Raw genomic sequence first — 57,671 nt, forward strand, 5'->3', positions numbered from 1 at the left:
TCGCCGTGCCCTTGTCGGCGGCGACGACCAGGTACGGATCCTGGGCGTCATGGGCCACGACCGACGGCGGCGGCACCACCTGGTTGTCGGCGTCGATATTGTCGGTCAGGTCCAGCAGGCCCGACAGGAAGGTCTTGTAGGCACGGATCGCCTCGGCCTGGATCGCGTCGCGATCGCCGCCGCGCGGCAGGTTCTTCGGATAGAAGCCCCCCTTCGACCCGACCGGCACGATGACCGCGTTCTTGACCTGTTGGGCCTTCACCAAGCCCAGCACCTCGGTGCGGAAGTCGTCGCGGCGGTCCGACCAGCGCAAGCCGCCCCGGGCGACCGGGCCAAAGCGCAGGTGGACGCCCTCGACGTGCGGGGCCGAGACATAGATCTCGCGATAGGGCTTGGGGGCCGGCAGGTCTTCCAGCTCACGCGAAGCGATCTTGAAGCTGATGTACGGCTTGGGGCCGCCGTCAGCGGCCGGCTGATAGAAGTTGGTGCGCTGGATCGCCCCGACCAGGGCGGCCAGGCGGCGCAACACGCGGTCGGCGTCCAGGCTCTCGACGGCCTGCAGGGCCTCGGTGATCTTGCCCTCGACGGCTTTCGCCTGCTCCTTGCGGATGGCCAGATCGGCGCGGACGGCCGGGTCGAACTTGGTCTGGAAGAGGTCGAGGATCAGGCGGGCGACGCCGGGGTGATCCGACAGCGCCTGCTCCTGCACGCCCTGGCTGGGATCCAGGCCCGACTGCTGGCGGTAGCGGGCCAGCGCTCGGATCAGGGCGGCTTCGCGCCAGCCGATGCCCAGCTCCAGCACCAGGCGGTTGAAGCCGTCGCTCTCGGCGCGGCCCGTCCAGATGGCGACGAAGGCGGCCTCGAAGGCCTGCTTGATGTCGCCGAACACCAGGTGCTCGCCGGCCTCGTCGCGCAGCACGAACTCGTGGACCCAGACGGGTTGATCGCCGACCGAGACCTTGAAGCCGTCCTCGATCAGCGCCTTCAGGCCCATGTGTTCCAGGATCGGCAGCACGTCGGCCAGCGGCGCGGCCGCGCCCGGACGATAGAGCTTGAAGCGCAGGGTCACGGCGTCGTCGCCGGCGCGGCGGAAGGCGCGGACACGGACGGCTTCGCCATCCTTCAGGTCGTCGATGACCTGAATGTCGGCCAGGGCTTCGCCTGCGTCATACTGGTCGCGATAGCCGGGCGGGAAGGCGCCGGCGTAGCGGTTCAGCAACTGGGCGACCCGGCCGGTCGCGCCCTCGCGGATGGCGGCCTCGAAGCGGTCGTCCCAGGTGCGGGCGGTCTCGGCGATGGCGGCCTCGACGGCGGCCATGTCGGGCTCGGCGTGGTCGCCGGGCGTCACGCCCAGGATGTAGTGGACGCGGGCCAGCGGGGCGTCCGAGAAGCTGGGATAGTAGGCCGACACCCGGCCTCGGAACGCCTGGGCCAGGATCTCGCCGGCCCGGGCGCGGACGCCCGAGTCATAGCGGTCGCGCGGCACGAACATCAGCACCGAGATGAAGCGGTCGAACGGGTCGCGGCGGGCGAACAGCTTGACGCGCGGACGGTCATAGAGGTGCAGCACGCCCATGGCCGTGGCCAGCAGCTCGGCCTCGTTGCTCTGGAACAGCTCGTCGCGCGGCCAGGTCTCGAGGATGTTGCGCAGGCGCTTGCCGTTGTGGCTGTCCGGATCCTTGCCGGCGCTGGTCAGCACGTGGGCGACCTTGCGACGGACCAGCGGCACTTCGTGGGCCGGGGTCTCGTAGGCCTCGGCCGTGAACAGACCCACGAAGCGGACCTCGCCCGAGGCCTTGCCGTCGGCGCCGTAACGCCGCACGCCGATATAGTCCATGTAGCCGCGACGGTGGACGCGCGAGCGCAGGTTCGACTTGGCCACCACGATCGGGTCGCCGATATCGATATGGCTGCGGACCTGGGCCGACAGGATGGCCGGCTCGCTGCCCCGGCGCAGCACGGTGCGGTCCTGGTCGCGCAGCACGCCCAGGCTGCCTTCCGGCTGGTACAGCGGCTCCTCGGCCGCGTAGCCGCCGTCGGCGGTGCGAGGATATTCGTAGACGCGGGCGCCCAGGAACACGAAGTGGTCGCTCTCGAGCCAGTCGAGGAAGTCGAGGTCCTCGGACTTCTCCTCGACCGAGACCGGGGTGGTCGCCCCCTTCAGTTCGGCGATCGTGCGGCGCATCAGGGCGCGCATGGCCTCGAAGTCCTGCACGGCCACCTGGACGTCGGACAGCGCCGCGCGGACGCCTTCCAGCAGGGCCGTCTCACGATCCTCGCCGACCGGCGCTAGCCAGATCTGGATCATTGACCGGCGCACGCCGCCGCAATCGGCCACGGGGTGGAACATGGCGCGGACCGAGAAGCCGGCCTCGGTCACCTCGCCCATGATGCTGTCGACCAGGAACGGCCGGTCGGCCTGAACAATCTCGAGCAGGTCGGAGGGGGTTTCGCCGGCCTCGGTGCGGCGCAGGCGGATGGCGGGTTCGGAAACGTCCTTGGCGTCTTCGCCGAAGCGCCAGAAGTCGGCCAGGGCGCCGGCCACGTCGGCGACGTCCAGACCGGGCAGCTCCTCGGCCGACCAATCGTCCTGGGCCTGGGTGGCGAAGCCGCGCGCGGCGGGCGACAGGGCCTCAGCCGACACGCCCAGGGCCTGGGCGAAAGCGGTCACCAGCGGACCGATCGGAGCCTCAGCGGACTTGAGGTCGTTTTTTTCACCGATCATAGGATTTCCTCACGAATTTTTGGTCGGAACCTAGCCCTTTTGGGCGTCACTTCAACCGCTAGAGGGCAAATTGGAAAGAATTCGTGTTCCGCGCCAAGCTCGGTTGGAAACGGAAACGCCGCCGGCTGGGGGAAGCCGGCGGCGCGAGCCCGCACGGGGTGTTGCGGGCGTTATCCGCTTCAGTCCGGGCGGCCTTGCCTGCCGGGACCTGCGGGGTGTCCGGGTGGGGGGAGCCGGACAAGGCATAGATAGGGACCAGCGGACCCATGTTAAGGGGCGCGCTCATTTCTTTCGCGCGGCCTGGCGAGTCGGCTTGCGCGCCGGCGAGGAATCCGGGGCCGGGCCGTGGCCGCCCTTGCCCACGCCCTGCGGGTCGCCGTCCTCGGACAGCAGGATGGCGATCCAGCGCGAGCCCTCGAACTGGGCCAGGATGACCATGGCCGCCACGGTCAGCGGCGTGGACAGGAACATGCCCGGCACGCCCCACAGCGCGCCCCAGACCGCCAGCGACAACAGGATCACCGTCGGGTCCATGTTCAGGCTGTCGCCCTGCATGCGCGGATAGATGACGTTGCCGACCACGAAGAAGATCGCCTGCAGCGCCGCGAACAGGATGATCGCCGGCCACAGGCTGTCGGGGAACTGCACCAGGGCGAACAGCGGCGGCAGGAAGCAGCCGACCGCCCCGCCGATGATCGGCAGATAGGCGGCCAGGAAGATCAGGAACGCCCAGAAGAAGGCGTTGTCCAAGCGGACCAGCATCATCACCACCCAGGCGGCGACCGCGATCATCAGGCCGGTGACCGTCTGGATCCACAGGTACTGCTCCACCCCGTCGCGGATGCGCTGAAACATGCTCATGTTCTGGTCGCGCTCGGCATGGTGCGGGAACAGTGCGACGATCTTTCGGCCGAAGCCCTTTCGCGAGGCCAGGATGAAGCCGAGATAGATCAGCACCAGCACCGCGCTGGTGGCGAAGCTGTTGAACGACTGGGCCACGTCGCCGAAGTAGCGCTGCGGGTTCAGCTGCTTGACCACGTCGCCGATGGTCGGGGCGACCTTCAGCTCCAGTCCCGGCGCCCAGCGCGACACGATGGGCGCGAACTTGGCGATGATGGCGTTGAGGCTGGCGACATATTCCGAGGAGTGGTCGAAGAACGCCTTGCCGTTGTCGACCACGATCCAGATCGACACCCCGAACAGCAGCAGCGACAGCACCACCGCCGTCGGCAGGGCCAGCTTCTTCGGATAGCTGGGCGCGCGCAGGGTCAGCACCCGGGCGAAGCTGTCGATCATCACCGCCAGGAACAGGGCCAGGGCCAGCGGGGTCAGGATGTCCTGCATCCACTTCAGCGTCGCTCCGCCGGCGATGACGGCCAGGAAGACCACCGCGTTGCGCGTCGTGACCGGCGGCGGAGCGCGGGGCGGGTCGATGGCCGTCATTTGTAAAATATCTCCAGAGGCGAGCCCGACATTGCCTGCGCCGATTGGCGACGCGCAAGGCCCCGGCTAGGGTTCGGGATAATAGTTCTGAGGAGTCGGGCCCATGTCCCTGTCGATCGGCGAAAACGAGATCCTGGTAGGCCTGGGCGAAGGGCCGGTGACGCAGAGGCTCGATCGCTCCAACAGGCACGGCGTCGTGGCCGGCGCGACGGGCACCGGCAAGACCGTGACACTGCAGGTCCTGGCCCAAGCCTTCTCGGACGCCGGCGTGCCGGTGTTCGCCGCCGACGTGAAGGGCGACCTCTCGGGCGTGGCCATGCCCGGAACCCCGAACGAGAAAATGCAGGCTCGCGCCGACTCGATGGGCCTGATGCTGACCCCGGCCGCGCCGCCGGTGATGTTCTGGGACCTGTTCGGCCAGAAGGGCCACCCGATCCGCACGACCATCTCCGAGATGGGCCCCCTGCTGCTGTCGCGCCTGCTAGAGCTGAACGACGTGCAGGAAGGCGTGCTGACCATCGTCTTCCACGTCGCCGACCAGGACGGCCTGCTGCTGCTGGACCTGAAGGACCTGCAGGCGGCCCTGAAATATGTCGCCGACCACGCCGACGAGATCGGGACCCAGTACGGCAACGTCTCGGCCGCCACGGTCGGCGCGATCCAGCGCAAGCTGCTGACGCTCCAGACCCAGGGCGCCGACCACTTCTTCGGTGAGCCGGCCCTGGATCTGGCCGACATCATGCGCACCGACGCGGCGGGTCGCGGCTATGTCAGCCTGCTGGCCGCCGACCGCCTGATCCAGTCGCCCAAGCTCTATTCGACCTTCCTGCTTTGGCTGCTGTCGGAGCTGTTCGAGGTGCTGCCCGAGGTCGGCGATCCGGAGCAGCCCAAGCTGGTGTTCTTCTTCGACGAGGCCCACCTGCTGTTCAACGATGCGCCCAAGCCGCTGCTGGAGAAGATCGAACAGGTCGTGCGCCTGATCCGCTCCAAGGGCGTGGGCATCTATTTCGTCACCCAGAACCCGGCCGACATTCCCGACGCGGTGCTGGGCCAGTTGGGGGCCCGCGTGCAGCACGCCCTGCGCGCCTACACCCCCGCCGACCAGAAGGGCCTGAAGGCCGCCGCGCAGTCGTTCCGGGTCAATCCCAGCTTCGACACCGCCGAGACCATCCAGGCCCTGGGCGTCGGCGAGGCCCTGGTCTCGACCCTCGACGAGAAGGGCGCGCCCAAGGTCGTGCAGAAGACCCTGATCCGCCCGCCGGCCTCGCGCCTGGGCCCGCTGACGCCCGCCGAGCGCACGTCGCTGCAAGGCCAGAGCCCGGTGGCGGGCGTCTATGACACCACGGTCGATCGCGACTCCGCCTATGAGATCCTGCAAGGCCGCGCCAAGAAGGCCCAGGCCGACGCCGACGAAGCCCGCGAGCAGGCCGAGGACGACAAGCGCGAGGCCGCCGAGGCCAAGGTCCGCGAACGCGAGGAAGCCGCCGCCGCGCGCGCCAGCCGTCCGCGCGCCTCCAGCCGCCAGACCATGACCGAGGCCTTCGCCACCACCCTGGTCCGCACCGTGGCCTCGACGGCCGGGCGCGAACTGATGCGAGGCCTGCTGGGCGGGCTGCTCGGCGGCTCTACGACTCGCCGGCGGCGCTAGTCCGGCGTTTGCGAGGTTTCTTCTTTGGAGGAACCTCGCGGCCGGCCAGCAGGGCCGAGGCGATCTCGGCCAGCTGGTCGATCTGGAACGGCTTGCGCAGCACCGGCCAGGGCAGATCGGCCGGCGCCGTGTCCATGCGGTCGCCGGCATAGCCGGTGGTCAGCAGCACGGCCATGTCCGGCCGATGGACCGAGGCCGACCGCGCCAGGTCCACGCCGCTGACGCCGCCGGGCATGATCACGTCGGACATCAGCAAGTCGAAGGCCACGCCCTCCTCCAGCGCTTCCAGGGCCGAGGCCCCGTTCTCGGCGGTGGTCACCTCGCAACCCAGGTCGCGCAGCAGGCCGTCGGCGATGTCGCGCACGGCCGCGTCGTCCTCGACCAGCAGCACCCGCACGCCCTTCAGCCGATCCCGCGCCAGCGGCTGGACCGGCGCGGCGGCCGGCGTCGCGGCCTCGTCCGTGGCCGGCAGATAGAGGGTCACGGTGGTGCCACGCCCCAGGGTGCTGTCGATCGCCACCCCGCCGCCGCACTGGCGCAGGAAGCCATAGACCTGGGCCAGACCCAGGCCCGTGCCCTTGCCGACCTCCTTGGTCGTGAAGAAGGGCTCGAACACCCGAGCCAGCACCTCGGACGGCATCCCCGTCCCGGTGTCGCTGACCGCCACCCGTACATAGTCGCCCGGCGCGGTGTCTGCGACCTCGCCCTTGGCCAGGCTGGCCAATGCGACGGCGATGCTGATCTCGCCGCCAAAGGCCGTGGCGTCGGCGGCATTGACCACCAGGTTCAACAGCGCCGCCTCGAACTGCGCGGCGTCGACCCGCGAACTGCACGTCACCTCATCGCGGCGAAGCTTCAGGGCCACCCCCTCGCCCACGGCGCGCCGCAGCAGCGGCTCGGTCTGGGCCAGCAGGGCGGCGATATCGACCACCTCCAGCTTCAGCTCCTGGTTCCGCGAGAAGGCGAGCAGCTGCCGGGTCAGCCGCTCGCCGCGCTGGCCGGCCGCCAGGGCCGCCTCGGCCAGGCGGGTGACGCGCGGCGTGTCGCCTGGCCGGCGCAGGATCATGTCCAGGCCGCCGACGATCACCGTCAGCAGGTTGTTGAAGTCATGCGCCACTCCGCCCGTCAGCCGGCCGACCGTCTCCAGCCGCTGGGCCTGGGCCAGAGCCGCCTGGGCGCGGGCGGTCTCGGCCATGCTGGCCTCCAGGGCGGAGGTGCGTTCGGCGACCCGATCCTCAAGGTCCTTGCGGGCCTCGACCGTCTCGGTGAAGTCGAAACAGCTGCCGATATAGCCGCGATAGACGCCCGCCTCGTCGAAGCGCGGCGCGCCGACGCTGTTGATCCAGCGCCAGGCCCCGTCGGCGCGGCGCAGGCGGAAGGCGACATTGAAGGGCTCAAGGCTTCGCGCGGCGAAATTGGCCGTGTCGAGGCCGCCCCTGCGATCCTCGGGATGCACGCCGGTCAGCCAGCCGCCTTCCAGCTCCTGCTCCAGGCTCCGCCCTCGGAAATCCAGCCAGGCCCGGTTGAACCAGTCGGTGTCGCCTTGCGCCGAGGTCGCCCAGATCAGCACCGGCGCGGTATTGGCCACGCCGCGGAACAGCTCCTCGCTGCTGCGCAGAGCCGCCGCCGCCCGGCGCTCCTGGGTCACGTCCCGGAACGTCACAGCCAGGTCCTGACCCAGACGCACGCCGCTGGAGCGGATCCAGTGCTCCTCGCCGTCGATCGTCCGCCGCACGTCGATGTCGTCGGGACCGCCGCTTTCCAGCAGGCGGACCATGCGGGCGACCATCTCGCGGCCGGTCTCGTCGGCGAACACGTCCAGGACCCGCCGGCCCAGCAGGGTCGAGATCCCCTTGGGCCCCATGCTCTCGGCCATCGGATTGGCGTAGGTCCAGCGGAAGTCGACCACCCGGCCGCGCTCGCGCACCGGCTCCAGGATGACGAAGGCGTCCAGCGACACCTCCTGCGCCGACCGGAAGCGCGCCTCGGCCGCCAGGCCCGTACGCACGGCCCGGCGCAAGGCCTCGACCAGCACGACGATCGTCCCGCCGCAGAGCAGGAACATGATCAGCTGAGCAGCTTCCCGGGCGTGCAAGATCCAGCCGCCATCGGGGGCCATCCAGAACCGCCAGGCGGTCAGGGCGCATAGGGCCAAGGCCAGAAGACCCGGCCCCAGACCGCCGATCATCGCCGCGACCATGACCGCGACGAAGAAGGTGGGGAAATAGATCGGGATGCCGGACACGAAGACGGCGGCGAAGCGGGCGGCGATCGCCACGCCCACCGCCAGCAGCGCGAAGCCGTAGCGCAGTTCGCGCCGGTCGGCGGCGGTCACGAACTTGATGGCCGTCCGTCCCAGCACGCGCGATACAAGTCCTCAGCCGCGAAATCCGCCGGACAAGGAATACGAGGTTCCGGACGCCGCGCAATGCATTCGGCGTCCGGTTGATCGACTTAGGCCGAACGCTTGCTCTTGTCGGCGGGCGCGGCCTCGACGGTCAAGGGCGACGGCAGAGCGCCGGCGATGGTCCAGGCCGTCAGGGTGTCGATCGGGGCCGGTCGGCCGATGGCGTAGCCTTGCAGCTCGGTGCAGTTCTCGCCACGCAGGAAGATGATCTGCTCCTCGGTCTCGACACCCTCGGCCACCACGGGGATCTCCAGGCTGCGGCCCAGGCCCAGCACGGCGCGCACGATGACGGTGGCGCGGTCGTGGCGGTGGATGTTCTCGACGAAGCTCTTGTCGATCTTGATCTTGTCGAACGGGAACGACTGCAGGGTCGACAGCGACGAGAAGCCGGTGCCGAAGTCGTCCATGGCGATCCGCACGCCCAGGGCCTTCAGGCGGCGCAGGTTGTCCAGCGCGCGCTGATAGTCCTTGAACAGGGCGCTCTCGGTGATCTCCAGCTCCAGGCGCGAGGGCGACAGGCCGGTGGTGATCAGCACCTCGTGCACCAGGCTCGGCAGGGCCGGGTTGTGCAGCTGGATCGGCGAGAGATTGACCGCGATGCGCAGCGGCTTCTCCCAGGAGGCGGCGTCCTGGCAGGCGCGGCGCAGGACCCAGTCGCCCAGCGGACCGATCAGGCCGTTTTCCTCGGCGACGGGAATGAATTCCAGCGGCGGGATCATGCCACGCGTCGGGTGCTGCCAGCGGACCAGGGCCTCGAAGCCGCAGACCTCGCCGTCGGTGGCGCGGGCCAGCGGCTGGTAGTGGACCACCAGCTCCTCGTCGATGATGCCTTGGCGAAGGTCGCGGGCCAGGTTGCGGCGCTCGCGGATGCTGTCGTCCATCTCGCGCTTGAAGAAGCGATAGACGCCCCGGCCGCTTTCCTTGGCGCGGTACAGCGCCATGTCGGCGTTGGCCATCAGCGACTCGGTCGTACGCCCGTCGTCGGGGAACAGGCTGACACCCAGGCTGGAGCCCAGGGCCAGTTCCTGACCGTCATAGACCACCGGCGCCGAGAGCAGCTCGATCAGACGGCCCGACAACTCGGCGGCGGCGGTCGGCTGATCGCCGCCGGCGACCTGGACGATGATGAATTCGTCGCCGCCCAGACGCGCGGCGAAGGACGGCGCCTGGACCGCCGACTGCAGGCGGCGGGCGGTCTCGACCAGGATGGCGTCGCCGGCCAGGTGGCCGTGCTGATCGTTGGCTTCCTTGAAGTGATCCAGGTCGATGCAGATCACCGACAGGCTCTCGCCCGAGGCCTCGACGCGGTCCAGCGCCGCGCCCAGCCGGGCTTGCAGCGAGTTGCGGTTGGGCAGGCCGGTCAGGCCGTCGTGCTCGGCGAGGTAGCGGATCTTCTCCTCGGCCGCGCGACGTTCGCGCAGGTCGCGGACGGCCAGGACGGTCAGGCCCGAGGTCTCGATGCGCGCGCCGTCGTCCATCAGGCGCGAGAACACCTCGACCGGGATTTCGCGGCCGCCGGCGATCGGCTGGATCTTGCCTTCGCGGCGCACGCCCTCGCGGGTCGGGCCGGCTTCGTCGAAGGTCAGGATCGACCCGACCAGCGAGCAGCCGACGAGGTCGGGCAGCTCGGCCCCGACCAGCTCGCAGAAGGCGGCGTTGGCGTCGTTGATCTTGCCCGACTGGACCACGACCAGGCCTTCATAGGCGGCGTTGGCCAGGCGGCGGATGCGCTCGAGGGCCGAGCGCGAGGTCTGGGATTCGATGGCGACGGCGCCGAGACCGCCCAGGATGATCATGGCCGTGATCGAGCCGACGGCCAGGGTCAGGATGCCGCCTGACAGCAGTTGGTCGGGAACTTGGACCGAGGCGTCGGGGATGATGGTGATGGCCGACATGCCGGTGAAGTGCAGGGCGACGATGCCCAGGCACAGCAGGCCGCCGCCGATCAGCTGGTTCTTGACGGTCCGGGCCTGGCCGGCCAGCACCAGGGCTGCGGTCGCGCCGCCGACGCCCAGGATCGCCGACATGCCGACCGTGGCGTGCTCCCAGACCAGGTGGCCCTGGGTCACGAAGGCCGACATGCCCGTATAGTGCATGGCCGCGACGCCCAGGCCGATCAGGACGCCGCCGGCGAAGTCGTTGGTGGTCGAACGCTGGGCCGAGGCCACGGCGAAGCCGCTGGCCATGAACAGCACCGCGATCATCAGCGACAGCAAGGTGCCGGTCGGGCTGTAGCCGGTCTTCAGACCGGGCGTAAAGGCGACCATGGCGATGAAGTGGGTGGCCCAGACGCTGGAGCCGGCGACCAGGCCGGTCAGCAGCAGCCAGGCGGCGCGCACGACGCCTCGGGCGCCTCGCATCCGCGAATAAAGTCGGAAGGTCGTGAAGCAGCCGGCGATGCAGACAAGACCGGCGACAAGCACCAGGCGCAAGTCATGTTGCGTCGTCAGGCAGGTCAGAAACTTGAGCACGCACGTCCCCCGGGGGCCTTATCCAGCGATAAGGTACTCCCGGAGTTGCAAATAAACGGTTTCGAACAGATTTGCCGTCTGGAGCGCGTTGTCGCGGAGGATTGATCTTGCGACGCCGCCCTTCGGCGATCAGCTGAACGACTTGCGCCCAGGCTTCGAATTTTTGGTCTCGATGTCCATGCGCCAGACTTCGATGCCGGCTCCGGTGACCGCGGTCTGAAGCGCTTCCACCTTGGAGCCTTCCAGGCGCACCGCGCTCAGCACGCCGGTCGCGTAGGCGCCCGTGTCGACGCCGATGCGGCGATGGTCGGCGTGGATTTCCTCGGTCGGCGTATGGCCGTGGACCACGATGCGGTCGAAGCGGCGAGGATCTTCAAGGAAGGTCTGGCGCATCCACATCAGGTCGTGCGCCGACTGTTCGTCCAGGCTGATCCCGGGCCGGGCTCCGGCGTGGGCGAAGAAGTAGTCGCCGAAGGTCAGCGACATCTCGAGGCCGCGCAGGAAGGCGCGCTGCCGTTCGCTCAGGGCCGCCGCCAGGGCGCTGGACGCCGCCGCCCAGCCATCGGTGTCGCCCCGATCGACCGGCGGATTGACGCCGTAGGAGCGCATGGCTTCCCGGCCGCCGTAGTCGCACCAGGTCGGGCCGATCGACGGATCGTTCAGGAAGGCTTCCATGCGGTCTTCATGGTTGCCGCGCAGGAAGCGGATCTCGACGAGGTTCTGGTCGGCCAGTTGGCACAGCAGGTCGATCACGCCGCGCGAGTCCGGGCCACGATCCACGTAATCGCCCAGGAAGATCAGGACCTTTCGGCGGGCGGCGCTTTGCGAGAAATCCCCAAGCACCGCGCTGACCAGGGGGCGCAGCAGGTCGGCGCGGCCGTGGATGTCGCCGACGGCCCAGATAAGCGTTTCCGGCGGCGTACTGGCATTCTGCCCTTTTCCCTGAGCAGGCCGACGTTTGAATAGATTGCCGATCATTCTCCACCCATCCGCCACCGCTTGCGCTTTGGCAAGCGGCATCGCATCGATCGAGACGGTCAAATGGTCGCCCCGCGCCTTGGGCGCACCCAGGGCGAGGCGACCGACCAGAGTCTATCAGAAGTAACGTTCGCCGATGCGGATGGTGTCGCCCGGCGCGACCTGGGTCGTCGTGGTCAGCGGAAAGGCCTGCTCGACATTGCTGTTCGACCGCTTGATGTAGACCATCTTCTTGTTGGCCCGGTAGGTGAAGCCCTCGGCCGTGGCGACCGCGTTCAGGACCGACAGATTGTTCGTGAAGGGATATTCACCCGGCTTGTTTACCTCGCCCAGGATGTAGAACGGGCGATAGCTCAGCACCTCGGCGCTGACCTTCGGCTCCTTGATGTAGCCCTGGCGCAGGGCCGTGGCGACTTCTTCCTGGAACTGAGCGATCGTCATGCCCTGGGCCTGGATCTCGCCCAGCAGCGGCAGGGAGATCTTGCCGTTCGAACCCACCAGGAATTCACCGGTCAGGGCCTGTTCGCCGAAGACGTTGACCCGAACCTTGTCGGCGACGCCCAGCGTGTATTCCGGGATTTCGCGCGAGGAAGCTTGGGCGACCGCGGGGTTCTGGCCTTGCAGCGCCGCGCCTTGCGCAACGCCCGCCGTCACGGCGAACATCATCGTAAGCCCAAGCGCGATTGCGCGAAGCCAATACCGCATATCGAAAGTTCCTCTAGCGCGTTCAGCGTATGGTGTTGACCGCTTAACCCGAATTCAAGACAAGAACACGGGCTAAAGGCCGGATTAAGGATCACCCCTTTAGCACGGCTTCAAGAAAATTTGTCTAAGGCGGAATTTAGGCGAGCGACATAAGCAACGCCCGACGCGCAATCTCCCTTGGGAAGATGCGAAGACCACTTTTGGGGCAGGCGATGGCGCGCACGAGGCGAAATCATTGGAAATTGTTCTCGGTGGGCGCGGTGGCGATCACCACCGCGGCGATCTCCCTCTACTTCTGCATCAGCCTGTTCTCGCCTTCAGCGCCCCTTCCCTCGGCGCTGGCGCCTGTGGATGAGGCGCGCGCCAAGCATGCGCTGAGCGATGTTGGCGATCGGGACGTCGCCGCGCGGACCACGGAATCGTCCTTGCGCCGCGCGCCGCTATCCGCCGAGGCCTGGACCCGGATGGCCTACCTGAGACAACCAGAAGGTGATTTGCCCAGTAAAGCCGCACTGAACGACCTGTCCATGTCCTATGTCGCGGCCCCGCTCGGCCCCGATATCAGCCGTTGGCGTATTCGCTATATTTTCGAGAACTGGCCTTCGCTCAACCCTTCACTTCGCCTCAAAGCATTGGCTGAGTTGAGAAATTTCGCACACTTCCACCGCGGAAGCGGCGCCTTGAGCACTTCGATTGACAACCCTTCCGGGCGCATGGCCGCAAACTTGGCCATTAGGCAGGGCTACGCCGATGCTGAAAATGAAGCACAGGCCAAAGTCCGTGAAGATCGTCACAATCGCGGTCAATAAAAAAGGTGTCAGTTTCTTGGTCTGATTGCGGCGAAACTACTTCTAGCGGCGACCTGAATATGGTATCGCTTTCAGGTGTGGGGTAGCTATGCTGTGTGGCACAGTTTTTGCTGCTGGGATCGCTTGCGGGCCAATTTAGGCCAGCGACGAGGGTACTATGAAAAAAAATATTCAGACCAACCTGGTCGCAAAGAGCCTGGCGACGGCCATTGCCTTGACCTTCGCCGTCGGCCCGCTTTCGGCGTTCGCTCAGAACCCGCCCAGCGTGGACGCGGCGGCGGTGGCCAGCCTTTCCATGGCGCTCGCTCAAGGCGCCGTCACGGCTGAAAGCGGTGCGCGCAGCAAGGGTCAAAACTCGCTGGAGACCCAGTCTGCCATCGAGTCCGCGCTCGAACAGTCCATCGCCACCAGCGGCGTGGATCCCGCCACGGCGCTCGCGTCCCTGGAGCAGACCCAGGTCAACATGCGCGCCGCCGGAACGTTGACGCCCCCGATCGCCGCCGCTATCGCCGCGGTCTCCGCGAAAATCCGCGCCGCTCTGCGCAACGGCCCGTCGGCCGTCGGCGCGCGCTCGGGTCCGCCCGCGCTTGGCGCGCCGTCCAGCTCGAGCGGCGGCGGCGGCTCCGACTACCGCGCGGGCTGATCAAGACCGCCGGGGTCGGCGGAAAGAACAATAGAATAAAATAAGTGTGGGATATCTGAAACGTGATGAAGCTGTACGACACGTACGCCTCCTTGGCGCGCTCGACGAAAACGACGGTCTCGGCTGGTAGCCCGGTTCTCGCCGCCGCTCTCGTTCTCGCCTTCGGCATGCAGGTTGGCGCGGCTTCGGCCCAGTCGGTCCGCTCCGCCCAGGACCAGACCCGAGACATGTTCGCGCGCGATCGCGCCGTCTCGGTGCTGCAGCGTCCGCGTCCGGAATACGAGGCCATCGGCGTGCCGTTTGGCCCGTTCATGGCCTTCCCCAAGCTCCAGGTCGAAGCCGAGCACAACGACAATGTGTTCGCCGTCCAGAACGGCGCGGTCAGCGACCAGTCGTTCCGGGTCAAACCCGAACTCAACCTGACCTCGGACTGGAACCGCCACTATCTGCGGGCCTATCTGCGCGACACCCTGTCCCGCAACGACAAGTACAAGACCGAGAACACCAACGACTGGGGTCTCGGAACCAGCGGTCGTATCGACGTAACCCGCCAGGTCAACATCACCGCGGGCGCGGACTACGCGGACTCGACGGAGCCGCGGACCGCGTCGAACACCGCGCTGTCCTCGCGCGACCCGATCACCTTCACCTACTCGCAGGCCTATCTGGCCGGCAGCCGCACGGTCGGCCGCACGCGCCTGAGCACGCGCTTCGACTACAACAACTTCAACTACAGGGATGGCCGCACCCTGACGGGCCTGGTCGTCGAGCAGGACGATCGCGACCACGACACCTCGACCCTGACCGGCCGCGCCGACTACGCGGTCAGCCCGGCCACCGCCGTGTTCGCTCAGATCGCCGGCAACAAGCGCAACTACGACACCGTTCCGGGCGTGGTCGCTCCGCCGCGCGACTCCGACGGCTATGAAGCCCTGCTCGGCGTCAACTTCGAGCTGGGCGCCGTGGTGCGCGGCGAATTCGCGGCGGGCTATGTCCGCCAGTCGTTCGACAACGCGGCCTACAAGACCATCAAGGGCTTCGGCTCGCGCACCCAGGTGGAATGGTTCCCGACCGAACTGACCACCGTCAGCGGCTCGTTCGCACGGACGGTCCAGGACGCCGGCGTGCCCGGCGCAGGCGGCTACCTGTCTTCGGCCTTCGGCCTGGGCGTGGATCACGAGCTGCTTCGCAACCTGATCCTGACCGCGCGTGTCGATTACTCGCACGACAAGTACAACGGCATCGACCGCACGGACAATCGAACCAACACGCTGCTGCGGGCGTCCTATCTGATGAACCGCCGCGTCGGCGTCAGCGTCACCTATAGCCGCCTCAACCAGGACTCGAAGGGTTCGCCCCTGGCCACGGGTCCCAGCTATGACGTCAATCGCGTCTACGTGTCGCTGACGACCCAGTTCTAGCGCGTGCATCTCGAGACTGCCGTAGCGCCTCAATCGCGACGACGGCGGCGGCGCAGCTCACGTTCGCAGGGCCGTACGCGGCCGGTGAAACAGGGGCAGCGCCTGCTGCCCCCCATCACGCTGACGATCCTGTTCGTCGCCCACCTCAGCCTGGGCGCGAACCAATTGGCCTGGGGCCAGGCGCTCACCGCGATCCTGGCCCTCGTCCTGGCGCTGTCGCTGCTGTCGCCCCGCGTCCGCAGCGACCTCACGCACCTGAAGCACATCGGCCCGCCCCTGCTCCTGCTGGGCGCCGTGCTCGGCGTCGCCCTGCTGTCGCAGACCGATCTGATCCCCAGCGCCGGCCGGAAGATCTGGCTGGAGATCGGCTTCCCTCCCGCGGCGACCATCAATCGTTCGGCGACCTGGATCGAGATGGTCAAGCTGTGCGGCCTGGGCTGCATCTTCGCCCTGGGCGCCGTCGAGAGCGTCACCCGGACCCGGGGACGGGCGTTCGTCGAACTGATCGTGGGCGTGGGGGCGGGCTATGCGCTCGTGGCCCTGGCGATGTTCTTCGCCGGCTGGCAATCGCGCATCGACGATCGCCTGACCGGCGGCTTCCTCAGCGCCAACAGCGGCGCGACCCTTTTCGGCGTGCTGGCGGTCCTCTGCGTAGGCGTCTTGCTCCGCAGCTGGAGCCGATTCCGTTCGAACCCCACGCGCAAGGCGTCCACGCGCCTCTTCCTGTCCTGCGCCGCCCTCGTGCTGTTCATCGCCTGCCTGGCGCTGACCGCCTCGCGCATGGGCGCGGCGTCGACCCTGGTGGCGGTGGTGACGCTGCTGGCCTGGGAAACCGTCTCTCGCAAATCGCGCCTGGCCTCGATGATCGCCGCCGGCCTGGTCACGGTGATGATCGCAGCGCTGTTCGTGGTCGGCCTGGGCGACGCCCTCCTGTCCCGCATGGACGCGCTGAACACCGACGCCGTGAACCGCGCCGTGATCTTCGCCGCCCACTGGCAGGCCTTCCTGAAGTCGCCGCTGATGGGCTACGGGCTGGGCTCGTTCACCGACGTCAACAACTACGTGATGACCCCGGACAACTACGGGGCCCTCTGGTCGATCCGAGCCGCCCACAACGTCTTCATCCAGTGGTTCGAAGAAGCTGGCCTGCTCGGCGCGCTGCCGATGTTCGCCCTGATCGCCTTCGTGATCTGGACGGGCATGACACGCCTTCGCACGCTGCGGTCGTCGCAGACCATCGTCCGCGGCCTCGTCGCCAGCAACATGGTCATCCTGCTGCACGGAACGACGGACTACGCCTTGCAGGTTCCATCGCTCGCGGCGTTCTGGGCCCTGCTTCTCGGATTGCAGCTAGGCTTTGGCCAAAGACAGCGACAATGACGCGCCGGCTGCAGCATCCTCAAAGTGGGTGGAGACAGGCAACGATATTCTACTCAGGATTGTGAGAACATCTCTCGAATGCGAGCCATTTCAACGGTCAATGAACGAGTGTCACACCGAAGACGCACATAAAGACGCATCGACGTTTTTGATGGCTTATTTAACCCGTTAATGCTCATAAAATATAATGATCAATGTTGGTAGAACTTTGGTGACATGGGACAAGTAGCTTGAGCGATAGGGTCCTAACGCCTCAATCAAACAGGGCTCAGGTGTTAAGGGGCGGTCGTGATAGCGATATCGAGCGGATCAGGTACGACGCCATTGAATTCGTCCAGCCACGGCGACGTGCATGACCACTGACAGCAGAGGCTTCAGGACATTGCTTGTCGGCGGCATTCCGACCACGCGACTGACCCGAGCAGAACTGGCCGAACTGATGTCGGCCGATGCACGTCAGGCGCGCGCTGGCGTGCTGCGCCAGCCCCATGTTGTCGTTTCGTCGAACGGCGCGGTGATCGCTGCCTTCCACCACGACGCCAAGTTCCGTGAGCTGATGCTCGCCTCCGACATCATCGACGCCGACGGCATGCCGCTGGTGATCGCCACGCGCCTGCTGTGCGAGGAGCCGCTGAAGGAGCGGGTGGCCACCACCGACTTCATCAACGACGCCGCCGACATCGCCGTGCGCGACGGGTTGAAGTTCTACTTCCTCGGCGCCAAACCCGGCGTAGCCGAGAAGGCCGCCGCCCATTTCCGTGAGCGACACCCCGGACTTCAGATCGTCGGCGTACGCCATGGCTTCTTCTCGCGCGAGGACGAGGCCGCGATCTGCGAGGAAGTGGTGTCCCTGGGCGTCGATGTTCTCTGGGTCGGACTGGGAAGCCCGCTGCAGGAAGACTTCGCCCAACGCAACCGCGAGCGCCTGGAAGGCCTGGCCTGGATCCGGACCTGCGGCGGCATGTTCGATCACTATTCCGGACGGTTCAAGCGCGCCCCGAAATGGATGCAGGCCGCCGGGCTGGAATGGCTCCACCGGACGTTCAACGAGCCGCTGCGCCTGGGCATGCGCTATATGAAGACCAACCTGCCGGCCTTCTACTATCTCGCCACCAAGACCACCGACGTCGCGCCGCGCGCCCTGGACGTCAAAGCCCACAACTAGGCCCGGCCGGCTCGAGGACTTCGTCTTGAACATCATCGCCCCCCGCGCCCAGCCGAGCCACCCGGCCGAGGATCGGAAGAGGATCGTCTTCCTCGTCACCCATTCGGCGGCCGGCGGCGCCCAGGAACTCTGGGGCAATCTCGCCGAAAGCTTTGCCGAGCAGGGCCACGAGGTGGTCCTGGCCGCGCTGTATCCCCATGCGGAATCGCGGCGGGAGACGTCGGCGCTGACGCCCTGGCGGCACATCATCGAACATCGCCCGACCCTGCCGCATCGGCAGGCGGCGCTGCTTTGGAACCTGGTCGGCTTCTTCCGGCGTTTCAGGCCTCATGTCGTCTTCACCGCCTTGCCCGCCGCCAACGTGCTGGCTCCGGTCGCCGCGCGACTGGCGGGTGGGGATATCCGCGTGGTGACGTCGCATCACTCCCCGTCCGACACCTATCACCCCGTGCTTGACCGCATCGACGGCCTGACCGGCGGCCTGCGGGAAGTCGCCGCCACCATCAGCGTGTCGGACACCGTATCGCGCACCCACGACGGCAAGTCGGCGACCTACCGGGCCAAGCGCAGGACCATCAAGAACGCCCTGCCCAAGGCGATCGAGGCGCACATCGCGACCCTGGCGGCGATGCGGGACCGTAGCCGGGCGCGCGGACGGGTGGTCGTGGCCACCGGCCGCCTGGCGCACCAGAAGAACTACCCCGTGCTGATCCGCGCCGCGGCCCTCGCGCCGGACGTCGAGTTCCGCATCATCGGCGCAGGGCCTGACGAGGCCGCGCTGAAGGCCCTGGCCGAGAGCCTGGGCGTCACCGACCGCGTCCAGTTCCTGGGCCTTCATCCCCGCCTTCAGGCCCTGTCTCTGCTGTCGGAAGGCGACGTTTTCCTCCAGCCCAGCCTGTTCGAGGGCCACAGCCTGGCGCTGGTCGAAGCCGCCAAGCTGGGCCTGCCCATCGTGGTTTCCGACGCCCCCGTCCAGATCGAAGGCGTGTCCCTGCCCGATGGGACCGCCTGCGGGACGATCGTCGGAACGCATGATCATGAGGCGTTGGCGCGAGAAATCCTGCGTCTTCTCGACGATCCCGAGCATTATGCCCACCAGGCTGGACTTTCGTCCCGGCTCGCCGCTGGCGCCACCTATGAGGCCATGGTATCGGCCTATCGCAATCTCGTGGATCAGGCGTGATCGTAGTCACGCTGCAGCGTCTGGCGGAGTCGTGCTGACACCTCAGCTCACCCTTCCGCGGGTGTCAGGACCCGCCCGCGGGCTTCCTGGCCTGTCCGCGATACTTTGCGCCGTATTCCTGTTCCTGCTGCTCATGGTCGTCATCGTCGGCCTCACCCCCCTGGCCGCGCACAAGGCCGTGTCCGCGACCGGCGAGGGCAATGTCCTGCGCCAGGGCATCTATATCGTCCTCTTCGGATTCATCCTGGCCGCCGCGAACTTCTTCTCCGACCTGGGGATTCTGTTCAGGGTGCCGCTGGCGATCATGCTGCTGGTGACGTGGTGCTGGATCAGCCTGTTCTGGGCCATCGAGCCGTCCGTGGCCTCCCGACGACTTCTGCTGACCTGCATCATCATCTGGACCGTCTTCATCGCGGTGGAGAAGATCGGGTACGAGCGCACCTTGGTCACCGTCCAGGCCGCCCTGGTCCTGACCTTGATCGCCAACTACCTGGCGGTGATCATCTCGCCCGGCACGGCCATCCACCAGGTGGCCGACGTCGTCGACCTCAACCTGATCGGCAACTGGCGCGGCGTCCTGCCCCAGAAGAACTTCGCTGGCGCGGTCTGCGCCTTCACGATTCTCGTCTTCCTGTTCGCGTCCAGCAATCTGATGCTGGTGCTGCGCCTGGCGGTCATCGCCGCCGCCAGCTACTTTCTTTACCGATCCAGCTCGAAGACCTCGATGGGACTGGTCGTCGCCGCCGTGGTCTTCGGCGCCCTCTATCTGAAGTACAATCCGAAATTCCGGGCGCTGATCATTCCGATCCTGCTGATCATCATCGGGACAACCGTCGCCTTTGGCCAACGCTTCTGGCCCGACATTGTCGCGCACTTCGGTCGTGATTCGCTCACCGGCCGCGGCCTGATCTGGAGCGTGCTGGGTCTCTACATCCAGGATCACTGGGTTCTGGGGTCGGGCTACGGTTCGTTCTGGAACATCGGCCCCGACAGTCCAGTCTATTTCTACACCCATAGCTGGGTGACGCAGCTCGGCAACGGCCACAATGGCTACCTGGACCTGCTGGTTCAGATCGGCGCGCCAGGACTGGCCTTGGCCGTGCTCAGCCTTATCCTGATCCCATTGGCCAAGCTGCTGATCAGCCGTACGATTCCGCGCCAGCATGGCGCGTTCTTGATCGCCATGCTGATCTTCTGCGTGGGCCACAACGGAACCGAGAGCTCGATGATGGACCGAGACATGATCGTGCAGGTGTTCCTGATGCTGACGCTCGCGCTGATCAACCTGGCCACGCGGCCGCCGCCCAGCCCTGTGTTCGAGCGCTACTGGGCCTGGATCAGACCCAGGCCGCGCGCCGAGCTCGCCTTAGAAGAACCTACCCACGGAGGTCAGCAGTGACAGCAGTCACAGTCGAGAGCGGCGGCGAGCAGCGACGCAAGAGCGTCCGCCGCCCCTATCTGATCCCGTCCACGATCGCGCTGTTCATGGTGCTGATCCTGATGATCGTCGGCCCGATCATCACCGACGACGGCCCCAACACCGGCAATGGCAACCTGTTCCGGCAGATCAGCTACGCCATCGTCTTCGCCTTCACCCTGTGGAGCGTGCGCGTCGTCAAACAGCCTGGCAAGCTGCTGGCCGTACCGATCAGCCTGGCCATCGCGATAGGCTGGTGTTGGCTGAGCCTGACCTGGGCCATCGAGCCCTCCATCTCGCTGCGCCGCCTGCTGCTGACCACCCTGATCATCTGGACGATCTTCCTGGCCGTCGAGGACTGTGGCTACGATCGGACGATCAAGACCTGCATCATTTTCCTCGCGGTGCTGCTGGTGGCCAACTTCATCGCCATCGCCGTGTGGCCGAAGGCCGTCCACTTGCCCGGCGAGTCCCACGACGTGAAGCTGGTCGGCGACTGGCGAGGCTTGCTGCCGCAGAAGAACTTCACCGGCGCCGTCTGCGCCGTGACCGTCATCATGTTGATGTTCGGCGCGCAGACCATGAAGTCCTGGCTTCGTTGGGGCCTGACTCTCGCCACGATCTACTACCTCTTCAAGACCCAGTCGAAGACCTCGATAGGCATGATGCTCTTGGCCCTCGGAGCCGGCGCGGCCTACTGGCGTCTCAACCCTCGCATCCGGGCGGCGTTCATCCCAATAGTGACCATCGCCGGCATCACCGCGATGATGATGGTGATGAAGGCCTGGGACGAAACCTTGGGCCCGTTCGCACTCCGCGACGGCCTGACCGGCCGCGTTCAGATCTGGCCGTCGATGATCAACTACGCCGCGGATCACCCGATCACCGGAGCGGGCTACGGTTCGTTCTGGAACATCGGCCCCGATAGCCCGGTCTACCAGTACGGCCGCAACTGGGTGGCCGAGCTCAGCAACGGCCACAACGGCTATCTGGACCTGCTGGTGGGGGTCGGTCTGCCCGGTCTGATCCTGGTGGTCGCCGCGACCATGATCATTCCAGTCTTCAAGCTGCTGGCCAGCTCCTCGCTCGCCCGTGATCGCGGCGCGCTGCTGATTGCGCTGCTCGTATTCTGCGCGGGCCACAACATGACCGAGACGAGCCTGTTCGAGCGCGACACGATCATTCAGGTCTTCCTGATGCTCGCGGTGGCCATGACCGCCGTGGTCACCCGGCGCTCCGGCGGCGGGACGAAGGCCACGACCAAGGTCTCCAAACGCCGCAAAGCCTCGGCGGCTCATGCCTGACGCGACAGTTTCGAAAGCGGACGCCGCCCCGCGTGGCGGCGTCTTTTCGCGCCCCGGTTTCTTCTGGAAGACACTGCGCTACGGCCTGGCGGCCGTCGGCCCGATCGGGGTCGCCGGCTCGCAGTTCGTACTGTCGGTGCAGTTGCTGCATCTGCTGAGCGTCAACGACTTCGGCATCTTCTCCTTCCTGCTGGTCGCCTCCCAGTTCAGCACTGGCGTCTGGAGCGCCCTGCTCTGCGCGCCCATGCCCATCCTCCTGGCCTCCGGCGATGCAGCCGCTCAAGCCGCCATGCGGCGCAGCCTGATGAGCGCCAACCTCGTCTTCTGCCTTCTCGCCTTTGGAGCCTTCGCCGGTCTCGCCCTGGCCCTGAAGGCGCCCCTGAACATCGCGCTGATGTTCGGCGGTTACGGCGCGGCCCTGCTGATGCGCTGGTTCGCCCGCGCCTACGCCTACGCGATCGGCAAGCCCTGGCGGACGATGATCTCGGACATCGTCTACAGCCTGGTGCTGCTGGCCCTGGTCGGCTTCATGATGATGGCCCACGCCCGGTCGCTGCTGCTGCCCTATGCGGGCCTGCTGGTCAGCGCCTTGCTGGGCCTGGCGCCCTTCGGCCTGACCTTCGTCCGCCAGCAGTTCCTCGAGGTCTCGGCCCGCGCCCTGTCCGGCTACGCCGACATCTGGCGCGAGCACTCCGGCTGGTCGCTGATCGGGGTGCTGACCACCGAAGCCACGGCCAACGCCCACGCCTATATCGTCACGCTGATCAGCGGCGCCACGGCCTTCGCGCCCCTGGCCGCCAGCGCCTTGCTGATGCGCCCCATCGGCGTGGCCTCCAACGCCCTGACCGAACTGGAGCGTCCGCAGATGGCCCGTCAGCTGGGCGCTGGGCGACTGGGCGACGCCCTGAAGGCCGCGCGATTCTTCCGGATCATGCTGATCGCCGCCTGGACCGCCACCACCCTGGGCGCGGTCGCCCTCTCGATCTGGGCGCCCGGCGCGCTGTTTCCCAAAGCCTATGACCGTCACTATCTGATGATCGGCACCGCCCTCTGGCTGGCCGTGGCGGGCGTGCGCCTGCTGCGCGCGCCCGAGAGCGTGCTGCTGCAGGCCGGCGGGCAGTTCCGTCCGCTGGCCCACGCCAGCATGATCTCCTGCGGCGTCTCGATTGTCGGCGTGGCGCTGCTGCTCGTCCTGGGCGGCCCGCTCTACTCGCTGGTCGGCGTCTTTCTGGGCGAGGTGATCTTCTCCATCTGGATCTGGCGGCAGAAGCGCCGCTGGCAGGCGACGCTGCAACACAAGGCGGAGGCCGCATGAAACTGACCATCGGCATCAAGGCGCTGAACGAGGAAAAGCACATCGGCGCCGCGCTGGAAAGCGCCCTGGCCGCCGCGCGCCCGTTCGGCGGCGAGGTGATCCTGGCCGACAGCGGCTCCACCGACCGGACGCTCGAGATCGCCTCGGCCCTGCCCGTCCGCATCGTGCAGCTGGCCAACACCGCCGAGCGCTGCTGCGGCGCCGGCGCCCAGCTGGCCTTCCAGCATGCGCGCGGCGAGTATTTCTACCTGCTCGACGGCGACATGGTGCTGGACCCGGACTTCATCAGCGCCGGGATCGCCCACCTGGAGGCCCATCCGGACATCGCCGCCGTCGGTGGGATCGTCAACGAGATGAACACCGAGGGCCACGACTTCCAGATTCGCGCCAACACCGTCCGCACCAACCGCAACTGGCTGCCGGGCGTCGTCGATCGGCTGGACTGCGGCGGCCTCTATCGCGCCGACGCGATCCGCCAGGTCGACTATTTCGCCGACCGCAACCTGCATGCCTTCGAGGAGTTCGACCTGGGCGCGCGGCTACAGAGCCGGGGCTGGAAGCTGGCCCGGATCGACAAGCCGGCGGTCGATCACTACGGCCACCAGATGGACGGCTACAAGCTGCTGTGGCGGCGGATGAAGTCCGGCTATTCGGGCGCTTCGGGCGAGGTGCTGCGCGGCGCGGTTGGCCAACGACATCTCCCGATCGTGCTCAAGCGCCTGGGCCACGTGCGCAACGGCGTGGCGATCATGGTCTGGTGGACCTGCCTGCTGGCCAGCCTGGCCGCGCCCGTTCCGGTCGCCGCGCGCCTCGCGACCTTCCTCGTCCTGCTCCTGGCGCCGCTGGCCCTGCTGGTCATCCGGCGCGGATCGTTCAATCTGGGTCTCTATTCGCTGGTGGCCTGGAACGTCAGTGCGCTCAGTCTGGTGACCGGCTTCTTCCGCCGCCGCATGCCGCCGACCACCGCCCTGTCGTCCGTCACCCTCGCCGAACCGCGCTAGCCTCCCTAGGGTAGAGCCGCATCTCTCCACGAACCCGGATCCGAATGTCCAAGGTCGCCTACCGCCCCGATATAGACGGCCTCCGCGCGGTCGCCGTCGTCCCGGTCGTGCTCTTCCACTTCCAGAACAGCCTCGTCCCCGGCGGCTTTGCGGGCGTGGACATCTTCTTCGTGATCTCGGGCTTCCTGATCACGGCGATCCTGCTGCGCGAGGCGCGCGGCGAGGGGATACGCCTGCTGGAATTCTACAAGCGGCGCGCGCTGCGGATCCTGCCGCCGCTGTTCTTCATGCTGCTGCTGGTGACGATGGCCTGCTTCGTCATCATGACCAGCCGCGAGATGGCGGCGATGGCCAAGAGCCTGCCGTTCATCGCCACCTCGACGGCCAACCTCTACTTCATGACGTTGACCAACTACTTCGATCCGGACGCCGGCATGAACGTCCTGATCCACACCTGGTCGCTGGGCGTCGAGGAGCAGTTCTACATCGTCTACCCGCTGGCGCTGATCCTGTGCGTGCGCCTGGGCAAGCGTTGGGGTCGGATCGCGATGCTGGCCCTTGTGGTGGCGACCTTCGCGGCCAACGTCTTCCTGGTGCAGACCCAGCACGACAAGATCGCCTTCTATGGCTTCCCGTTCCGGGCCTGGGAACTGGGCCTGGGCGCCCTGGTCGCCATGGGCCTCGCGCCCGAGCTGAAGGCTCGCTGGGCGCGTGAGATCCTGGCCCTGGCGGGCCTGGCCCTGATCGCCGTCGCCCTGGTCACCCTCTCGCACGCCACGCCCTTCCCCGGTTGGGCGGCCGCCACGCCGGCGCTGGGCGCGATGCTGGTGATCGCCTATGGCCACGAGACCTTCGTCGGGCGCGTGCTGGGATCGCTGGCCCCACGCGTCACCGGCCGCATCTCCTACTCGCTGTATCTGTGGCATTGGCCGGTCATCGTCCTGGCCCAGCACCTGGTTGGCGAGCGCTTCGGCGTCGTAGGGACCCTCGTCTGCTTCGGCCTGATCATCGGGACGGCCGTGGTCTCCTACCAGTTCGTCGAGCGCCCGTTCCGCGGCCCGCCATGGCTGACCCTGTCGCCGGCGCGCGTGCTGATCGGCGCGGGCGTGGTCGTGGCGATCTTCGTGGCCATGGGACCGCTGGGCCAGATGGCCGCGCCCTGGACCCTTCCAGCCTCAAACCCTGAAGCCCGCGCCCTGGCCCGCTACGCCGATTACAATCAGCGCCCCGACAGCATGGCCGCCGTCCGCATGCACGAGTGCTTCCTGCTGCCCGACGAACCGGCCGGCAAGGCCATCGACCCCGCCCGTTGCCTGACCCCGGCGGGCGGCAAGCCGGCGGTGCTGATGCTGGGCGACAGCCATGCGGCCTATCTGACGCCCGGCCTGCGCGCGGCCTATCCCGAGATCGACTTCCTGCAGCGCACCGTCGCCGGTTGCACGCCGGTGAAGGATTTCCGCACCGGGACGCCCGCCTGCCAAGCCCAGCTGGACGCGATCTATGGCGAGCACGCCACGCCCCCGAACTATCGGACGATCCTGCTGGCGGCCCGCTGGAACGAGGCCGACCTTCCCAAGCTGGACCGCAGCATCGCCTTGCTGAAGGCCCGGGGCTTGAACGTCGTCGTGATCGGACCGGCGATCGAGTATCTGACGCCCCTGCCCGATATCCTCGCCCGCGCCAAGCTTTGGCCGTCTCTGGTGACCCCCGATCGCTTCCGGAAAGCCTCGCGCACCCAGCTCGATGAGACCATGGCGCGGTCGGCGGCCAAGGCCGGCGTCACCTATGTCTCGCAGCAGAAGGCTCTGTGCGCCGGCGGCCAGTGCCCAACCCTGACCACGGCGGGCGTGCCGGTGTCGTTCGACTACGGCCACTATACGCTGGAAGGCGCGCGCGCGGCGGGAGACGCCATTCGCAACCGCGACCCCGAGCTGCAAAAAAAGCTGGAAATGTAAGGAACAAGGGTTTCTATCATGCGTTAAAACGCAGGGTAGAGGAGCGGGTTCACTGCTATCGGGTGTCCAATATCTCCGTGGCGTGGCCGCGGCCCTGGTCGTGCTGATGCACGCCAACGCGATGATGCGTTATCCGGAGTATTTCGGCGCCAGTCCTCATCACTGGACCAGCCTGGGCCTCTTCGGCGTCTCGATCTTCTTCGTCATCAGCGGCTTTATCATCGCCGTGGTCGCACTGCAGACGGACGGTTCGCCCAAGCTGGAAGCCAGCGACTTCACCATCCGCCGCTTCGTCCGCATCGTGCCGTTCATGTGGCTGTGCGTGATCGGCTACAATCTGCTGAGCTATGTCGGCACCGGCCGGATCGAGTGGGCCGCCGTGGCGCGGGCCATGGTGCTGTGGCCCGTCGGCGAGCTTAAGCCCAACGTGCTTTGGACGCTGCGGCACGAGCTGCTGTTCTACTTCCTCTTCGCGGTCGCCCTGCTGTGGGGAAAGCCGCGGCCATGGCTCCTGGCGGTGTGGTTCGTCGCGCCCCTGGCCGTCGGCGCTTGGGTGGGCACCGGGACCCTCGCCGGTTCGCCCCAAGCCGAGTTGCTGCGGCTGACGCTCATGGGCGACCAGAACGGCGCCAACCTGCAATTTGGCGCGGGCCTCCTGCTCGGCATGCTGTGGTTGAAGCGCAGCAGCTTCATGCAGCCTCGGCTGCCGTTCGGCCCGATCGTCACCCTGGCCGTCGCCGCCGTGGCGACGATCGCGATCGAGCGGGCCACGCCGATGATGGCCTATGCGCCGCTCCGGATGGCGGCGCACACGCTGGCCGCGACGATCGTGGTGTGGGTCGGCGTCATCGCCAAGCCCGAGAAGAGTCCGCTGGACGCGCTGTGGGTGCTGCTGGGCGACGCCTCCTACGCCATCTACCTGACGCACAACGCGACCCTGCTGATCGCCATGACCGTCGCGTCGCACCTCAAGTCGCTGCTGCCGCCGGATGGCTTCCTGGTCGCCCTGATCCTGGCCGGCGTCGTCGGCGGCGTCATCGTGCACAAGCTGATCGAGCGTCCGCTGCTGCGGCTGCTGTCGCATCGCTTCAAGCAGCCCACCCCGGCGCTGGCCCGCGCCAAGGGCGTCGCCTAGGCGGACTTCAGTCGGGGCTTCAGCGTCCCGGCCACGGCGTCGAAGGCCCGCTTCACCATGCGGTTCAGGGGCTTCTCGATGAAGCGATAGACGAACACACCCGTCAGCATGCCGGCCACGGCCGAGACCACCACCAACGGCGGCCCCCAGGCGGCGGGGCTCTTCTTGATCACCAGCACGGTGACCGCGCCGATCGCGAACATGTGGAAGAGGTACATCGAGTAGCTGGCGTCACCCAGATAGGCCGCCCAGCCCGGGACCTTGGAGTCCCAGGCGTCGCCGGCCATCGCCAAGACGCCGATGATGACGGTGCAGGTGGCCACGATCCAGGCGTGAACCCAGGGATCTGTCGGCGCCGTTAGGGGATAGATGAAGATCAGGCCGACCAGCGACACGGCGCTGACCGCCAGCCAGGCGATCCCCTGGCCACTCTTCATCTCCCACTCGTATCGCATGCTGAGCACCGCCAGCCACACGCCGGTCACGAAGCCCAGGGTGTCGATGCGCGTATAGAATTCCATCGGCTGGCTGGTCATCGGGAAGATCTGGAGCTGGCCCAGCGCCATCAGCGTCACGAAGATGACCGTCAGCATCACCGCCCGCGTCATCGCGTTGAACGCGAACAGCAGCGCGAAGACGACGTAGAAGAACATCTCGAAGTTCAGCGTCCAACCCAGGCGCAGGAAGGGGTCGATCGAGGCGCCGCCAGGCTCGGGAGTCGGGATGAACAGCACCGACATCACGATGTGGCGAACGTCAAAGACCGTGTCCTTGAAAGCCCAAGGCGCGATCAGCACGCCGACAACCGCCACCGCCGTCGCGAAATAGTAGAGCGGCGCGACGCGCAGCAGGCGCTTCTTGATGAAGTCGAGCGGGGCGAACGCATCTTGGCCGGTCGTCCGCACCATGATGTAGCCGCTGATGACGAAGAACAGCGTGACCCCGAACTTGCCGAACAGGTGCGCGGCCTCGAAGGTCCCCTTGTAGGGGTGGATGATCGCGTGCGTGATCACCACGGTCATCGCCGCGATGGCGCGGCCCCATTGCAGACCGACCAGTCTTTTCATCGCTCGGCATCCATTCCGAGGCGCCCCGCCCCGACGATGGTCCTTATCGTGTGACCCGGGATCACGCCACTAACCATCAATGAAGTCGCGAAGCCGCGACGTGAAGCTATCCGGCGCATAGGCCGACACACGCGACGAAGCGCTCAGGTCGCTCAGCCGCACCAGGTGCGCGACCAGCTCTTCCTCGTTCATGGCCACGTACACGCCCGGCGTGTCGCGGAAACGCTCGGCGGTGGCGATCTGGTGTCCGTTGCGATGTTCGCCGCGCACGTGGTCGCGCGGCATGATGATGATCGGCTTGCCGCACTCCATCGCGGTCAGGATCGAGCCCATGCCCGCGTGGCTGATCAGGATGGTCGAGGCGGTCTGGAGTTCGCGGAAGGCGTCCGGCGCCAGGAAGGCGAAGGCGCTCAGGATCTGCGGCCGATAGGCCGACGGGCCGACCTGGGCGACGATATCCGTGCGCTTCTGCAGGACAGCCCATTCGTCCACCGCTCGGACGAGCCGGTCGAAGGGGAGTTGCGTGCCGACTGACAGGAGTATCAAAGCACCGATCCATAGCACTGCAGGCCCGGATATTTTTCCGTCAGGTGCGGCCACTGGGTCAGCCAGAGGTCGGCATATCGACGGACGAGGCGCCCGGACAAGGAGAGCTCCTCGGAATTGGCGATGCTGTCGATCCAGATCGTTTTGGCCCCGAACAGGCGACCCAGCCACAGCGCCACGAGGCCGGGCGCGGCGCCCGTCGTGACGATGACCGAGGGACGGAACCTGAGCAGCAGGAACGCCATCTGCGCGACCAGCACGGGAACGCGCGCGGGCTCGCTCTGCGACGCGTCGCTGACGACGGCCACGGGTCGGTCGCCCGACGGCGCCCTCGATCCCTTCATGGTGCTGACATACAGCGTGTCGAGGCCCTCGAAAGCATGGGCCATCCGGGACAGCTGCACCCAGTGCCCCCCGCCTGACGCGACGAGCAGCAGCCGCTTGGCTTTGATGGGGGAGGCGAGACCGCCTGTAGACTCAGAAATCGGCTTCGACTCCCATCCGACCCGACCAGTCGCTGACGACCGCGAACCAACATGATCTTTGATAAGCGTAGCGGGATACAGTCACAGAAAAGTTGTTACTTCCGTACCCCAAAAATTTAGGTCAGGCATACGCGAAGCGCATCATTGCCCGCGATCTCATACGCGCATCTTCCATCTAAGCCTAACAAGTCAAAATACCCTTGCGATCGGCGCGATCAGCGATCTTTCGGCGGCGTGAGCAAAAAGCATTCGCGATCATCACCCGGCCGATAAGCGGAGGGCGCGCAGGTCTCCGGCTGGCCGAACACCCATCCCGATCCCTTGAAGCCAGCATAGACGCGACCGAAGACATCCTTGTCCGCGTCCATCACTACAACTTCGTCGAGACTGCCGGTCGGGAACTCGCCAATGCGGGTCCAGCTGCCTCCCTCGTCGATCGAACGCCAGAAGCCGTAGACGCCCTTCACGTGCGCTGCGACGTAGAGCGTCGGATAGTGCTTGCCCGGCGCGGCCTTGCCCAGGGCGATGTCATGCGCGTGGGTCACGTCCTTCAGGATCGTCCAGGTGCGACCGCCATCGACGCTGCGGCGCAACGCCGAGTCCGGACCGCCGACGTCAGCGGTGAAGAACAGATGTCCGGCCTTGCCTGGCACGGCCCGCAGCTTGGCGCTGGCTCCGCTGTTGGGGGCGATCTCGCCACGGAACACGCGCGACCATGCGCGACCCCCGTCATGAGTGACCCACAGCCCGGCCAGGGCGGCGTTGTCGCCATCGCCGCTGTGCATCAGATAGAAGGTGCCCGGCCGCACTCGGTCCGACGTCAGCGTGCGGCGATGGAAGTAGTAGCTGCCGTAGGACCCCGTGTTCGGCAGGCGCTCGCCCGGCAATACGACGCGCGACCACGTCTGGCCGCGATCGGTCGTATAGAAGGGCGAGCGATTATTGGCCGGCTCCCAGACGATGTTGTTTACGTCCTTGGCCGAGACCGCGATCGTGCCGTACGACATGCGCCAGGGGTCCGACGCCGTGGTCCCCGGCGGGGTGGGCAGGCTGGGGAACTTCGACCAGGTCCGGCCGCCGTCCTGGCTGTAGCCCGCCATGACGGCGTTGCCGTCCTGCCAGCAGCACTTCAGCGTGTCCGAGGCGTTGGTCACCAGGAAGGACGGATTGGAAGCGCTCCAGTCGACCTGTTGCACGGCGATCAGCACACGCTCCTTGGGGCCGTAGCCGGTGGAGAAGCGGGTCAGGTCGTCGCGAAGGTGGACGCCGAAGTCCCAGGCCGCGAACAGCGGAAGCCGCCCTGGCGGGGCCACCACGTCATTGGCCACCAGTTCCTCGATTCCGCGCGCCTGGCTGTTCCACTCGATCTTGGCGCTGCCCGGTTGCAGGTCGGCGTAGTAGGGACCCGTCCCCGCCGCGTTCCACAGCCGTCCTGGAACCTGCGGGTCGAAATAGACCTGGGCCGTCGCGAAATAACCCTTGTCCGAGACCCGCAGCCACGGCGGCTCGCCGCCCGGACCAACCTTCGAGCGGCCGGCCATCCGGCTCCAGCGCGCGCCGCCGTCGGTGCTGTGGAAGCCTCGGCCGCCCTCGTCGAACACATAGATCGCGCCATCGCGCGGATCGATGGTCACGGTGGCGAACGGCGCGGGCGTCAGTCCCGCCGCGCCGGCGAGGTCGGACCAAGCGCCGTTGGCGAACTTCCAGACCTTCTTGGCGTCATGATCGACGCCATAGAAGGCGCCATCCTTGCCGAACGCGCCCTGGCGCAGGATCGTCGGACGCGCGCCCCCCGAAGTCAGCGGCGAGAAGCTCGATCCGCCGTCGGAGGACCGGAACACGCCCGCGCCCGGCGACATCGCCCAGACCTCGCCGCCATCCCCGCCGCCATTCGGCCGGAACCAGACGACGATGCCCGCCGATCGATCGTCGGCCTTGGCCGGCGTCGGCACGGACTCCACGCGGGTCCAGTTCCGTCCGCCGTCGGCCGAGCGCCACAAGCCGTTGGCCGGCGTACCGAACAGCACGAGCTCGGGATTGGCGGGCGCCACGGCGATGAAGGGACCCGAATGGCGGAACGGACCGTTGGCGTCGAACGCGACAGGCGGCAGGGACGTCTTGGCGAAATGCGCGCCACCGTCGTCGGAGCGATAGAGGCCGCCGGCGATGGCCATATAGATGCGTCGCGAATCCGACGGCGCGACCACCACTTCATAGACGCCCTGGCTGAGGACCATGGGCTTGCGGTCGGCCTCCGGCATGGACGAGGCGGTGACCAGCTGCGTCCAGCGCGATTTTTCGGCATTCCACAGGTAGGCGCCGTAGACGTCGGCGCGCGCGACGCGCGTCCGCCCGGCCCTGTCGGCGCTGAGCCCGGTCACGAAACCACCGCCGCCGATCGCCACCGGCCGCCAGCCATAGGCGCGAGCGTCGGGCGCGGCGATCCGGGGCGCGACAACCTGGTGGACGGCGTTCGGCGAGGCCGCCTCGCGCTCGTCCGACGTCACGGCCATAGCGAGCGCAACCAACAGCAACGAAATCATCGCGACCCTCACACAGCCCCCTCTCGACGCCTGCCCGCTTCCTCGGATTCCGGCCGGCCCAGACCGCTCTCAAACAGAGATTGGTGGCCACACCGAGGCCGACACGGCTTCGCTTTCATGCTATCATGAGCTATGCCGGTCGCGCCTCTATAAGCTAAACGCAAGCTTCACCTTAGCTTAGCGCTTCGTTTGCACTTAGCGGCGCATATTGGCTTTAGTTTCATTGCGGTGGGCAATGAGAGGCGGCGAGCGCATAACACACTCAGCGAGCACGTACGGTTATTTACACAACCGCTCCATTGTGTCTTCTGCGCTTTGCAGGCGGAAAATAACATCCTCAGTCTCGGCTTGGCGCCGAAACGAAATATAGCGGCGGTTTGATGGCAAACATTGACGATACGCAGCAAATGTCTGGCCGCTCAGGTGGTCCGACAGGCGAAACGATCGATATCCAACGACTGATCGCGGTCTTCCGCAGGCGCTTCCGGCTGTTCGCCATCGTGGCGGGCGCGGTGGCGCTGGCGGTCGTGATCTTCTCGCTGCGCCAGACCCCGCTCTACACCGCGACCGCGGGTGTGATGATCAACACCCGCACCGAGAAGGTGGTGGAGTCGCAGGCGGTCATGTCGAACCTGACGGCCGACACCAGCGTCGTCGACACCGAAGTCGAAGTGCTCAAGTCGCCTAAGCTCACCCAGAGCGTCGTCGATGCGCTGCATCTCGACCGCGATCCCGAGTTCAACGCCACCCTGAACAAGCCGGGCCTGGTCGGCTCCGCCATCGGCGGCGTGCGCGGCCTCCTGGGCGGCGCCCCGCCGGCCGCCGATCCCGCCAGCGTCAAGCAGAGCGTCGTCAACGCTGTCGCCAAGCGCCTGGCGGTCCGCCGCGTCGGCCTGACCTATTCGATGACGATCAGCTTCACCTCGAAGTCGCCGGCCAAGGCCGCCGAGATCGCCAACGCCTTCGCCAACACCTACATCAGCTCGCAGCTGGAAGCGAAATTCAACGCGACGCAGGACGCCAACAAGTGGCTGAACACGCGCATCGAAACCCTGCGCGTCCAGATGCAACAGGCCGACGCCGAGGTCTCGGCCTATCGCGTGGCCAACAACCTGCTGAGTTCAGCCGGCACCACGCTCACCGAGCAGGAAATCTCGGCCTACAACCAGCAACTGGCCACCGCGCGCGCCGCACAGGCCGGCGAGGAAGCCCGCCTGCGCACCGCGACGTCGCAGATGGCCAATGGCTCGAACGGCGACGACGTCGGTGAGGCGCTCAGCTCGCAAGTCATCCAGAATCTTCGCGCCCAGCGCGCCGCCGTCAGCGGCCGTGTCGCCGACCTCAGCAGCCGCTACGGCGACCGTCACCCCGACCTGATCCGCGCGCGGCAGGAACTGGGCGACATCGATGCGCAGATCCAGGCCGAAATCCGCCGCATCGTCTCGAACCTGGAAGCCCGGGCCCGTGTCGCCCGGCAGCAGACCGCCTCGGTCCAGTCCAGCCTCAGCGGCGCGCGCGGCACCCTGGCCGTCAATAGCGCGGCCTCGGTTCGCCTGAAGCAACTGGAAGACAACGCCGAGTCCGCTCGCAGCGTCTATCAAAGCTTCCTGGACCGCTACAAAGTGACCGGCGCCCAGGCGGGCACCGAACAGGCCGATGCCCGCATCGCCTCGCTGGCCGCCATCCCCACCAGCGCCAGCTCGCCCAAGCTCGTCCTCAGCTTCGCGATCGCGATCGTCCTCGGCGGCGGCTTCGGCCTGCTCGCGGTGATCCTCGCCGAGATGATGGACGCCGCCCTCGCCACCAGCGAGGACATCGAACGCAAACTGGGCCTGCCCTCGATCGGCTCGATCCCGCTGATGAACTCGGTGGCCGAGGCCGGCGACAAGAACATCCAGCCGATCGACTTCGTGATGAAGAAGCCGCTGTCGGCCTTCGCCGAGGCCTTCCGCTCGCTGCGCACCTCGATCACCTACTCGGTGCCCGGCCAGCAAGGGAAGATCGCCGTACTGACCTCGGCCCTGCCGGCGGAAGGCAAGACGACGACCTCGATCTGCCTGGCCCGCGTCACGGCCCAGGCCGGCGGCCGCGTCCTGCTGATCGACTGCGACCTTCGCCGTCGCGCCGTGAGCCGGTCGCTGGGTCTCAACCCGCCGCTGGGCCTTGTCGATCTCCTGCACGGCCGCGCTACGCTGGAGCAGATCATCACCCTGGACCAAGCGTCCGGCGCCTATGTCCTGCCCCTGACCGCCGACACCTCGACCACCGAGGACGTCTTTGGCACCCCGGCGATGGACGCCCTGCTGACCTCGCTGCGCTCGCGCTTCGACCTCGTGGTGCTCGACACCGCGCCGGTCCTCGCCCTGGCCGACACCCGCATCCTGGCCATGAAGGCTGACGTGGTGGTGCTGCTGGCGCGCTGGCGCAAGACTCCGGCCCGCGCGATCGGCGCCTCGATCCGCCTGCTTCAGCAGTCGGGCGCCCAGATCGCCGGCGTCGTCCTAACCCAGGTCGACATGAACGTTCAGTCCAAGCAAGGCTACGGCGACTCGTCGTACTACTACGACGAATACAAGAAGTACTACGCGACCTAACGGACGCGCAGAGACACATGGGAAACCCGCCATCGACCCTGTCGGTGGCGGGTTTTTTATTGCCCGAAGACCTGGACCATCGTTGAGACCAAGCCAACATCACCTAGATGGCAGCTCATGACTAACGCCACATTCATTATATAAAACAGGACTTTAACTGTAAGACTTGGGCGATATTTAATCCTGTTACGCCAAGTTCCTAGTCTGAACCCCGTACCCATTCGGGACCGACGACAGGAGCTCGCCATGCACATGCAGGCCACCAAGACCCAGCTCGACGCCATCGCTCCCACTCCGCGCCGGAATTTCGGCCCGCTCGTGGGTTACAGCGTCGCCACCATCGCTTGCGGCGGCTTCTGGGCGTTCGCGCTCCACATCCTTTTCTAGTCGCCCTGCGACAACGAGGCATGGCCTCGGCCCAAATTGTCGCATTCATTTCCGCGACCATTTCAATTAACCATAACACACAACAAATCACATCACACCAATCCGCCATTATACTTTAATAAACCTAAGTATTTAACGGCGATATTACCGGACACATGGCAACCTCTTAATAACAACTGGGATGTTGCTATGTTCAAGCGCTTACTGCTCAGCTTTGCCGTGACGATGATCGCCGCGCCGGCCACCGTGCTGGCCGCGACCGCCGCATCGCCCGCCATGTCGCTCGGCCCCGCCGTCGCGCCGCCGATGGGCTTCGCCGAGATGTGCCAGCGCCAGCCCGGGGAATGCCTCGAGCAGGACGACGTCGCCGACCCGACCAAGCTCGCCGCCATGCAGGTCTGGGCTGGTCAGGCCCGCTGGGCCTCCGTGTTCGGCGGTCGCGCGCTGGAAACGCCCGCCTCGGCCTTCGTCAGCGAGACCCGGACGGTGCATCGGTCCTGGGGTCCGCGCTGGAACAACATCTTCAACATCGCCCAGGAGCCGGAGCTTCCTGAAGCCTCGACCCAAGGCGACACAGCCGCGGAAACCCCGGCCTCCACGCCGGGCCTTGAAGCCACCCTGCCCCAGGTCGAGTCCGAGGAAGCGCCGGTCATCGCGACGCTGGACGAACGCACGATCTTCAAGATCAACAGCCAGGTGAACCGCAAGATCCACCGCGCCACCGACTTCGAGGTCTACGGCCGCCAGGACTACTGGGCGCCGTCGAGCGACAAGGTGAAGCGCGGCGACTGCGAGGACTACGTCCTGGCCAAGCGCCGCGCCCTGATCGAAGCCGGCGTGTCCAGCCGCGCCCTCTCGATCGCCCTGGTGCGCACGGCCTACGGTGAAATGCACGCCGTCCTGCTGGTCGCCACGGCCAAGGGCGAGGTCGCGCTCGACAACCTGTCGCCGTGGGTGCTGCCCTGGAACGAGACGCCCTATCAATGGATCGAGCGTCAGGCGCCCGGCTCGTCCACCAAGTGGGTCAGCCTTGACGCGCGCAGCTAAGACGAATCTTTCGCCGCCCCACTGAATCTATGGGCGTTTGCGCCTGGGGGCGCTAAAAGCCGCTGAATCAGCAGCGACGGTGAACTTATGCGCGTAGCAATGATCGGCACGGGTTATGTGGGCCTGGTGTCGGGGGCGTGTTTCGCCGACTTCGGTCACGTCGTGACCTGCATCGACAAGGACCCGAGCAAGATCGAGCGCCTCGAGCGCGGCGAAATCCCGATCTTCGAGCCGGGCCTGGATGACCTGGTCGCGCGCAATGTCCGCGAAGGCCGCCTGTTCTTCACGCTCGAAGGCGCCGAAGCGATCAAGAACGCCGACGCGGTGTTCATCGCCGTCGGCACCCCGACGCGGCGCGGCGACGGCCATGCCGACCTGTCCTACGTCTACGCCGCCGCCGAGGAGATCGCCGGCCTGATCGACGGCTTCACCGTCATCGTCACCAAGTCGACCGTGCCGGTCGGCACTGGTGATGAGGTCGAGGCGATCATCAAGAAGGCTCGTCCGGACGCCCAGTTCGCCGTGGTCTCCAACCCCGAGTTCCTGCGCGAAGGCGCGGCGATCGAGGACTTCAAGCGTCCCGACCGCGTGGTCGTGGGCACCGAGGACGAACGCGCCCAAGCCGTGATGCGCGAACTCTATCGGCCGCTGAGCCTCAACGAGACCCCGATCGTCTTCACCGGCCGCCGCACCAGCGAGCTGATCAAGTATGCGGCCAACGCCTTCCTGGCGATGAAGATCACCTTCATCAACGAGATGGCCGACCTCTGCGAGAAGGTCGGCGCCGACGTCCAGCAAGTGGCCAAGGGCATCGGCCTGGACAAGCGGATCGGCGGCAAGTTCCTCAACGCCGGTCCGGGCTATGGCGGCAGCTGCTTCCCCAAAGACACCATCGCCCTCGTCAAGACCGCCCAGGACTACGGCGCGCCCACGCGCCTGATCGAGACCACGGTCGAGGTCAACGACGCGCGCAAGAAGGCCATGGCCGGCAAGGTGGCCCAGGCCATCGGCGCCGAGGACCTGACCGGCAAGACGATCGGCGTGCTGGGTCTGACCTTCAAGCCCAACACCGACGACATGCGCGACGCCCCCAGCCTCGACATCCTCCCGGCGCTGCAGGCCCTGGGCGCCAAGGTCCAGGCCTTCGATCCCGAAGGCGCCAAGGAAGCCTCGCACATGCTCAAGGACGTCGACTTCAAGGCGGGCGCTTATGAAGTAGCCGAAGGCGCCGACGCCCTGGTCATCATCACCGAGTGGGACCAGTTCCGCGCCCTCGACCTGGACCGCCTGAAGCTGCTGATGAAGTCGCCGACGGTGGTGGATCTGCGCAACGTCTACAAGCCGGCCGAGATGGTCCGCCACGGCTTTACCTACGCCAGCATCGGACGAGGTTGAGGCATGGCGACTCCGATCATCGTCACCGGTGCGGCGGGCTTCATCGGCATGCACGTGGCCGAGCGTCTGCTGGATCGCGGCGAGACGGTGATCGGGGTCGATGTCTTCAACACCTATTACGACCCGGCGCTGAAGGACGCCCGCGCGGCGCGGCTGGAAGGCCGAGGCGGCTTCACGATGGTCCGCCTGGACATCGCCGAGCATGAGGCCTTCGCCGAGCTGGTGAGGACCTCGGGCGCACGCCGGGTCGTCCACTTGGCCGCCCAGGCGGGGGTTCGCTACTCGATCGAGAACCCGTTCGCCTACGAGCGGTCGAACCTGGCCGGCCATCTATCGGTGCTGGAGGCCTGCCGCCATGCTGGCGTCGAGCACCTGGTCTACGCCTCGTCATCGTCGGTCTATGGCGACCGGCCGCTGAACGGCGACGGCTTCCGCGAGACCGATCCCGCCAACGAGCCCGTGTCCCTTTACGCCGCCACCAAGCGCTCGTGCGAACTGCTAAGCCAGAGCTATTCGGCGCTGTACGGCTTCCCGCAGTCGGGCCTGCGGTTCTTCACCGTCTATGGCCCCTGGGGCCGGCCGGACATGGCCTATTACGGCTTCACCGAAAAGATGCTGAAGGGCGAGCCGATCGACGTCTATGGCGAAGGCCAGATGGCGCGCGACTTCACCTATATCGACGACATCGTCGACGGCATCCTGGGCGTGCTGGATCATCCGCCGTCGGCGGGCGAGCACGAGGTCTACAACATCGGCGACAACGATCCGGTCGGCCTGATGGAGATGATCACCACGCTGGAAACGGCGCTGGGGATCGAGGCCCAGAAGATCTTCCTGCCGATGCAGCCGGGCGACGTACCGGCCACCTTCGCCAATATCGACAAGCTGCAGGCGCTGTGCGGCTATAAGCCCAAGGTCAAGCTGGCCGAGGGGCTGGCCCGCTACGTCGCCTGGCGCAAGACCTACGCCGGCTGAGCTCCCACGGCTTGAGCGGCTTGCTTGGCCGCCTGGTGCTCGCGCCACGAGATGAACAGGGTCGAGATCACCACGATCGCCGCGCCGAGCAGGACCGCCGGCTTGGGGACCTCGTGGAACAGCAGCAAGCCCGCGCCGACCGCGAAGACCAGCCGCGTATAGTCGATCGGGGCCATGACCGCCGCCTCGCCGGCCTCCATGCCCTTGATATAGGCCCCTTGGGTGAAGGTGCCGATCACGCCCATGGCGGCCAGTAGCCCGAGGTCCGGCCACGTCGGCCACTTCCAGACGAACAGGGCCGGCGGAATGGCGAAGACCAGGCCCAGCACCGCCGCATAGACCAGCAGCACGAACGGACTGTGGTCGCGGGTCATGACCTTCATGCCGGTGATGGTCAGGGCGAACAGGAAGGCCGAAATCAGGGCGCAGGCCTGGGGCCAGCCGATCCAGGCCGCAGCGCCGCCCGAACCGGGCCGCAGCATGATCAGCACGCCCACGAACCCAACCAGCGCCGCGCCCAGCCGCAACGGCCCGATCGGCTCGCGCAGCACGAAGGCGGCCAGCGGGACCAGCCATAGCGTCCGCGTGAACGACAGCGCGTTGGCGTCGGCCAGCGGCAGCTTCTGATAGGCGTAGAAGCCCATGATCAGCGCCAGCACCCCGGCGCTGGACCGGAAGATCAGGATGCCCGGCCGCGTCGTGCGGAACGCCGCCTTCCAGTCACGGGCCATCAGCGGCAGCAGCACGATCACCCCGGCCAGCTGCCGATAGAAGGTCTGCAACGCCGCCGGGTAGCCGGGCCCGAGGAACTTGATCAGGGTGGTCATCGCCGTGAAGCCGACCGCCGAGGCCAGCATCCACAGCGCGCCGCGCAGGTTGGGGGTGAGGGTCACCCGGCCGCGCCGGCGGCGACCAGCTGGGCCCGCATCGCCTCGGCCTGCTCAGGGCTGATGCCCATGGCCGCCAGGATCGGCGAAGGCGTGTTCTTGTCCCAGGCCGAGCGCGGACCCACCGTGATGCCGCCGTCGACGACGATGTGCGTGCCCGTGACGAACTGGGAGTCGTCGCTGGCCAGATAGAGGGCGGCGGCGGCGATGTCCTCGGGCAGGCCCGACTTGGGGACCGGCTGGATCTTGGGACCGATCGAGGCGATCTGGGCGGCCATCTGGTCGGCGACCTCGCGCGGCAGCCCCATCGAGGCCCCGAAGATCGAAGTGGCGATCAGGCCCGGGCAGATGGCGTTGACCCGGATCTTCAGCGGCGACAACTCGGCCGCCGCGCAACGGCTCATATGGATCACCGCCGCCTTGGCCGCCGAATAGGCCAGCGGCCCGAAGCCCGCCTGCAGGCCGGCGATCGAGGCGGTGTTGATGATCGAGCCGCCGCCGCGCTTCAGCATCAGCGGCAGGGCGTGCTTCATGCCGATGGCCGGGCCACGCACCAGCAGGGCGAAGGTCTTGTCCCAGCCCTCGACGGTCAGCTCGGGCACCGAGGCGGGCGTGCCGCCATGGCCGGCGTTGTTGAACAGGATGTCGAGGCCACCGAAGCTACTCTCAGCGAGCGCCATGGTCTTGGCCAAGTCGTCTTCGGAGGTGACGTCACAGCGCGAGAAGCGGACGCGGTCGGGGAAACGCTTTTCCAGCATCTCGCCCTTCTCGGCCTGCAGGTCGGCGGCGATCACGCTCGCCCCCTCGGCCACGAACAGCTCGACCGCGCCGAGCCCGATGCCCGAGCAGCCCCCGGTGACGACGGCGACCTTGCCGTCCAGACGTCCGACCATGAGAAATCCCTCCGCGTCCCCGACCTCTTCGTGGGTCAGTGATCAATGATCATATTCGCGGAGCAAACGGTCGTTGGCTAGGGGTGTCACACCCCAAAAAGCCAAGTTGAAATCAGGCCGGGCGGCGCACCAGCGGTTCCAGGCGACGGCCCAGATGACTGGCGGCCAGCCAGACCATGCAGGGCACCAGCAGCACGGCCCAGGCCAGGCCTAGCCCGACCAGACCCACGCCGGCGACCGCGCGGTGCGTAAAGCTGGAGCGCTCGTTGGCCTCCAGCGTCATGACACGAATATCCAGGCCCATTATGCCCCAAGCCCCACTCTCGAGATCACCATCTCGGTCCCCACAGACCTCGCAACCATATCAGCGCACCCCTTCATTGCGGGCGCGCATCTGTTCCCAGCGGGCGTTTTCCGCCGCGCGCGGATCACTGATCCCGGCGCGCTTGCCCAGCGCCCGGACCACATCGCGGCAGGCCGGACCGACCAGCGACCACGGCTCGACGCAGTAGCGCGAGAACAGGCGCTGCGGATCGACCATCAGCCGGAACAACCATTCCATGCCCAGCGGGCCCATCCAGCGCGGCGCGGCCTTCTGGACGCCGGCCTCGTAGTCGAAGGCCCCGCCCACCGTGAAGGTCACGGCCGGGCCGTAGGCCTGGTGGTTTTCCAGCGTCCAGATCTCCTGGCGCGGCATGCCCATGCCGACCAGCACGATGTCCGGCGCGAAGGCGCGAATGGCCTCGACCACCGCATCGTTGGCGGCCGAGCCGGGCTTCACGTCGAAATAGCCGTGATGGCTGGCGATCTGGGCGGTCGGATAGTCCTGATGGATGCGCTCGACGGCCTTCTCGGCCACGCCCGGAGCGCCGCCGACGAAGAAGACCTTCCAATTCTTCTGCGCGACCAGCGACCAGAAGTCCTCGCGCCAGTCCAGATAGGTGCAGCGGTGGAAGCGTCGGCTGGCCCGGCCCACCAGCCGCGCCCAGAAGATCAGCGGCACGCTGTCGACCTCGATCAGGTCGGCCTGCCGGTAGAACTCGCCGATCTGGTGATCCTTGCCGATCAGGTACAGGCTGTGGAGGTTGTGGTTGGCCACGATCGCGCTCTGGCGCGCTTCCAGCTTGCCCGTGACGAAGTGAAAAACCTCTTCGGGCCGCACGAGGTCCATGACGCCGCCCAGCACGCGGACACGCTCCTCGGGGCGTCGCGTCAGGCGATAGGCGCGGCGCGGCGCGGCGGGCGCCGCGTCGTTCATTCCGCTCTGGTCCTGTGAGACGAACATCGCCGCAGAGTCTCCTGGTCTCGAGGAGCCACTCTGCGGAAATGTCGTTTTTCCTTCGCTAAAAAGGATACTTAGCGGGATTTAACCACGACCCGCGTTCACCATTCTAGTCGACGGTGATGACCACCTTGCCCATCGCCTTGCGGCTGGAGAGGTGGGCGATGGCCTCGCCGGCGCGGGCCAACGGGAAGCGCTCGGACACGTACGGCTTGATCTTTCCGGCCGCGTAGAGGTCCATCAGCTCCTTCAGATTCTGCGCGTGACCCTTGGGGTCACGAGCCACCGCGGCGCCCCAGAACACGCCCACTATGTCGCAGGACTTAAGCAAGGTGAGGTTCAGCGGGATCTTCGGAATCCCCGACGGGAAGCCGATGACCAGGAAGCGGCCGTTCCAGCCGGCGGCGCGGATGGTGGCTTCGGAATAGTCGCCGCCGACCGCGTCATAAGCCACGTCCCAGCCGTTCGGGCCGCAGGCTTCCTTGATCAGGTTGGCCAAGGCCTTCTGGCCGTCCTTGTCGAAAGGTCCCCGCGGATAGACGACGCCGCTGTCGGCGCCGTGCTTGATCGTCAGGTCGATCTTCTCCTGGCTGGAGGCGGCGGCGATGACGTTGGCGCCCATGGCCTTGCCCAGCTCGACGGCCGCCAGGCCGACACCGCCGGCCGCGCCCAGCACCAGCAGGGTCTCGCCGGCCTTCAGCACCCCGCGATCCTTCAGGGCGTAGTACGAGGTGCCGTAGGTCAGGACGAAGGCGGCGGCCTCGTCGAAGGGCATGTTGTCGGGGATATGGGTGCAGCGCTGTTCTTCCAGGGCCAGCTTCTCGGCGAAGCCGCCCCAGCCGGTCGAGGCCAGCACGCGGTCGCCGACCTTGAAGCGGGTGACACCCTCGCCCACCGCCGCGATCACGCCCGAGACTTCGCCGCCCGGCGCGAACGGACGGGTCGGCTTGAACTGGTACTTGTCCTCGATGATCAGGACGTCGGGATAGTTGACCCCGCACGCCTTGACGTCGATCAGCACCTGGCCGGGACCGGCGACGGGATCGGGCAGCTCCTCCAGCACCAGGGTCTCGGGACCACCGACTTCCTTGCTGAGCACAGCCTTCATGATCGCCTCTCCCGCGTTTCTTCGTTAAGAGCCCGGACGCTAGCGCAGGGCGTCGGACCGGGAAAGCAGAATGTCAAACAAACGTTTTAGTCTCGCCCTGCACGGCGGGGCCGGCGCCAAGCGCGGCCATGACTACACCGTCGAGATCGCCCACATGCGCGGCCTGGTCGAGGCGGCGCGCGACCGGCTGGCCGCCGGCGCGGCGGCGCTGGACGTCGCGGTCGAGACCGTCGTCGCCCTGGAGGCCAGCGGCCTCTACATCGCCGGCAAGGGCGCCTCGCCCAATGCCGACGGCGAATACGAGCTGGACGCCAGCCTGATGTGCGGCCCTACGCTTCGCGCCGGTTCCGTGGCCGCGCTGCAGGGCTTCAAGAGCCCGATCCTGGCCGCCCGGGCGGTGATGGAACAGACACCCAACGTCATGCTGGCCGGCCAGGGCGCGATCGATTTCGCCCGCGACCAGGGGCTGGAGACGGTCGAGGACCCGGAGGCCTGGTTCACCCGCGCCGGGGCCTTCGAGGACAACCATCCGCCGGACGCGCTGCCGACCGGCACCGTCGGCTGCGTGGTCCGCGACGCCGAAGGCCGGCTCGCCGCAGCGACCTCGACGGCCGGCGTGTTCGGCAAGCGGCCCGGCCGGGTGGGCGACAGCCCGATCATCGGCGCCGGCGCCTGGGCCGACGGCTATGCGGCCGTCTCCTGCACCGGCCAGGGCGAATATTTCATCCGCACCGCCGTCGCCGCCCAGATCGCCCACCGCGTCCGCTTCGGCGGCGAGAGCCTGGAGAGCGCCGCGCGGGCGGCGATCCAGGGCGTGGCGGACCTCGGCGGTCACGGCGGGCTGGTCTCGGTGGACAAGAACGGCGCGGTGGCGATGCCGTTTGCGTCGAGCGGTCTGAAGCGCGCGGCGTTGCTGCTGGACGGCACGATCGTCAGCGAAGCGTTCTAGCCTCGCAAATATTTGGTGAAATCGTCTTGAAGCGTCTCTAGGGAAGAGCCCACGCCGTCCGATTATAGAATGGGGTCTCAATGCACAGCCGCGCCGGTCTTACTGCTCTTTCCGAAGATCTCATCGATCTGGATGCGCTGATCGGCGCTTATTACGAGACCTCGCCCGACGTCTCGAACCCCGCCCAGAAGGTGGTGTTCGGCACTTCGGGCCATCGCGGCTCCAGCCTGGACGGCGGCTTCAACGAGAAGCACATCCTGGCCATCACCCAGGCCGTGGTCGAGCAGCGCGCCGCCCAGGGCGTCACCGGTCCGATCTTCGTCGGCCGAGACACCCATGGCTTGTCGGAGCCGGCGTTCCGCTCGGTGCTGGAAGTGCTGACCGGCAATGGCGTCACCGCCCTGATCGACGCTCAGGACGGCTATGCGCCGACGCCGGCGGTGTCGCACGCCATCCTGACGCACAACCGTCAAAACACGGCGCAAGCCGACGGCCTGCTGCTGACCCCCTCGCACAATCCGCCCCGCGACGGCGGCATCAAGTATAACCCCCCCAGCGGCGGCCCTGCCGACAGCGGCGCGACCTCGGCCATCGCCGCCCGTGCCAACGAACTGCTGGCGCAGAACCTTTCCGGCGTGAAGCGCGTGAGCTTCGACGAGGCCCACAAGGCCGCCGGCCGCTACGACTTCCTGGGCCGCTATGTCGATGACCTGCCCAGCGTCATCGACATGGAGGCCATCCGCGCGGCGGGCGTGCGCATCGGCGCCGACCCGCTGGGTGGCGCGGCCGTCGCCTACTGGGGCGTGATCGCCGAGCGCCACAAGCTGAACCTAACCGTGATCAATGACGCCGTCGACTCGCGCTGGGCGTTCATGCCGCTCGACACCGATGGCAAGATCCGCATGGACTGCTCGTCGGCCTCGGCCATGGCCAACCTGATCGAGATCATGAAGGGCGGCGGCGCCTACGATGTCGCCACCGGCAATGACGCCGACGCCGACCGCCACGGCATCGTCACGCCCGACGGCGGGCTGATGAACCCCAACCACTACCTGGCCGCGGCGATCTCATACCTGTTCACCCACCGTCCGGGCTGGGGCGCCGACGTCGCGGTCGGCAAGACCCTGGTCTCCTCGTCGATGATCGACCGCGTGGTGGCGGGCCTCGGCCGTCGCCTGCTCGAGGTGCCGGTCGGCTTCAAATATTTCGTGCCCGGCCTGCTGGACGGCTCGGTCGGCTTCGGCGGCGAGGAGTCGGCCGGCGCCGCCTTCCTGCGCCACGACGGCAGCGTGTGGACCACTGACAAGGACGGCCTGCAGCTGGCTTTGCTGGCCGCCGAGATCCAGGCCAAGACCGGCAAGAGCGCTAGCCAGCTCTATGCCGACCTGACCGCCAAGTACGACGCCCCGTCCTATGCCCGCGTCGATGCCCCGGCGTCGCGCGAGGAGAAGGCGCGCCTCGCCAAGCTCAGCCCCAGCGACGTCTCGGCCAAGACCCTGGCCGGCGAGGACATCACCGCCATCCTGACCAACGCCCCCGGCAATGGCGAGGCGATCGGCGGCCTGAAGGTCTGCACCCAAAACGCCTGGTTCGCCGCGCGCCCGTCGGGCACCGAGGACGTCTACAAGGTCTATGCGGAGTCGTTCCTGGGTCCCGATCACCTCAAGCAAGTCCAGGCCGAGGCGCGCGAGGTGGTGGCCGGGGCGCTCAAGGGCTGAGCCTTCACGCACTTAATTCTTGTCATCCCGGAAAGCCCGCAGGGCTTGTCCGGGACCCAGGGGCCAAGCCCTGCGCAGTGTCCCCTGGGTCCCGGCTCTCCGCTGCGCTTCGGCCGGGATGACAAGCTATTGGGGTCGTTGGAACAACCACCGCCCTAGCCCTCAGACGCTCCAGCGTTTATACGCCCCGCATGTTTGAAGGCCTCTCCCCCCTCGCCCGCGAAGCCCGCTCCTGGCCGTTCGAGCAGGCGCGCGCCACCATCGCCCGCGTTCTGCGCGTGCGCCTCCCCGATCGCGCCGACCAGGAAGCCGCCAAGGCCCTGATCGACGCCGGCAAGGCGGACGAGGCGGTGAAAGCCTATCCGGCGCTCTCCAAGGCCGTGATCTTTGAGACCGGCTATGGTCCGTCGGGCCTGCCGCACCTGGGCACATTCGGCGAAGTGGCGCGCACCACCATGGTGCGCCAGGCCTTCCGCGCGCTGGTCGACGACCACATCCCGACCCGCCTGATCGCCTTCAGCGACGACATGGACGGCCTGCGCAAGGTTCCCGACAACATCGAGAACAAGCAGCCGCTGATCGAGGACCTGGGCAAGCCGCTGACCGTCGTCCGCGACCCGTTCGGCACCCACGACAGCTTCGGCGCCCACAACAACGCCCGCCTGCGCGCGTTCCTGGACGGCTTCGGCTTCGAGTACGAGTTCGTCTCGTCGACCGACTGCTACAAGGGCGGCCTGTTCGACGCGACCTTGCTGACCGCCCTGGAGCGCTTCGACGCCATCCAGAAGGTCATGCTGCCCACGCTCGGCGAAGAGCGCCGCGCGACCTATTCGCCGTTCCTTCCGGTCAGCCCCACCACCGGCAAGGTGCTGCAGGTCCCGACCCTGGAGCGCAATGTCGAGAAGGGCACGATCGTCTTCGAGGACGAGGACGGCTCGCGCGTCGAGGTCCCGGTCACCGGCGGCCACGTGAAGATGCAGTGGAAGCCCGACTGGGCCATGCGCTGGACCGCCCTGGGCGTCGACTACGAGATGTCGGGCAAGGACCTGATCGACTCGGTCAAGGCCTCGGGCGCGATCTGCAAGGCGCTGGGCGGGGTCCCGCCGGAAGGCTTCAACTACGAGCTCTTCCTGGACGAGAACAACCAGAAGATCTCCAAGTCCAAGGGCAACGGCCTGTCGATGGAGGACTGGCTGCGCTACGGCGCGCCGGAGAGCTTGTCATACTACATGTTCCAGAGCCCCAAGTCGGCCAAGAAGCTCTATTTCGACGTCATCCCCAAGGCGACGGACGAATATCTGCAGCAGCTGGACGCCTATCAGCGCCAGGAGCCGGCCAAGCAGCTGGACAACCCCGTCTGGCACATCCATTCGGGCCGCCCGCCGCAATACGGCTCGCCGGTGTCGTTCAGCCTGATGCTGAACCTGGTGTCGGCCGCCGACGCCTCGACCAAGGAAATCCTCTGGGGCTTCCTGTCGCGCTACATCCCGGGCGCCTCGCCGGAGACCCAGCCGCTGCTGGACCGCCTGGCCGGCTACGCGATCAACTACTACGAGGACTTCGTCAAACCGACCAAGACCTTCCGCGCGCCCACCGACCAGGAACGCGCCGCGATGCTGGACCTGCTGGCCAAGCTGAAGGCCATGCCGGCCGACGCGCCGGACGCCGAGCTGATCCAGAACGAGGTGTTCGAGGTGGGCAAGACCCACGGCTTCGACCCGCTGCGCGCCTGGTTCCAGGCCCTCTACGAAGTGCTGCTGGGCCAGAGCCAGGGTCCGCGCTTCGGCTCGTTCGCGGCGATCTTCGGCATCGACCGGACGGTGGCGCTGATCGAAGAGAAGCTGGGCGCCTGATCCCGCGCCCGCGGCGAGACGGCCGCATCCAGATCGGGTTGAGCGAAGCCGCCAAAGCTTCGCTCAACCTCTTCAGGACCATCGGCCACGGCGCTTGGCCAGCCTAGGCGCGAAGGCCCTTTTCCTTGGCGTACTTGTCCCAAGCCACCTGCACCTCGGCCTTGTAGGCCTCGAGGATGTAGATCCACTTGAACTTTTCCTCGAAGCGAACGCGGGAAGCCTTGCGGGCCATCTCCATGCGCGCGGCGTCGCCGATGTCGTTGTCGAGCTTTTCGGCCAGGCCGGCCGCGTCGGCGAAATAAATCTGGTCCGGGCCCGCCACCCATCGATTGTACATGTTGTCGTGGGCGATGATCGCGTTCCCGGCCCCGATGGACTCGACCAGGGACGGGTTGGTCCCGCCGACGCTGTGCCCGTGGCAGTACGCCGCCGCGTAGTAGCGAAGCGCCTTGACCCGCGACTGGTCGTAGATCGCCCCCGGGAACAGGACCTTGCCGTCCCCCGCGGCGATCACCTTGGCGTGGTACGGGTTCTCTTCGGGCTCCAGGCGTCCCAGGCATACGAACTTGTATGCACGATCCTTGCTGGCATAGGCCTCCACCATCGGGAGGATGTTGTTCTCAGGCTCGATGCGCCCGATGGAGATGATGTATTCGCCCGGCGTCAGGCCCATGTCCTCGACCTGCGACTTCTGGGCGTCTTCGATCAGGTCGGCGCCGTACGGGATCATCACGATGTCCGACGCCTTGCGGTGGTGCTGGTGGTGGCGTTCGATCTCGGGATGGTCGGCGATCAACTTCGTCGACGTGATCGCGGCGACCCACTCGTTGATGTACAGCCAGACCCGTCCGTGAAGCGGCCACTTGGCGCGCTTCCATTCGATGCCGTCCATGTTCGTCAGCACGGGCAGGCCGGCCAGTCGAAGCAGCGCGCTGAATACGGCGGTGTTGTACCCGAGCACGAGCATCACCCCGCGCTCCTTCATGGCGTGCTTCACGCACTGCCAGTCGAACTGCATAGTGCCCAGAGCGCCCTTGCCGGCGGCGAAAGACACCCGACGGATGCCATTCCACTCGTCGACGCCCTCTTTGGAAATGTCTTCCGCCTGGCAATAGACGGTTACATCCCACCCCTGTTCGCGCATGTAGAGCGCGAAGCGTTCGGCGAAGGTTTCGAAGCCCCCATGGCTCGCGGGAACTCCACGCGTGCCAAGGATGAAGATCGAGGGCGCGGCGCTCATACTAGATTTCCGCTCCACGCAGCGCCAGGACCGTACGCAGATACTGCCCGTAGGCCGATTTCCCCAGCTTCTCAGCCAACTTCGTCAACTGCGCGTCGTCGATGAACCCCTGGGTGAAAGCGATCTCTTCCGGGCAGGCGATCTTAAAGCCCTGCCGCTTCTCCAGCGTGCGCACGAACTCGGCGGCCTCGATCAGGCTGTCGGGCGTCCCCGTGTCGAGCCAGGCGTAACCCCGCCCCATGATCTCGACCGAGAGCTTGCCCTGTTCGAGATAGATGCGGTTCACGTCGGTGATTTCCAGCTCTCCGCGTGCGGAGGGCTTCAGATCGGCGGCGATGTCGACCACCGACGAATCGTAGAAATAGAGGCCCGTCACCGCCCAGTTCGACTGAGGCGCCTGAGGCTTCTCTTCGATGGAGATCGCCTTCATGTCGTTGTCGAAGGCGACGACGCCATATCGCTCCGGATCCACCACGTGATAGGCGAACACGGTCGCTCCATCCGGACGCGACAACGCACTCCGGAACAGATCCGTCGAGCCGTGGCCGTAGAATATGTTGTCGCCCAGGATCAGCGCCGACGGCGAGCCCGCAACGAAGTCCGCTCCGATGATGTAGGCCTGCGCAAGGCCCTCGGGGTTGGGCTGAACCGCATATTCGATGCTGCAGCCCCACTGCGAACCATCGCCAAGAAGCGCCTGGAAGGATGGTGTGTCGCGCGGGGTGGAAATGATCAGGATTTCGCGGATCCCAGCCAACATCAGAGTCGACAGAGGATAGTATATCATGGGCTTGTCATAGACAGGCATCAGTTGCTTAGAGGTCACCTGCGTCATTGGGTGCAGGCGGGTACCGGAGCCGCCAGCGAGAATGATACCCTTCATAACTTATTTCCTATGCAAACCTGGACCGCCCCTCGAAAGCCCTGCTCTCAGATCGGTCCACCCACCAGTTTATATTTTGATACTCAACCAAATCAGCGACTACCCTTGCCGCTTCCAATTTAGCAAGCAGCTCGCTTGATTGAATATACTATTTTCAGCTTAGACGCTCGATAGAACATCTCTTCGTTGAAGTCAGTCAAAATCCATCGCCAACACGTCCGCCATGTTTTGCTGACACCGCCGATGGATAGCATCATCATCAGTAAACACGAGTCATGTGACTGGATTTCCGTTCACCACTTCCCGTCGGATCTCTTTTCCGCATACGCCGGCGTCGAGACTGCTCATATCCTAAGCCCCTTCCCGCTCCGGCGAACAACACTCAGTCGGTAGGAACCGCGACCTGGGTCCGATTGCGCGCGCCAGTGGCTTCGCGAGGCCGCGTCGGGGCGTTTCTGTCGCGATCCGTATCGCCACGCCCCAGTCGCACCCCGCCCATTCCGTAACCCAGGCTCACGCCGGTGACAAAAAGCAGCAGCTCGTTCGTCAATGGCGCCGAGGCCGTGGAGACGGCGAAGATCAGAACGAAGTTGGCGATGCAGAAGGCCTGAAGGATGTCGCCCCGGGCGCGGGACTTCGACCGGATGCGGAACAGCGGGTACGACACGGCGACGAAGAAGATCGTGTAGAAAGCGAAGCCCAGGACGCCGCCTTCGCCCAGGACCTTCGGCCAGAAGATGTCCTGGAGGAAGCGCGGCAGCTCGCGACTGCCGCCGTACAGGTCGTTCACGCCGTAGGTGTAGTAAACGTAGCTGTATCCGTACTGGTAGGATGGGGCGCTGCCGAAGGTGCCGCCGCCTGTCCCGAGCGGAAAATGCTTCACCGCGATCTCGAGGGAAGCGTCGAACATCCCCGAGCGCACGGTCTTGATGTTACTCATGCCCACGAACATGCTCATGTGATTGAGCAGCGCGTTCCCGACGGGCGTGTACAGAAGCAGGAACATGATCACGAGCCCAAGACCCATGAGCGAGAAGATGATCGTGAAGAAGCCGGCCTTCGGGGGGCGCAGAAGCACGACCAGCCCGATGGCGCACGCGAGCATTTCCTTGATCGACAGCACGCTGAACACGACCGCCGCGAAGAAGAGGCTCAGCCACAGAAACTTCACCCCCCTCTTGGCGCGATAGAGCGCCGCGGACGAGAACGAGGCGATCGTGAACAGCCAGGCGGTTTCCGTGTGGTTCCCGAACAAGCCCATCGGCTGAGGGATGCCCGCCTTGAAGTTCAGCGCGACCCCTCGAATGCTGTGGCCGCCGCGGATGTAGTCCAGGGCCACGAACGGCGTGTCGATGATCGCGATCGCGATGAACGTGAAGAATATGACGCTGAAGACGGCGTCAGGCCGGCTGGTGCGCTTGAACAGCCAGACGAAGGCGAAGGTCATGACCGCGACCTTCGTATCCAGCGCGGCCGCGACGATCGCGGACAGGGGCTGAGGAACGCCCTGGTCGGGTCCGATGATGGCCCCGAGGACCAAGCAAGCCCAATACCCCAGGAGGCCGACGGTCGCCACCTTCTGGCCAGCGTGAATGAACGCGAGCACGGCGAAAGGGATGAGAAGCAGGCACGCCAATTCATCGATGAATGACGAGCCATAGCTGCTTTGCGCAACCAATATGAGATAGTGAGCCGTGATATAGACGCCGACGAGAGCGACGGCGATATTCTGATAACGGAACGAGAGGGGGCGGTAAGTCCTACCGCCCTCAACTTGGCCCGCAGATTGATTGAACATCACTTTCATCTCTCAGACACGCCAAGCCGAACCGTTCGCACGTCGACGAGCGTTCGGCGGATCACACGCCAGCGATCAATTCAGGATCAAGGCGTCGTGGACCTTAGCGTAGTACGATTTGGCCGCCGCGATGAAGATCGAGCGATCGGACTTGGCCAGCCGCTCCACCAACGCCTCCAGTTCACCTTCGGATGCCCGAATATCGACGACGAACTCCGAAAGTCCCAGGTCTCGCATAAGCGCGAAATGTTTTTCTTCGTAAGCCAGCAGCGCCACCTTCGCGCCGCCGCACAGCGCGGCGATGCCGGCGTGCATGCGGGCCGACACCACCGCGTCGCTCTTGGCGCATAGCCGGCAGACGTCGTCGTAGATCTCGGCGTTGACCGAGGACGCGGACTTGCCAAGGGTCCCGAGGGCTCCGATCAGCCCGCCCGACGCCGCCTGGTCGCCGCCGACATGGGTCCCGGCCACGGAGCGGTGCATGGAGAGCAGCACGACAGGCGCCTCCGCGTAGTGGCGCACCAGGGCCTTCGCGAGCCCTTCCTGGAGACGGACCGATTCCTCGGCCTTCAGATAGTCGCTGCCCACCAGCGCCACCATCACGCCGGAGCGCGGCTCCACCTCCTGGGCGGCGGGAGACGCGACATTGAGGAAGGCCAGATCGGGCAGGAGCACGTGGGCGATCCCGCACTTGGCCAGGGCGTCGGCGCTCGACTGGTCGCGCACGCGCCACGTCACCTTGCTGGCGAACAGGCGCGCCGCGTTGCGGAGCAGGGGCCGCGAAATCTCGACGCTCAGAGGCATGGTCTCGACCTTGCAGTCCAGGCGGCCGGCCAGCCACCATGTCCACATCGTCAGCAACGTGTGCTTGACGTACTGGTCACCGAGATACCCGCCGCCGACGGCCACTACGTCCGGCGCCTCCAGATAGAGGCCCACCGCCGGATCCACGATCTTCCAGGCCACGAGCTTGGACGCGAGCGACCGGGCCACGCCGGTCGGCGCCAGCCCAGCCAGGCTGAGCAGGGCGATGGTCCGCGCCCAGACGAACATCAGGCCGAGCTTCGCCGCGCCCTGGCTCTTCAGGAACGCAAGCCTGGAGAAGATCGGCGTGACGAATTTCACATCCGGAAACATGCCGTCGAACGACGCCGGGTCCACGGCCAGGCAGACGCTGGGACGGCCGGGATGACGCTTCTGCGCGATCTCTATGGAGCGACGAACGAGCTCCAGGTCTCCGATGTTCGAGGCGCTGTAAGCTTCAGTAATAAGAAGCGTCATTCTAGGAGACCTCTGCAACTCTGGCATTTTGCATTTTCAGAAGGACGCCGTACCAGATCGCAGCCGCGATGACCGACGTCACGAGTGACCCGATGGCGGCTCCTAACGCGCCGTGGAAGAATGCACCCCCACACCCCAGAGCCAGCCCGATGGGCAGGAGAGCCAAGCGCGCCAGCACGATCTCGCGCCCTCGTCTCAGGGCCTTGATGGCGACAGCCGAAAACGTCGTCAAGGTGATGGGGATCAATGACAGCAGAATGAACGGCAATACTTCCCGGATGGCCGTCCAGCTGTCACCCATCAACATTCGACCATAGGCGGCGGGCAGGAACAGAAGTACCGCCATCCACACGGCGGCGAGCGCGAATACAGGCAGGGAGAACAGAATGACCTGACCGCTCAACCCCTTTTCGACCGCTTCCCGGCGCGACCAGGTCGGCAGCAGGAAAGCCGGTAGCGACGCCAGCAGGATGCGGAACGGCCCCACCAGCGTATCGGCGCCCCGCAGCGCGGCCGTGGCGACGGTCCCGGTCACGGCGGTGGCGACCAACAGGGTTCCCTGGATCGTCGCGACGCCGAGAAGATAGTCCATTCCGAACTGCCGGCCGAGCTTCCAGCCCTCGCCCAGGGAGAAGGCGCTCTTCTCCTCGCCATGCGCGAGACGGCTGAAGACATAGGGCAGGAGGAGGATCGGGCCGGCCAGCGCACCCAGGGCCCAGGCTCCCAGGAACAGCTCCGGGGACGGCTTGTACGCCAACGGAACAAGCACCATCAGGATGATCTGGCTCGCGGAACATATCGCGTCCGAGAGCAGTGTCTGGTCGGGGCGCTCCGCGGCGATACAGATGAACCTGCAGGCGTCCTGCAAGAACGGCGCGAACAGCGCCAGCAACACCGCCGTGGCGATGGTGAAGCCGCCGGAGAACCCGATGACGGCGGCGACGATGACGGCGAAGGCCAGCCCCGCGCCCAGCGCGATCATCAGGATGAGGGAGACGTACTTCTTCAGGAGGCCGCGTTCGCGGTGCTCCTCCGCCAGGATGAGAAGGGGCTCGCAGAAGGTGGACCTCTGGAGCCCGACGATCAGGGTCGCCGCGGTGAACACGAAGGCGAACACGCCGAACTGCGCCGCGGGCAGGTTTCGCGCGGCCAGGATGTTGGCCGCGAAGGTGGCGCAGCTATAGACGCCCTGGTCGAGGGGAATGAGGAGCTTTCGAACGCCGCGGCGCTGCAGCAGGGCTTTGAACATCAACGCCCGCCCAGCAGGTCGCTGTAGATGTTCTGGATGGATCCATAGTAGGCGCCGTCCGAATAGCCTTCGCTGGCGAGCGCCTGGCACGCCTTGCCCATGTCGGCCAGCTGCGATGCGGGCGTCTCCCAGGCGGCGGTGAGCGCCGCGGCCAGATCATCGACATCGCCGGATTCGAACTCCCAGCCCGTCTGGCCAGGGATGATCATTTCCGGGATGCCCCCGATGCGGGCCCCGACCAGCGGCTTGCCTCGGCCGAACGCCTCGATGACGCTCATCGGGCCGTTCTCGTACCACTCGGACGGCAGCACGATCGCCTTGGCGCCGTCCACCACGTCCCACAGGTCCTGCCCCGAGCGGAAGCCCAGGAACTCCACCGGCGCGCCGAGGGACTCCGCCAGGGCCTGAAGCTCGTCGCCTTGAGGCCCGCGACCGGCGATCTTGACCGGAACGCCGGATTTGGCGGCCGCCTTGATCAGCGTCGCCAAGCCCTTCTCCCGCGAGAGGCGCCCAAAGAACAGTATATATTCGCCGGCCTGAGGCACGGCATTGTGCTGACTGACGTCCACGAAGTTCCGGACGTGAACGATCTTTCGCGGATCCCAGCCCCACTCGATGAGCTTTTCGCGGTAGAAGTTACTCGGCGATACGATGACATCCACATTGTTCGCGTACATTTTCGTGAACTTGTGGACGGCGGACTCGACCATGATCAACGAACTGGCCGCCAGGCTGCCCTTGATGCAGCGGTTGGTCGCCACGTTCCAGACCTTGCCGCCCTTGCACCGCTCGCAGACTCCGTCGTGGGTCAGCATCGTATAGGCGGGGCAGGCAAGCTTCAGGTCGTGCGCCGTCAACACGACGGGAATGTTCCGTCGCTTCAGTTCTGCGAGAACGGAAGGTGACTGGTGATGATAGACACTGTGGACGTGCGCGATATCTATCTTGCGAGTATCCAGGAGGCTGGAAATCTTCTTCCTTGCCTCAACCGAATAGATAATTTTCGCTGCCTGAGAAAGCGAATCAAGGACCGATCGGCTCTTTCCGTAATCTATCTCATCAGCAAAATAGATATCATCTTTGTCAGGAATGTTTTCCGCATGATGCATCGAGAAGAAGGTGTTTTCCCACCCCATCTTCTCCATCAGGTAGGCATGATTCAAATAGACGACGTCCGCGCCACCCCGAGCATAGTGGTACGCATTTATCGACAACAGATGTCGCGCAGCTTCACTCGAGCTGGACCTATCAGCAAAATCCGCCAACGTCATTGCCAGTCTACTTAAATTTAGAGTTCCAGTTCATGCGGCCTTGAACATCTACTAGTCCGCACATTGCTGCATAGCTGCGCCGCATTAATGATTTATTCCCGGCCACAACTCTGAGAATTGACGCTCGGAGCAATGTCTTTCGCTTCCGGCGACCTTCTTAGTTTGCAATGCAGCATCCGGTCCGGTTAGGTCAAGTGACGTTTCTTCCGTCCGGGCCTTCTTTAGAGTTAACGGCAATAAGATGAACAACTGCGGCGGGAACTAGCCAATGCGTGAATTTTATGTGAGCGCGGAAGGTGACGATCAGAACAATGGCACATCTCCATCGTCCCCCTGGCGCAGCCTTCAGAAGGTCAATTCGACTATCTTCCTGCCAGGGGATCGAATTCGCCTTCGCTGTGGCGACACCTTCTACGGCGCCGTGAACATTCGCACCGCGAACGCGACGCCGTCCGCGCCGTGCGTCCTCGGCGCCTATGGCGGCGACATCCGCCGGCTGCCCATCATATCCTGCTACAAGGTCATAAAGCCCGGCGCGTGGGACAACGTCTCCGGAAGCATCTGGCGCACGAACATAAACGACACCCAGTCCGTACAAGGCAACATATGGACCACTGGCGCCAGCGGAGCCAATATAGGCTCACTGAAGGTCGGGAATAATTTCTACACCAACAAACGCAACAGCTTGGAAGAGCTCGCTTCAGACTGGGACTTTTTCTCGGACAGCCAATCCTTCCTCTATGTTCGCAGCAGGCAGCATCCCGCCGATCAAGGCGGAAAGATTCTCGCCGCGCCGCAAACGGTCGCGATCGGCGGCGCCGGGAACATGCAGTACCAGCACCTGGAGATCGTCGGATCCGGCGGACACGGCGCCCGATGGGCCGGCAAGTCCGGGATAGACATGGAATTCTGCCACCTGCACGAGATCGGCGGCAGCGGCCACGCCGGAGCCCAGCGCTACGGCAACGGCGTGGAAATCTGGGTCGACTGTTCGAACATCAATGTTTCGAACTGCCTTATCGGCGACGTCTACGACGCCGCGACGACGATCCAGGGCTATCCGGTCGCCACGCCGGGATCGGGCTGGAGCAACATCCGCCTGGACGACAATTTCGCCTACCGATGCGCCCAGGCCTTCGAAGTCTGGGCCCGCTTTGGCGCAAAACCCGGCGCAGGCGCCTGCCCCGAAGGCTCGGGCTTTCACGCTGTCACGGCCTTGCGCTGGAATCTCTTCGATATCGGTTACGGGAGCTTCGCCGACAGGCGTTCGTCGCGGAGCGAGGTCGCGCCCTTCCTGATCTACGGCGTCGAAACCCCTGTCGTCGATATCCAGGTCTCCGTCGCCCAGATGAGGAACTGCGGAGATCGCCTGATCGCCGCGCCGCGCCTGAGCCGCTTGCCCGGAGGCTACAGGCTGGACGACAGCCGCCTAACCCTGAGGCCCAACCAGCAACTCGATACGGTCAGCGGCATGACCACGAAAAGCCACAGGGCCTGGCTTCAGGCCAAGGGCTTCTCACCCGAGACCACGCTGACAATAGAAGCCAATCCCAAGATAACGGACCGGGAAACGGTCAAAAATCTTTGGATGAGTCATGTGGTAGCGCTGTGACCTTGTATATGGATGAGCGAGGTCGAGATCGATCATGATCTTCGACCTCAACATTGCGGTTTTCGCGCCCAAACCAATGCCTCAATAGAATTCGTCTCGGAGAATCCTGGTGGAAAGATTTGTTCTCGTCGCCGGTGGCGCGGGCTATATCGGTTCGCATACCTGCCTGAAACTCGCCGAGGCCGGCTTCACCCCGCTCGTCTACGACAACCTGTCGAACGGCTGGAAGGCCTTCGCCCAATGGGGGCCCTTGGAGGTTGGCGATATCAACGACTCGGCGAGACTAGATGAGGTCTTCGCTCGGTATAAGCCCGTGGCCGTCGTCCATTTCGCGGCCTTCATCGAGGTGGGCTTCTCGGTCTCGGAGCCGGGCGCGTTCTATGCAAACAACGTGGGCGGCGCGATCACGTTGATCGAGGCCGCTCGGCGGGCCGGCGTCGACAAGCTCGTCTTCTCCTCCACCTGCGCCACCTATGGCGCGCCGGTGCGCATACCAATGGACGAGTCTCATCCCCAGGAGCCGCTCAACCCGTACGGCCAGAGCAAGCTGATGGTCGAACGGATTCTTCGGGACATGGATCAGTACAAGAACTTCCGCTCGGTCGTTCTGCGCTACTTCAATGCCGCCGGCGCGGATCCGGAAGGACGTATCGGCGAGCGGCACGAGCCCGAGACCCACGCAATCCCTCTGGCCATCGCCGCGGCCCGGGGCGAGAGGGACAACTTCACTCTGTTCGGGACGGACTACGACACGCGGGACGGCACCTGCGTGCGGGACTACATCCACGTTCTCGACTTGGCGGACGCCCACGTGCGGGCCGTAAACTGGCTCCTGGAAGGCGGCGAAAGCCAAGCTTTCAACCTCGGGACCGGATCGGGAACCACCGTGCGCGAACTCGTGGCGTCCATCGAGCGGCGGTCGAACCTTCCGTTCCCCCTTCGCCTGGCGGAGCGGCGGGCCGGCGATGCGCCGAGCCTGGTCGCCGACAACACCAAGGCGCGCGAACTCCTGGGCTGGACGCCAAAGTACGACCTTGACGCCATCATCGACCACGCCTGGGCCTGGCACGCCGACGGCGTCAAGAACCTGTCTCGCTAGTATGGGCGGATGGTCCCGGCGCATGGCCGGGACCATCGCTTTGGCCTAGGACGCTTTCGCGCCGACCAGCTCATCCATGATTTCCGCGACCGCCTCGCGCCAGGGGCGGGGGGTCAAACCGTAGTCAGCGTTGATTTTGCTGGTCGAAAGCCGTGAATTGGCCGGCCGCGTCACCGGGGTCGGATACTCCGCCGTCGTGATCGACTTCACCTCGGCGCGAGGTCCGCCACGCGCGTCGCTGAGCGCGAAGATTTCCCGCGCCAGATCCGCCCAGCTCGCTTCGCCGTCGTTGACGAAGTGGTAGACGCCGACAGGGGCGTCGGCCTCCGCGATCAGGCGCAAGGTGATCGTCGCCAAGGCCTCGGCGATGTCCTTGGCCGAGCTCGGGCAGCCCACCTGGTCGG

45 protein-coding genes and 1 pseudogene (2 of these 46 only partly in view) are annotated in these 57,671 nt (G+C 66.1%); 23 read left to right on the plus strand and 23 right to left on the minus strand.

Features of this window, described 5'->3' with window-relative positions; all coding sequences use genetic code 11:
- Together AC07YH_RS13315 and AC07YH_RS13320 are read right to left on the minus strand one after the other, a co-directional pair.
- Positions 1-2,725 carry the 5' portion of an NAD-glutamate dehydrogenase gene (locus AC07YH_RS13315; protein ID WP_494747465.1) on the minus strand. The gene continues 2,102 nt to the left of window position 1, outside the view, so only the first 2,725 of its 4,827 coding nucleotides appear in the window; it begins with the start codon at positions 2,723-2,725; the stop codon falls past the left edge of the window.
- 282 nt (positions 2,726-3,007) lie between these two features.
- On the minus strand, positions 3,008-4,168 hold the full coding sequence (locus tag AC07YH_RS13320; protein ID WP_494747466.1) for an AI-2E family transporter: 1,161 nt from the start codon (positions 4,166-4,168) through the stop codon (positions 3,008-3,010).
- A 103-nt stretch (positions 4,169-4,271) separates the two neighbouring features.
- Here AC07YH_RS13320 and AC07YH_RS13325 point away from each other — a divergent pair, with 103 nt between their 5' ends.
- Positions 4,272-5,816: a helicase HerA-like domain-containing protein gene (locus tag AC07YH_RS13325; protein WP_494747467.1), complete on the plus strand. Its 1,545-nt coding sequence runs from the start codon at positions 4,272-4,274 to the stop codon at positions 5,814-5,816.
- Here AC07YH_RS13325 and AC07YH_RS13330 read toward each other — a convergent pair.
- The 4 genes from AC07YH_RS13330 to AC07YH_RS13345 all read right to left on the minus strand — a co-directional run bounded on the left by AC07YH_RS13330 (position 5,794) and on the right by AC07YH_RS13345 (position 12,338).
- A complete protein-coding gene (locus AC07YH_RS13330; protein WP_494747468.1) occupies positions 5,794-8,178 on the minus strand; it encodes a hybrid sensor histidine kinase/response regulator in 2,385 nt (794 codons plus the stop codon). The genes AC07YH_RS13325 and AC07YH_RS13330 overlap by 23 nt on opposite strands.
- A gap of 92 nt (positions 8,179-8,270) precedes the next feature.
- Entirely contained in the window at positions 8,271-10,694 is a 2,424-nt protein-coding gene (locus AC07YH_RS13335) for a bifunctional diguanylate cyclase/phosphodiesterase (RefSeq protein ID WP_494747469.1), read from the minus strand.
- Between the two features lie 129 nt (positions 10,695-10,823).
- Positions 10,824-11,735: a metallophosphoesterase family protein gene (locus tag AC07YH_RS13340; protein ID WP_494747470.1), complete on the minus strand. Its 912-nt coding sequence runs from the start codon at positions 11,733-11,735 to the stop codon at positions 10,824-10,826.
- A gap of 54 nt (positions 11,736-11,789) precedes the next feature.
- Positions 11,790-12,338 carry a polysaccharide biosynthesis/export family protein gene (locus AC07YH_RS13345; RefSeq protein ID WP_494747471.1) on the minus strand — a complete coding sequence of 183 codons (549 nt, stop codon included), beginning with the start codon at positions 12,336-12,338 and terminating at the stop codon, positions 11,790-11,792.
- A 251-nt stretch (positions 12,339-12,589) separates the two neighbouring features.
- Between AC07YH_RS13345 and AC07YH_RS13350 the strand changes: the two genes are divergently transcribed.
- From AC07YH_RS13350 to AC07YH_RS13405, 12 genes are all read left to right on the plus strand, one after another.
- Entirely contained in the window at positions 12,590-13,186 is a 597-nt protein-coding gene (locus AC07YH_RS13350; RefSeq protein WP_494747472.1) for a hypothetical protein, read from the plus strand.
- Between the two features lie 214 nt (positions 13,187-13,400).
- The gene (locus tag AC07YH_RS13355; RefSeq protein WP_494747473.1) at positions 13,401-13,829 is read left to right on the plus strand and encodes a hypothetical protein; all 429 of its coding nucleotides are present in this window, start codon (positions 13,401-13,403) and stop codon (positions 13,827-13,829) included.
- 65 nt (positions 13,830-13,894) lie between these two features.
- On the plus strand, positions 13,895-15,250 hold the full coding sequence (locus tag AC07YH_RS13360) for an outer membrane beta-barrel protein (RefSeq protein WP_494747545.1): 1,356 nt from the start codon (positions 13,895-13,897) through the stop codon (positions 15,248-15,250).
- Positions 15,251-15,334: 84 nt separating this feature from the next.
- Positions 15,335-16,630, plus strand: a complete 1,296-nt coding sequence (locus tag AC07YH_RS13365; RefSeq protein ID WP_494747474.1) for an O-antigen ligase family protein — start codon at positions 15,335-15,337, stop codon at positions 16,628-16,630.
- 352 nt (positions 16,631-16,982) lie between these two features.
- Entirely contained in the window at positions 16,983-17,795 is an 813-nt protein-coding gene (locus AC07YH_RS13370; protein WP_494747475.1) for a WecB/TagA/CpsF family glycosyltransferase, read from the plus strand.
- A gap of 25 nt (positions 17,796-17,820) precedes the next feature.
- Complete coding sequence (locus AC07YH_RS13375) at positions 17,821-18,978, plus strand: glycosyltransferase (protein WP_494747476.1); 1,158 nt, start codon at positions 17,821-17,823, stop codon at positions 18,976-18,978.
- Positions 18,979-19,111: 133 nt separating this feature from the next.
- Positions 19,112-20,377, plus strand: coding sequence for an O-antigen ligase family protein (locus tag AC07YH_RS13380; RefSeq protein WP_494747477.1), 1,266 nt, complete (start codon positions 19,112-19,114; stop codon positions 20,375-20,377).
- Positions 20,374-21,699, plus strand: a complete 1,326-nt coding sequence (locus tag AC07YH_RS13385; RefSeq protein WP_494747478.1) for an O-antigen ligase family protein — start codon at positions 20,374-20,376, stop codon at positions 21,697-21,699. Before AC07YH_RS13380 ends, AC07YH_RS13385 begins: the two co-directional genes overlap by 4 nt.
- On the plus strand, positions 21,692-23,014 hold the full coding sequence (locus AC07YH_RS13390) for a polysaccharide biosynthesis protein (protein ID WP_494747479.1): 1,323 nt from the start codon (positions 21,692-21,694) through the stop codon (positions 23,012-23,014). Before AC07YH_RS13385 ends, AC07YH_RS13390 begins: the two co-directional genes overlap by 8 nt.
- A complete protein-coding gene (locus AC07YH_RS13395) occupies positions 23,011-24,015 on the plus strand; it encodes a glycosyltransferase family 2 protein (protein ID WP_494747480.1) in 1,005 nt (334 codons plus the stop codon). The genes AC07YH_RS13390 and AC07YH_RS13395 overlap by 4 nt, the downstream gene beginning before the upstream one ends.
- 44 nt (positions 24,016-24,059) lie before the next feature.
- Positions 24,060-25,970, plus strand: a complete 1,911-nt coding sequence (locus AC07YH_RS13400; RefSeq protein ID WP_494747481.1) for an acyltransferase family protein — start codon at positions 24,060-24,062, stop codon at positions 25,968-25,970.
- A gap of 52 nt (positions 25,971-26,022) precedes the next feature.
- Positions 26,023-27,105 carry an acyltransferase family protein gene (locus AC07YH_RS13405; protein WP_494747546.1) on the plus strand — a complete coding sequence of 361 codons (1,083 nt, stop codon included), beginning with the start codon at positions 26,023-26,025 and terminating at the stop codon, positions 27,103-27,105.
- Here AC07YH_RS13405 and AC07YH_RS13410 read toward each other — a convergent pair.
- From AC07YH_RS13410 to AC07YH_RS13425, 4 genes are all read right to left on the minus strand, one after another.
- On the minus strand, positions 27,102-28,172 hold the full coding sequence (locus tag AC07YH_RS13410) for an acyltransferase family protein (RefSeq protein WP_494747482.1): 1,071 nt from the start codon (positions 28,170-28,172) through the stop codon (positions 27,102-27,104). The two genes, AC07YH_RS13405 and AC07YH_RS13410, sit on opposite strands and share 4 nt — an antisense overlap.
- Positions 28,173-28,241: 69 nt before the next feature.
- Positions 28,242-28,718: a glycosyltransferase gene (locus tag AC07YH_RS13415; protein ID WP_494747483.1), complete on the minus strand. Its 477-nt coding sequence runs from the start codon at positions 28,716-28,718 to the stop codon at positions 28,242-28,244.
- Positions 28,715-29,122, minus strand: coding sequence for a glucuronosyltransferase (locus tag AC07YH_RS13420; RefSeq protein ID WP_494747484.1), 408 nt, complete (start codon positions 29,120-29,122; stop codon positions 28,715-28,717). The genes AC07YH_RS13415 and AC07YH_RS13420 overlap by 4 nt, the downstream gene beginning before the upstream one ends.
- A 296-nt stretch (positions 29,123-29,418) precedes the next feature.
- Complete coding sequence (locus AC07YH_RS13425) at positions 29,419-31,716, minus strand: WD40/YVTN/BNR-like repeat-containing protein (protein ID WP_494747485.1); 2,298 nt, start codon at positions 31,714-31,716, stop codon at positions 29,419-29,421.
- A gap of 437 nt (positions 31,717-32,153) precedes the next feature.
- On the opposite strand from AC07YH_RS13425, the gene AC07YH_RS13430 reads away from it, so the two are divergent.
- From AC07YH_RS13430 to AC07YH_RS13450, 5 genes are all read left to right on the plus strand, one after another.
- Positions 32,154-34,340 carry a GumC family protein gene (locus tag AC07YH_RS13430; protein WP_494747486.1) on the plus strand — a complete coding sequence of 729 codons (2,187 nt, stop codon included), beginning with the start codon at positions 32,154-32,156 and terminating at the stop codon, positions 34,338-34,340.
- 246 nt (positions 34,341-34,586) lie between these two features.
- Entirely contained in the window at positions 34,587-34,727 is a 141-nt protein-coding gene (locus AC07YH_RS13435; RefSeq protein WP_494747487.1) for a hypothetical protein, read from the plus strand.
- 189 nt (positions 34,728-34,916) lie between these two features.
- Positions 34,917-35,774, plus strand: a complete 858-nt coding sequence (locus AC07YH_RS13440) for a transglutaminase-like cysteine peptidase (RefSeq protein ID WP_494747488.1) — start codon at positions 34,917-34,919, stop codon at positions 35,772-35,774.
- 87 nt (positions 35,775-35,861) lie between these two features.
- Positions 35,862-37,169, plus strand: coding sequence for a UDP-glucose dehydrogenase family protein (locus AC07YH_RS13445; RefSeq protein WP_494747489.1), 1,308 nt, complete (start codon positions 35,862-35,864; stop codon positions 37,167-37,169).
- A gap of 3 nt (positions 37,170-37,172) precedes the next feature.
- Positions 37,173-38,144 (plus strand): NAD-dependent epimerase/dehydratase family protein, encoded by a 972-nt coding sequence (locus tag AC07YH_RS13450; protein WP_494747490.1) that lies wholly within the window; start codon positions 37,173-37,175, stop codon positions 38,142-38,144.
- Here the strand turns inward: AC07YH_RS13450 and AC07YH_RS13455 are convergent.
- The 5 genes from AC07YH_RS13455 to AC07YH_RS13475 form a co-directional block, all read right to left on the minus strand.
- A complete protein-coding gene (locus AC07YH_RS13455) occupies positions 38,132-39,037 on the minus strand; it encodes a DMT family transporter (RefSeq protein ID WP_494747491.1) in 906 nt (301 codons plus the stop codon). The two genes, AC07YH_RS13450 and AC07YH_RS13455, sit on opposite strands and share 13 nt — an antisense overlap.
- Complete coding sequence (locus tag AC07YH_RS13460; RefSeq protein ID WP_494747492.1) at positions 39,034-39,924, minus strand: SDR family NAD(P)-dependent oxidoreductase; 891 nt, start codon at positions 39,922-39,924, stop codon at positions 39,034-39,036. The genes AC07YH_RS13455 and AC07YH_RS13460 overlap by 4 nt, the downstream gene beginning before the upstream one ends.
- A 112-nt stretch (positions 39,925-40,036) precedes the next feature.
- Positions 40,037-40,228 (minus strand): hypothetical protein, encoded by a 192-nt coding sequence (locus tag AC07YH_RS13465; RefSeq protein ID WP_494747493.1) that lies wholly within the window; start codon positions 40,226-40,228, stop codon positions 40,037-40,039.
- A 60-nt stretch (positions 40,229-40,288) separates the two neighbouring features.
- Positions 40,289-41,209, minus strand: coding sequence for a WecB/TagA/CpsF family glycosyltransferase (locus AC07YH_RS13470; protein ID WP_494747494.1), 921 nt, complete (start codon positions 41,207-41,209; stop codon positions 40,289-40,291).
- Positions 41,210-41,315: 106 nt separating this feature from the next.
- The gene (locus AC07YH_RS13475; protein ID WP_494747495.1) at positions 41,316-42,314 is read right to left on the minus strand and encodes an NADPH:quinone oxidoreductase family protein; all 999 of its coding nucleotides are present in this window, start codon (positions 42,312-42,314) and stop codon (positions 41,316-41,318) included.
- A 70-nt stretch (positions 42,315-42,384) separates the two neighbouring features.
- Here AC07YH_RS13475 and AC07YH_RS13480 point away from each other — a divergent pair, with 70 nt between their 5' ends.
- Both AC07YH_RS13480 and pgm read left to right on the plus strand, forming a co-directional pair.
- The gene (locus tag AC07YH_RS13480) at positions 42,385-43,263 is read left to right on the plus strand and encodes an isoaspartyl peptidase/L-asparaginase family protein (protein ID WP_494747496.1); all 879 of its coding nucleotides are present in this window, start codon (positions 42,385-42,387) and stop codon (positions 43,261-43,263) included.
- An 80-nt stretch (positions 43,264-43,343) separates the two neighbouring features.
- A complete protein-coding gene (gene pgm / locus AC07YH_RS13485; RefSeq protein ID WP_494747497.1) occupies positions 43,344-44,981 on the plus strand; it encodes a phosphoglucomutase (alpha-D-glucose-1,6-bisphosphate-dependent) in 1,638 nt (545 codons plus the stop codon).
- 12 nt (positions 44,982-44,993) lie between these two features.
- On the opposite strand, the pseudogene AC07YH_RS13490 reads toward pgm, so the two are convergent.
- Positions 44,994-45,132 (minus strand): annotated as a pseudogene (locus AC07YH_RS13490) (hypothetical protein).
- A 40-nt stretch (positions 45,133-45,172) separates the two neighbouring features.
- Here AC07YH_RS13490 and AC07YH_RS13495 point away from each other — a divergent pair.
- The gene (locus tag AC07YH_RS13495) at positions 45,173-46,834 is read left to right on the plus strand and encodes a lysine--tRNA ligase (protein WP_494747498.1); all 1,662 of its coding nucleotides are present in this window, start codon (positions 45,173-45,175) and stop codon (positions 46,832-46,834) included.
- Between the two features lie 103 nt (positions 46,835-46,937).
- Here AC07YH_RS13495 and AC07YH_RS13500 read toward each other — a convergent pair whose 3' ends face one another.
- From AC07YH_RS13500 to AC07YH_RS13525, 6 genes are all read right to left on the minus strand, one after another.
- Positions 46,938-48,074: a DUF1972 domain-containing protein gene (locus AC07YH_RS13500; RefSeq protein ID WP_494747499.1), complete on the minus strand. Its 1,137-nt coding sequence runs from the start codon at positions 48,072-48,074 to the stop codon at positions 46,938-46,940.
- A gap of 1 nt (position 48,075) precedes the next feature.
- Positions 48,076-48,957, minus strand: coding sequence for a glucose-1-phosphate thymidylyltransferase RfbA (gene rfbA, locus AC07YH_RS13505; protein ID WP_494747500.1), 882 nt, complete (start codon positions 48,955-48,957; stop codon positions 48,076-48,078).
- A 382-nt stretch (positions 48,958-49,339) separates the two neighbouring features.
- Entirely contained in the window at positions 49,340-50,764 is a 1,425-nt protein-coding gene (locus AC07YH_RS13510) for an O-antigen ligase family protein (protein WP_494747501.1), read from the minus strand.
- A gap of 66 nt (positions 50,765-50,830) precedes the next feature.
- The gene (locus AC07YH_RS13515) at positions 50,831-52,036 is read right to left on the minus strand and encodes a polysaccharide pyruvyl transferase family protein (protein WP_494747502.1); all 1,206 of its coding nucleotides are present in this window, start codon (positions 52,034-52,036) and stop codon (positions 50,831-50,833) included.
- A gap of 1 nt (position 52,037) precedes the next feature.
- Positions 52,038-53,285, minus strand: a complete 1,248-nt coding sequence (locus tag AC07YH_RS13520; RefSeq protein ID WP_494747503.1) for an MATE family efflux transporter — start codon at positions 53,283-53,285, stop codon at positions 52,038-52,040.
- On the minus strand, positions 53,285-54,556 hold the full coding sequence (locus tag AC07YH_RS13525) for a glycosyltransferase (RefSeq protein ID WP_494747504.1): 1,272 nt from the start codon (positions 54,554-54,556) through the stop codon (positions 53,285-53,287). Before AC07YH_RS13525 ends, AC07YH_RS13520 begins: the two co-directional genes overlap by 1 nt.
- 268 nt (positions 54,557-54,824) lie before the next feature.
- Here AC07YH_RS13525 and AC07YH_RS13530 point away from each other — a divergent pair, with 268 nt between their 5' ends.
- Positions 54,825-56,168: a hypothetical protein gene (locus AC07YH_RS13530; RefSeq protein WP_494747505.1), complete on the plus strand. Its 1,344-nt coding sequence runs from the start codon at positions 54,825-54,827 to the stop codon at positions 56,166-56,168.
- Positions 56,169-56,277: 109 nt separating this feature from the next.
- Positions 56,278-57,267 (plus strand): UDP-glucose 4-epimerase GalE, encoded by a 990-nt coding sequence (galE, locus tag AC07YH_RS13535; RefSeq protein ID WP_494747506.1) that lies wholly within the window; start codon positions 56,278-56,280, stop codon positions 57,265-57,267.
- 45 nt (positions 57,268-57,312) lie between these two features.
- Here the strand turns inward: galE and rfbD are convergent, their stop codons facing one another.
- Positions 57,313-57,671, minus strand: partial view of a dTDP-4-dehydrorhamnose reductase gene (gene rfbD / locus AC07YH_RS13540; RefSeq protein ID WP_494747507.1) — the end only. Its footprint extends 529 nt past the window's final position; only the last 359 of its 888 coding nucleotides appear in the window; its start codon lies beyond the right edge, outside the window; the stop codon is at positions 57,313-57,315.

Source organism: Caulobacter sp. GW456-12-1-14-TSB4, from assembly GCF_059424195.1.

What these genes read in the sequence shown, in the direction of transcription:
- AC07YH_RS13320 (WP_494747466.1), bottom strand. Translation starts at nt 4,168, where the DNA reads ATGACGGCCATCGACCCGCCCCGCGCTCCGCCGCCGGTCACGACGCGC.
- AC07YH_RS13325 (WP_494747467.1), top strand. Translation starts at nt 4,272, where the DNA reads ATGTCCCTGTCGATCGGCGAAAACGAGATCCTGGTAGGCCTGGGCGAA.
- AC07YH_RS13345 (WP_494747471.1), bottom strand. Translation starts at nt 12,338, where the DNA reads ATGATGTTCGCCGTGACGGCGGGCGTTGCGCAAGGCGCGGCGCTGCAA.
- AC07YH_RS13350 (WP_494747472.1), top strand. Translation starts at nt 12,590, where the DNA reads ATGGCGCGCACGAGGCGAAATCATTGGAAATTGTTCTCGGTGGGCGCG.
- AC07YH_RS13360 (WP_494747545.1), top strand. Translation starts at nt 13,895, where the DNA reads ATGAAGCTGTACGACACGTACGCCTCCTTGGCGCGCTCGACGAAAACG.
- AC07YH_RS13370 (WP_494747475.1), top strand. Translation starts at nt 16,983, where the DNA reads ATGACCACTGACAGCAGAGGCTTCAGGACATTGCTTGTCGGCGGCATT.
- AC07YH_RS13380 (WP_494747477.1), top strand. Translation starts at nt 19,112, where the DNA reads ATGGTCGTCATCGTCGGCCTCACCCCCCTGGCCGCGCACAAGGCCGTG.
- AC07YH_RS13390 (WP_494747479.1), top strand. Translation starts at nt 21,692, where the DNA reads ATGCCTGACGCGACAGTTTCGAAAGCGGACGCCGCCCCGCGTGGCGGC.
- AC07YH_RS13395 (WP_494747480.1), top strand. Translation starts at nt 23,011, where the DNA reads ATGAAACTGACCATCGGCATCAAGGCGCTGAACGAGGAAAAGCACATC.
- AC07YH_RS13400 (WP_494747481.1), top strand. Translation starts at nt 24,060, where the DNA reads ATGTCCAAGGTCGCCTACCGCCCCGATATAGACGGCCTCCGCGCGGTC.
- AC07YH_RS13410 (WP_494747482.1), bottom strand. Translation starts at nt 28,172, where the DNA reads ATGAAAAGACTGGTCGGTCTGCAATGGGGCCGCGCCATCGCGGCGATG.
- AC07YH_RS13425 (WP_494747485.1), bottom strand. Translation starts at nt 31,716, where the DNA reads ATGGCCGTGACGTCGGACGAGCGCGAGGCGGCCTCGCCGAACGCCGTC.
- AC07YH_RS13430 (WP_494747486.1), top strand. Translation starts at nt 32,154, where the DNA reads ATGTCTGGCCGCTCAGGTGGTCCGACAGGCGAAACGATCGATATCCAA.
- AC07YH_RS13435 (WP_494747487.1), top strand. Translation starts at nt 34,587, where the DNA reads ATGCACATGCAGGCCACCAAGACCCAGCTCGACGCCATCGCTCCCACT.
- AC07YH_RS13440 (WP_494747488.1), top strand. Translation starts at nt 34,917, where the DNA reads ATGTTCAAGCGCTTACTGCTCAGCTTTGCCGTGACGATGATCGCCGCG.
- AC07YH_RS13445 (WP_494747489.1), top strand. Translation starts at nt 35,862, where the DNA reads ATGCGCGTAGCAATGATCGGCACGGGTTATGTGGGCCTGGTGTCGGGG.
- AC07YH_RS13450 (WP_494747490.1), top strand. Translation starts at nt 37,173, where the DNA reads ATGGCGACTCCGATCATCGTCACCGGTGCGGCGGGCTTCATCGGCATG.
- AC07YH_RS13460 (WP_494747492.1), bottom strand. Translation starts at nt 39,924, where the DNA reads ATGGTCGGACGTCTGGACGGCAAGGTCGCCGTCGTCACCGGGGGCTGC.
- AC07YH_RS13465 (WP_494747493.1), bottom strand. Translation starts at nt 40,228, where the DNA reads ATGGGCCTGGATATTCGTGTCATGACGCTGGAGGCCAACGAGCGCTCC.
- AC07YH_RS13470 (WP_494747494.1), bottom strand. Translation starts at nt 41,209, where the DNA reads ATGTTCGTCTCACAGGACCAGAGCGGAATGAACGACGCGGCGCCCGCC.
- AC07YH_RS13475 (WP_494747495.1), bottom strand. Translation starts at nt 42,314, where the DNA reads ATGAAGGCTGTGCTCAGCAAGGAAGTCGGTGGTCCCGAGACCCTGGTG.
- AC07YH_RS13480 (WP_494747496.1), top strand. Translation starts at nt 42,385, where the DNA reads ATGTCAAACAAACGTTTTAGTCTCGCCCTGCACGGCGGGGCCGGCGCC.
- pgm (WP_494747497.1), top strand. Translation starts at nt 43,344, where the DNA reads ATGCACAGCCGCGCCGGTCTTACTGCTCTTTCCGAAGATCTCATCGAT.
- AC07YH_RS13495 (WP_494747498.1), top strand. Translation starts at nt 45,173, where the DNA reads ATGTTTGAAGGCCTCTCCCCCCTCGCCCGCGAAGCCCGCTCCTGGCCG.
- AC07YH_RS13500 (WP_494747499.1), bottom strand. Translation starts at nt 48,074, where the DNA reads ATGAGCGCCGCGCCCTCGATCTTCATCCTTGGCACGCGTGGAGTTCCC.
- rfbA (WP_494747500.1), bottom strand. Translation starts at nt 48,957, where the DNA reads ATGAAGGGTATCATTCTCGCTGGCGGCTCCGGTACCCGCCTGCACCCA.
- AC07YH_RS13510 (WP_494747501.1), bottom strand. Translation starts at nt 50,764, where the DNA reads ATGAAAGTGATGTTCAATCAATCTGCGGGCCAAGTTGAGGGCGGTAGG.
- AC07YH_RS13515 (WP_494747502.1), bottom strand. Translation starts at nt 52,036, where the DNA reads ATGACGCTTCTTATTACTGAAGCTTACAGCGCCTCGAACATCGGAGAC.
- AC07YH_RS13520 (WP_494747503.1), bottom strand. Translation starts at nt 53,285, where the DNA reads ATGTTCAAAGCCCTGCTGCAGCGCCGCGGCGTTCGAAAGCTCCTCATT.
- AC07YH_RS13525 (WP_494747504.1), bottom strand. Translation starts at nt 54,556, where the DNA reads ATGACGTTGGCGGATTTTGCTGATAGGTCCAGCTCGAGTGAAGCTGCG.
- AC07YH_RS13530 (WP_494747505.1), top strand. Translation starts at nt 54,825, where the DNA reads ATGCGTGAATTTTATGTGAGCGCGGAAGGTGACGATCAGAACAATGGC.